At 66.0% G+C, this 55,979-nt stretch carries 57 protein-coding genes, 2 tRNA genes and 1 other RNA gene (1 of these 60 running past the window's edge); 29 read left to right on the top strand and 31 right to left on the bottom strand.

Translation table 11 applies throughout. The features are described 5' to 3' along the window. The 3 genes in view from H276_RS0120345 to H276_RS0120335 are tightly spaced (at most 8 nt apart) and all read right to left on the bottom strand, a layout consistent with a single transcriptional unit that may run on beyond the window. Positions 1–1,070, bottom strand: the 5' portion of a protein-coding gene (locus H276_RS0120345; protein WP_019973128.1) for a DUF4185 domain-containing protein. It extends 64 nt beyond the left edge of the window; the window shows 1,070 of its 1,134 coding nt (coding positions 1–1,070); its start codon is at positions 1,068–1,070; its stop codon lies off the left edge, out of view. 8 nt (positions 1,071–1,078) lie between these two features. After that, on the bottom strand, positions 1,079–2,122 hold the full coding sequence (locus H276_RS0120340; protein WP_019973127.1) for an aspartate-semialdehyde dehydrogenase: 1,044 nt from the start codon (positions 2,120–2,122) through the stop codon (positions 1,079–1,081). A gap of 5 nt (positions 2,123–2,127) precedes the next feature. After that, positions 2,128–3,393, bottom strand: a complete 1,266-nt coding sequence (locus H276_RS0120335) for an aspartate kinase (RefSeq protein WP_019973126.1) — start codon at positions 3,391–3,393, stop codon at positions 2,128–2,130. Positions 3,394–3,417: 24 nt separating this feature from the next. Between H276_RS0120335 and H276_RS24875 the strand changes: the two genes are divergently transcribed. From H276_RS24875 to H276_RS0120320, 4 genes are all read left to right on the top strand, one after another. Further along, positions 3,418–3,561, top strand: a complete 144-nt coding sequence (locus tag H276_RS24875; protein WP_155943196.1) for a hypothetical protein — start codon at positions 3,418–3,420, stop codon at positions 3,559–3,561. 208 nt (positions 3,562–3,769) lie between these two features. Then, positions 3,770–4,417 (top strand): XRE family transcriptional regulator, encoded by a 648-nt coding sequence (locus tag H276_RS0120330; protein WP_019973125.1) that lies wholly within the window; start codon positions 3,770–3,772, stop codon positions 4,415–4,417. Between the two features lie 223 nt (positions 4,418–4,640). Further along, positions 4,641–6,473, top strand: coding sequence for a 2-isopropylmalate synthase (gene leuA / locus H276_RS0120325; RefSeq protein ID WP_019973124.1), 1,833 nt, complete (start codon positions 4,641–4,643; stop codon positions 6,471–6,473). 112 nt (positions 6,474–6,585) lie between these two features. Continuing rightward, entirely contained in the window at positions 6,586–6,972 is a 387-nt protein-coding gene (locus H276_RS0120320; protein WP_018603410.1) for an SHOCT domain-containing protein, read from the top strand. Between the two features lie 20 nt (positions 6,973–6,992). Here the strand turns inward: H276_RS0120320 and H276_RS0120315 are convergent, their stop codons facing one another. Beyond that, positions 6,993–8,003: a DEDDh family exonuclease gene (locus tag H276_RS0120315; protein ID WP_019973123.1), complete on the bottom strand. Its 1,011-nt coding sequence runs from the start codon at positions 8,001–8,003 to the stop codon at positions 6,993–6,995. 99 nt (positions 8,004–8,102) lie between these two features. On the opposite strand from H276_RS0120315, the gene H276_RS0120310 reads away from it, so the two are divergent. Both H276_RS0120310 and H276_RS0120305 read left to right on the top strand, forming a co-directional pair. After that, positions 8,103–9,338: a Mur ligase family protein gene (locus H276_RS0120310; RefSeq protein ID WP_026357238.1), complete on the top strand. Its 1,236-nt coding sequence runs from the start codon at positions 8,103–8,105 to the stop codon at positions 9,336–9,338. 51 nt (positions 9,339–9,389) lie between these two features. Then, the gene (locus tag H276_RS0120305) at positions 9,390–10,124 is read left to right on the top strand and encodes a type 1 glutamine amidotransferase (protein WP_019973121.1); all 735 of its coding nucleotides are present in this window, start codon (positions 9,390–9,392) and stop codon (positions 10,122–10,124) included. Positions 10,125–10,202: 78 nt separating this feature from the next. Here H276_RS0120305 and recR read toward each other — a convergent pair whose 3' ends face one another. Next, on the bottom strand, positions 10,203–10,814 hold the full coding sequence (recR, locus tag H276_RS0120300; protein ID WP_019973120.1) for a recombination mediator RecR: 612 nt from the start codon (positions 10,812–10,814) through the stop codon (positions 10,203–10,205). 10 nt (positions 10,815–10,824) lie between these two features. Then, complete coding sequence (locus tag H276_RS0120295) at positions 10,825–11,157, bottom strand: YbaB/EbfC family nucleoid-associated protein (RefSeq protein ID WP_026357237.1); 333 nt, start codon at positions 11,155–11,157, stop codon at positions 10,825–10,827. 113 nt (positions 11,158–11,270) lie between these two features. On the opposite strand from H276_RS0120295, the gene H276_RS0120290 reads away from it, so the two are divergent. Next, positions 11,271–12,041 (top strand): Rv3717 family N-acetylmuramoyl-L-alanine amidase, encoded by a 771-nt coding sequence (locus tag H276_RS0120290; protein ID WP_026357236.1) that lies wholly within the window; start codon positions 11,271–11,273, stop codon positions 12,039–12,041. Here the strand turns inward: H276_RS0120290 and H276_RS0120285 are convergent. Then, positions 12,038–12,478 (bottom strand): SRPBCC family protein, encoded by a 441-nt coding sequence (locus H276_RS0120285; RefSeq protein ID WP_019973117.1) that lies wholly within the window; start codon positions 12,476–12,478, stop codon positions 12,038–12,040. The genes H276_RS0120290 and H276_RS0120285 overlap by 4 nt on opposite strands. Positions 12,479–12,569: 91 nt before the next feature. Here H276_RS0120285 and H276_RS0120280 point away from each other — a divergent pair, with 91 nt between their 5' ends. Continuing rightward, entirely contained in the window at positions 12,570–13,970 is a 1,401-nt protein-coding gene (locus H276_RS0120280; RefSeq protein WP_019973116.1) for an FAD-binding oxidoreductase, read from the top strand. Beyond that, a complete protein-coding gene (locus tag H276_RS0120275; RefSeq protein WP_019973115.1) occupies positions 13,967–15,280 on the top strand; it encodes a class I SAM-dependent methyltransferase in 1,314 nt (437 codons plus the stop codon). Before H276_RS0120280 ends, H276_RS0120275 begins: the two co-directional genes overlap by 4 nt. Before the next feature lie 22 nt (positions 15,281–15,302). On the opposite strand, the gene H276_RS0120270 is transcribed toward H276_RS0120275, so the two are convergent. After that, positions 15,303–15,572, bottom strand: coding sequence for a metal-sensitive transcriptional regulator (locus H276_RS0120270; protein ID WP_019973114.1), 270 nt, complete (start codon positions 15,570–15,572; stop codon positions 15,303–15,305). A 75-nt stretch (positions 15,573–15,647) separates the two neighbouring features. Next, positions 15,648–16,217: a rhodanese-like domain-containing protein gene (locus H276_RS0120265; RefSeq protein ID WP_019973113.1), complete on the bottom strand. Its 570-nt coding sequence runs from the start codon at positions 16,215–16,217 to the stop codon at positions 15,648–15,650. Between the two features lie 200 nt (positions 16,218–16,417). Here H276_RS0120265 and H276_RS0120260 point away from each other — a divergent pair, with 200 nt between their 5' ends. The 4 genes from H276_RS0120260 (at position 16,418) to H276_RS0120245 (ending at position 20,317) form a co-directional block, all read left to right on the top strand. Beyond that, positions 16,418–17,797, top strand: a complete 1,380-nt coding sequence (locus H276_RS0120260; protein WP_019973112.1) for a rhodanese-like domain-containing protein — start codon at positions 16,418–16,420, stop codon at positions 17,795–17,797. Between the two features lie 23 nt (positions 17,798–17,820). After that, positions 17,821–19,023, top strand: coding sequence for an FAD/NAD(P)-binding oxidoreductase (locus H276_RS0120255; protein WP_019973111.1), 1,203 nt, complete (start codon positions 17,821–17,823; stop codon positions 19,021–19,023). Positions 19,024–19,072: 49 nt separating this feature from the next. Then, on the top strand, positions 19,073–19,432 hold the full coding sequence (gene trxA / locus H276_RS0120250; RefSeq protein WP_019973110.1) for a thioredoxin: 360 nt from the start codon (positions 19,073–19,075) through the stop codon (positions 19,430–19,432). Between the two features lie 111 nt (positions 19,433–19,543). After that, on the top strand, positions 19,544–20,317 hold the full coding sequence (locus H276_RS0120245) for a sulfite exporter TauE/SafE family protein (protein ID WP_019973109.1): 774 nt from the start codon (positions 19,544–19,546) through the stop codon (positions 20,315–20,317). Positions 20,318–20,323: 6 nt separating this feature from the next. Here the strand turns inward: H276_RS0120245 and H276_RS0120240 are convergent, their stop codons facing one another. The 3 genes from H276_RS0120240 to ffs form a co-directional block, all read right to left on the bottom strand. Beyond that, complete coding sequence (locus H276_RS0120240; RefSeq protein WP_019973108.1) at positions 20,324–22,210, bottom strand: DNA polymerase III subunits gamma/tau; 1,887 nt, start codon at positions 22,208–22,210, stop codon at positions 20,324–20,326. 29 nt (positions 22,211–22,239) lie between these two features. Further along, positions 22,240–23,526, bottom strand: coding sequence for an aminotransferase class I/II-fold pyridoxal phosphate-dependent enzyme (locus H276_RS0120235; protein ID WP_019973107.1), 1,287 nt, complete (start codon positions 23,524–23,526; stop codon positions 22,240–22,242). Positions 23,527–23,574: 48 nt separating this feature from the next. Continuing rightward, positions 23,575–23,669: signal recognition particle sRNA small type (gene ffs, locus H276_RS24280), an RNA gene on the bottom strand. A 106-nt stretch (positions 23,670–23,775) separates the two neighbouring features. Between ffs and H276_RS0120230 the strand changes: the two genes are divergently transcribed. The 6 genes from H276_RS0120230 to H276_RS23360 all read left to right on the top strand — a co-directional run bounded on the left by H276_RS0120230 (position 23,776) and on the right by H276_RS23360 (position 29,265). Continuing rightward, positions 23,776–23,861 (top strand) — tRNA-Ser (locus H276_RS0120230). 76 nt (positions 23,862–23,937) lie between these two features. After that, positions 23,938–24,705 carry a hypothetical protein gene (locus H276_RS0120225; RefSeq protein ID WP_019973106.1) on the top strand — a complete coding sequence of 256 codons (768 nt, stop codon included), beginning with the start codon at positions 23,938–23,940 and terminating at the stop codon, positions 24,703–24,705. Positions 24,706–24,751: 46 nt separating this feature from the next. Then, the gene (locus tag H276_RS0120220) at positions 24,752–25,771 is read left to right on the top strand and encodes a S1C family serine protease (RefSeq protein WP_019973105.1); all 1,020 of its coding nucleotides are present in this window, start codon (positions 24,752–24,754) and stop codon (positions 25,769–25,771) included. A 14-nt stretch (positions 25,772–25,785) separates the two neighbouring features. Then, positions 25,786–27,315, top strand: a complete 1,530-nt coding sequence (locus tag H276_RS0120215) for a CdaR family transcriptional regulator (protein WP_019973104.1) — start codon at positions 25,786–25,788, stop codon at positions 27,313–27,315. 91 nt (positions 27,316–27,406) lie between these two features. Further along, positions 27,407–28,657, top strand: a complete 1,251-nt coding sequence (locus tag H276_RS0120210) for an FAD-binding oxidoreductase (protein ID WP_026357235.1) — start codon at positions 27,407–27,409, stop codon at positions 28,655–28,657. Between the two features lie 101 nt (positions 28,658–28,758). Then, positions 28,759–29,265, top strand: coding sequence for a GreA/GreB family elongation factor (locus tag H276_RS23360; RefSeq protein WP_051111489.1), 507 nt, complete (start codon positions 28,759–28,761; stop codon positions 29,263–29,265). 42 nt (positions 29,266–29,307) lie between these two features. Here the strand turns inward: H276_RS23360 and ligD are convergent, their stop codons facing one another. Further along, entirely contained in the window at positions 29,308–30,354 is a 1,047-nt protein-coding gene (gene ligD, locus H276_RS0120200; protein WP_019973101.1) for a non-homologous end-joining DNA ligase, read from the bottom strand. Beyond that, a complete protein-coding gene (locus H276_RS0120195; protein WP_019973100.1) occupies positions 30,354–31,508 on the bottom strand; it encodes an ATP-dependent DNA ligase in 1,155 nt (384 codons plus the stop codon). Before H276_RS0120195 ends, ligD begins: the two co-directional genes overlap by 1 nt. 75 nt (positions 31,509–31,583) lie before the next feature. Between H276_RS0120195 and H276_RS0120190 the strand changes: the two genes are divergently transcribed. Both H276_RS0120190 and gluQRS read left to right on the top strand, forming a co-directional pair. After that, entirely contained in the window at positions 31,584–32,717 is a 1,134-nt protein-coding gene (locus H276_RS0120190; RefSeq protein WP_036461463.1) for an ATP-dependent DNA ligase, read from the top strand. A gap of 110 nt (positions 32,718–32,827) precedes the next feature. Further along, a complete protein-coding gene (gene gluQRS, locus H276_RS0120185; protein WP_026357233.1) occupies positions 32,828–33,709 on the top strand; it encodes a tRNA glutamyl-Q(34) synthetase GluQRS in 882 nt (293 codons plus the stop codon). Between the two features lie 96 nt (positions 33,710–33,805). Here the strand turns inward: gluQRS and H276_RS0120180 are convergent, their stop codons facing one another. Both H276_RS0120180 and tgt read right to left on the bottom strand, forming a co-directional pair. Continuing rightward, positions 33,806–35,032 (bottom strand): cytochrome P450, encoded by a 1,227-nt coding sequence (locus H276_RS0120180; protein ID WP_019973097.1) that lies wholly within the window; start codon positions 35,030–35,032, stop codon positions 33,806–33,808. Between the two features lie 42 nt (positions 35,033–35,074). Continuing rightward, complete coding sequence (gene tgt / locus H276_RS0120175) at positions 35,075–36,310, bottom strand: tRNA guanosine(34) transglycosylase Tgt (protein ID WP_026357232.1); 1,236 nt, start codon at positions 36,308–36,310, stop codon at positions 35,075–35,077. Between the two features lie 68 nt (positions 36,311–36,378). Between tgt and H276_RS0120170 the strand changes: the two genes are divergently transcribed. The 4 genes from H276_RS0120170 (at position 36,379) to H276_RS0120150 (ending at position 40,156) form a co-directional block, all read left to right on the top strand. Continuing rightward, positions 36,379–36,891: a lipoprotein LpqH gene (locus H276_RS0120170; RefSeq protein ID WP_019973095.1), complete on the top strand. Its 513-nt coding sequence runs from the start codon at positions 36,379–36,381 to the stop codon at positions 36,889–36,891. Between the two features lie 233 nt (positions 36,892–37,124). Then, a complete protein-coding gene (locus tag H276_RS0120160) occupies positions 37,125–37,637 on the top strand; it encodes a lipoprotein LpqH (protein WP_019973093.1) in 513 nt (170 codons plus the stop codon). A gap of 81 nt (positions 37,638–37,718) precedes the next feature. Then, positions 37,719–38,378: an SGNH/GDSL hydrolase family protein gene (locus H276_RS0120155; protein WP_019973092.1), complete on the top strand. Its 660-nt coding sequence runs from the start codon at positions 37,719–37,721 to the stop codon at positions 38,376–38,378. After that, on the top strand, positions 38,375–40,156 hold the full coding sequence (locus tag H276_RS0120150) for a penicillin-binding transpeptidase domain-containing protein (protein WP_026357231.1): 1,782 nt from the start codon (positions 38,375–38,377) through the stop codon (positions 40,154–40,156). Before H276_RS0120155 ends, H276_RS0120150 begins: the two co-directional genes overlap by 4 nt. A 13-nt stretch (positions 40,157–40,169) precedes the next feature. Here the strand turns inward: H276_RS0120150 and H276_RS0120145 are convergent, their stop codons facing one another. The 4 genes from H276_RS0120145 to H276_RS0120130 form a co-directional block, all read right to left on the bottom strand. Next, entirely contained in the window at positions 40,170–41,525 is a 1,356-nt protein-coding gene (locus H276_RS0120145) for a wax ester/triacylglycerol synthase family O-acyltransferase (RefSeq protein WP_019973090.1), read from the bottom strand. 215 nt (positions 41,526–41,740) lie between these two features. After that, positions 41,741–41,831 (bottom strand) — tRNA-Ser (locus tag H276_RS0120140). 114 nt (positions 41,832–41,945) lie between these two features. After that, positions 41,946–42,401: a nucleoside deaminase gene (locus tag H276_RS0120135; protein WP_019973089.1), complete on the bottom strand. Its 456-nt coding sequence runs from the start codon at positions 42,399–42,401 to the stop codon at positions 41,946–41,948. Further along, positions 42,398–42,904, bottom strand: coding sequence for a tRNA adenosine deaminase-associated protein (locus H276_RS0120130; RefSeq protein ID WP_019973088.1), 507 nt, complete (start codon positions 42,902–42,904; stop codon positions 42,398–42,400). The genes H276_RS0120135 and H276_RS0120130 overlap by 4 nt, the downstream gene beginning before the upstream one ends. Positions 42,905–42,988: 84 nt before the next feature. On the opposite strand from H276_RS0120130, the gene H276_RS0120125 reads away from it, so the two are divergent. After that, positions 42,989–43,948, top strand: a complete 960-nt coding sequence (locus tag H276_RS0120125; RefSeq protein WP_026357230.1) for a prephenate dehydrogenase — start codon at positions 42,989–42,991, stop codon at positions 43,946–43,948. Here H276_RS0120125 and H276_RS0120120 read toward each other — a convergent pair. The 5 genes from H276_RS0120120 to H276_RS0120100 are packed head-to-tail and all read right to left on the bottom strand — an operon-like array spanning position 43,911 to position 48,022. Further along, positions 43,911–44,519 (bottom strand): putative glycolipid-binding domain-containing protein, encoded by a 609-nt coding sequence (locus H276_RS0120120; RefSeq protein WP_026357229.1) that lies wholly within the window; start codon positions 44,517–44,519, stop codon positions 43,911–43,913. The two genes, H276_RS0120125 and H276_RS0120120, sit on opposite strands and share 38 nt — an antisense overlap. A gap of 4 nt (positions 44,520–44,523) precedes the next feature. Further along, positions 44,524–45,300 (bottom strand): ABC transporter permease, encoded by a 777-nt coding sequence (locus H276_RS23355; protein WP_155943192.1) that lies wholly within the window; start codon positions 45,298–45,300, stop codon positions 44,524–44,526. After that, positions 45,297–45,959, bottom strand: coding sequence for an ABC transporter permease (locus H276_RS0120110; protein ID WP_019973085.1), 663 nt, complete (start codon positions 45,957–45,959; stop codon positions 45,297–45,299). The genes H276_RS23355 and H276_RS0120110 overlap by 4 nt, the downstream gene beginning before the upstream one ends. Further along, entirely contained in the window at positions 45,959–47,071 is a 1,113-nt protein-coding gene (locus H276_RS0120105) for an ABC transporter ATP-binding protein (protein ID WP_019973084.1), read from the bottom strand. The genes H276_RS0120110 and H276_RS0120105 overlap by 1 nt, the downstream gene beginning before the upstream one ends. A gap of 6 nt (positions 47,072–47,077) precedes the next feature. Further along, positions 47,078–48,022: an ABC transporter substrate-binding protein gene (locus tag H276_RS0120100; protein ID WP_026357228.1), complete on the bottom strand. Its 945-nt coding sequence runs from the start codon at positions 48,020–48,022 to the stop codon at positions 47,078–47,080. A gap of 138 nt (positions 48,023–48,160) precedes the next feature. Here H276_RS0120100 and H276_RS0120095 point away from each other — a divergent pair, with 138 nt between their 5' ends. Next, entirely contained in the window at positions 48,161–48,544 is a 384-nt protein-coding gene (locus H276_RS0120095; protein WP_019973082.1) for a lipopolysaccharide assembly LapA domain-containing protein, read from the top strand. A 3-nt stretch (positions 48,545–48,547) separates the two neighbouring features. Here H276_RS0120095 and H276_RS0120090 read toward each other — a convergent pair whose 3' ends face one another. From H276_RS0120090 to H276_RS0120080, 3 genes are read right to left on the bottom strand one after another with little or no spacing between them, the layout of a single operon-like run. Continuing rightward, positions 48,548–49,570, bottom strand: coding sequence for a phosphotransferase family protein (locus H276_RS0120090; protein ID WP_019973081.1), 1,023 nt, complete (start codon positions 49,568–49,570; stop codon positions 48,548–48,550). Positions 49,571–49,579: 9 nt separating this feature from the next. Further along, positions 49,580–50,188, bottom strand: coding sequence for a histidine phosphatase family protein (locus H276_RS0120085; protein ID WP_019973080.1), 609 nt, complete (start codon positions 50,186–50,188; stop codon positions 49,580–49,582). Between the two features lie 17 nt (positions 50,189–50,205). Continuing rightward, positions 50,206–52,083, bottom strand: coding sequence for an alkyl/aryl-sulfatase (locus H276_RS0120080; protein ID WP_026357227.1), 1,878 nt, complete (start codon positions 52,081–52,083; stop codon positions 50,206–50,208). 98 nt (positions 52,084–52,181) lie between these two features. Between H276_RS0120080 and H276_RS0120075 the strand changes: the two genes are divergently transcribed. After that, positions 52,182–52,919: a GntR family transcriptional regulator gene (locus H276_RS0120075; protein ID WP_026357226.1), complete on the top strand. Its 738-nt coding sequence runs from the start codon at positions 52,182–52,184 to the stop codon at positions 52,917–52,919. Positions 52,920–52,947: 28 nt separating this feature from the next. Here H276_RS0120075 and H276_RS0120070 read toward each other — a convergent pair whose 3' ends face one another. From H276_RS0120070 to H276_RS0120060, 3 genes are all read right to left on the bottom strand, one after another. Beyond that, positions 52,948–53,661: a phosphonatase-like hydrolase gene (locus H276_RS0120070; RefSeq protein WP_019973077.1), complete on the bottom strand. Its 714-nt coding sequence runs from the start codon at positions 53,659–53,661 to the stop codon at positions 52,948–52,950. 25 nt (positions 53,662–53,686) lie between these two features. Then, entirely contained in the window at positions 53,687–54,844 is a 1,158-nt protein-coding gene (locus H276_RS0120065; protein WP_019973076.1) for a TIGR03364 family FAD-dependent oxidoreductase, read from the bottom strand. A gap of 124 nt (positions 54,845–54,968) precedes the next feature. Next, the gene (locus H276_RS0120060; protein WP_026357225.1) at positions 54,969–55,460 is read right to left on the bottom strand and encodes a metallophosphoesterase; all 492 of its coding nucleotides are present in this window, start codon (positions 55,458–55,460) and stop codon (positions 54,969–54,971) included. Positions 55,461–55,605: 145 nt separating this feature from the next. On the opposite strand from H276_RS0120060, the gene H276_RS0120055 reads away from it, so the two are divergent. After that, a partial coding sequence (locus H276_RS0120055; RefSeq protein ID WP_019973074.1) for an MspA family porin occupies positions 55,606–55,979 on the top strand: 374 nt, incomplete at its 3' end.

Genomic DNA, 55,979 nt, shown 5'->3' with positions numbered 1-55,979 from the left:
GTGGTATTCCACTGGCTGATGAACACCCGCACCTCGTCGAGCGTCGATCCCGGTGAAATGTAACCCCCGTACGGCTGGGCCAGCCGGTTGTCCCCCGGCGGCGGTAACGCATCAGCCGGATCAGGCCAGTCCCCGCCTCCGAACACCACTGTGGTCACAGGTGCCGTACCGAGGCCGGTCGGGTCGTAGGCGACCCGGACCTCCATGTTGCCGGTGCTGGCGTTGAAATACGACAGCACGGGCTTGCCGTCGATCTGCCTGATGCTCATCTCGCCGACCCGGTCGGACCACAGCGCGGTCGGCGACTTGCCCCAACCGCCTTTGGACGACCAGCCCTGCCAGCCGGCCCGGTCGGTGAACGTCTGCGGTGTGGACCGGTACAGGAACACCGGCCCGCTGCGGTCGAAGTTGTTGGCCACGATGTACACCCAGCCGGTCTGCGACTCGGGTGTCGGGATGGGGTCGTAGTAGCCGCTGATCTGTGACTGCCCACCGCCCTGATAGCTTGCGGGCCGCACCGAACCGGGCACGGTAGGCCAATTTCCCTGTGAGGCATTGGCTTTCACCAGCCTCGAGTTCTGCGGTACGAGGTCGCGCGTGGTGCTCACCATGAGGTAGTTGTCCCGGTTGATCGAGACCACACCGGCCGGCAACTGGGAACTGCCCGGCGGCGTCGTGTCGGCGAGCAGCGGCTTGCCGACGCCGCCGCCGGTGACGCCGTCGTAGCGGACACCCGTGGGGTCGTCGACCGAATCCGGCTCCACGTGCAACGCGACGGGTGAGTACCAACCACCGAAACCCACGGCCTGGCCGGCGAAGCTGTCACCGCACACCTGCAACACGCGAGTGGGGAATTCCATGAACTCACACAGATCGGTCGCGCCGATCCCGTAATCCCCTGTGGGCGTTCCCGTTCCGGCTGCGGGACCGATCCGCTGCACCTGGCCGGGGGCCAGTGGCGGCAGCACCGGATCAGAGGAGGGCGAAGGCGGATCGGCAGAGGCCGAGGGCGCCTGCCACACCGCCGCGGCGATCACCGCCGCCGCAGCGAACCGGAGCGCTGTGGACACCCCGCTGGTCAGAGCTCGGCGGCCAGCAGCTCGGCGATCTGAATGGTGTTGAGCGCCGCACCTTTTCGAAGATTGTCACCCGAGACGAAGAGCGCGAGACCACGCCCGTCGGGTACACCCGGATCTTGGCGGATCCGGCCGACGAGTGATTCATCGACACCGGCGGCGGCCAGCGGCGTCGGCACGTCGACGAGCTTGACACCGGGGGCCACGGCCAAGAGCTGCCGGGCGCGTTCGACCGAAAGCGGTTGGGCGAACTCGGCATTGATCGACAGCGAGTGCCCGGTGAAGACCGGCACCCGAACGCAGGTACCCGATACCAACAGGTCGGGGATACCCAGGATCTTGCGGCTCTCGTTGCGCAGCTTCTGGTCCTCGTCGGTCTCCCCCGAGCCGTCATCGACCAGGGAGCCGGCCAGCGGAACCACGTTGAACGCAATGGGCGCAACGTATTTCACGGGCTCCGGGAACACCACAGCCGACCCGTCGTGCACCAGAGCCTCGGCGCCGTCGACCACCGCGCGGGTCTGCGTGGCGAGTTCCTGAACACCGGCCAGGCCACTGCCCGACACCGCCTGGTAGCTGGACACGATCAGCCGCGTCAGGCCCGCCTCTTCGTGCAGCACCTTGAGCACCGGCATCGCGGCCATGGTGGTGCAGTTGGGGTTGGCGATGATGCCTTTCGGTCGCACACCGGCGTCTCTCGCGAAGTTGACCTCGGACACCACCAAGGGCACCTCGGGATCCTTGCGCCAGGCCGACGAGTTGTCGACGACGACGGCGCCTGCCGCGGCGAACCGCGGCGCCTGCACGCGCGACATCGTCGCGCCCGCGGAGAACAGCGCGATGTCCAGCCCGGACGGGTCGGCGGTCGCACTGTTCTCGACCTCGATCTCCTGTCCGCGGAAGGTCAGTTTCTTGCCCTCCGATCGCGCGGAAGCGAAGAACCGCACAGACCCGGAACCTTCAGCGGGGAACCCTCTCTCCTCCAGCAGGGTGCGCATGACCTGGCCTACCTGGCCGGTGGCGCCGACGACTCCGATGTTGACCATTAGCGTTAGCGTCCCGTCCCGCCGTAGACCACGGCTTCGTCGTCGCTGCCGAGGTCGAACGCCTCGTGTAGGGCCGCGACGGCATTGTCCAGCTCGGTGTCCTTGACCAGCACCGAGATCCGGATCTCCGAGGTGGAGATCAGGTCGATGTTGACACCCACCTCGGCCAGCGCCTCGCAGAACGTGGCAGTGACGCCGGGATGGCTGCGCATGCCCGCACCGATCAGCGACACCTTGCCGATGTGATCGTCATAGAGGACCTGACTGAACCCGATCTCGTCCTTGAGCGCGGTGAGCTTCTCCACCGCGCCGGGGCCGTTGTCCCGGGCACACGTGAAGGTGATGTCGGTCTTGCCGTCCTCGATCTTGGAGATGTTCTGCAGCACCATGTCGATGTTCACGTCGGCCTCGGCGACCGCGCGGAACACCTTGGCGGCATAGCCCGGCACGTCGGGCAGCCCGACCACCGTGACTTTGGCCTCGCTGCGGTCGTGGGCTACTCCGGTCAGGATGGCGTCTTCCATGGGGATGTCCTCGATCGATCCTTTGACGATGGTGCCCGGTTTGTCGGAGTACGACGAGCGGACATGGATGGGCACGTTGTAGCGACGCGCGTATTCGACGCAACGCAGCATGAGCACCTTCGCACCACAGGCCGCCATCTCGAGCATCTCCTCGAAGGCGACGGAGTCGAGGTGGCGGGCGTTGGGCACGATGCGCGGATCCGCGGTGAAGATGCCGTCGACGTCGGTGTAGATCTCACACACGTCGGCGTGCAGCGCGGCGGCCAGCGCGACGGCGGTGGTGTCGGAGCCGCCACGACCCAGTGTGGTGACGTCCTTGCTGTCCTGGCTGACCCCCTGGAAGCCGGCGACCAGCACGATCTGCCCCTCGTCCAGCGCGTCGCGCAGTCGGCCGGGTGTGACGTCGATGATCTTGGCGTTGCCGTGGGTGCCCGTGGTGATCACGCCGGCCTGCGAGCCAGTGAACGAGCGGGCCTGCGCGCCCAGGGACTCGATGGCCATCGCGACCAATGCATTGGAGATCCGTTCACCCGCGGTGAGCAGCATGTCCATCTCGCGCGCTGGTGGCGCGGGCGAGACCTGGCGGGCCAAGTCCAGCAAATCATCGGTGGTATCGCCCATCGCGGAGACGACCACTACAACGTCGTTGCCGGCCTTCTTGGTCTCCACGATGCGCTCGGCGACGCGACGGATCCGGTCGGCATCTGAAACCGAAGATCCGCCGTATTTCTGTACGACGAGCGCCACTGTCTGCCCTTCGAAAATGCGGGAATGAGTCGCATCAAGGATAAGGGAGACGCGCAGCTGGTTTTCCTCGCCCGGGCGGAGCACCCCGGCGACGTCGCGGCTTGGGACACAGCCACGAAGCTGAACGCCTCCGCAGGCTGGAACTGCCCGCCGGCATCTCCGGCGTAGAAGTCTTCTCGCCCTCGCCGAGATTGAGCCGCATTGTCGGCGCACCCTCGCCGAAATCGAGGTTCGCCAGTTCCACCCCGTCGCGCGGCTCTTCGGGAAGGCCCGCGTGTGCTATCCGGAACCCGGGACCTGGTCACGATTACCATCGAGGCAACCGCCATGGCGCGGGTTCCGTGGCGGGCACGAGCTGGATTCGGGGGAACGGCAAATGAGCGACATTCCGCTACTCCGCAACCAGTCCGGCACAGCGCGGGACCGCGATCCGCACGCCCCGGCCGACGAGATGGAGGTCGAGGCCACGATCGGGCGCAACGTGCGTCAGCTCCGGCAGCAGCACGGCCTGACCGTCGCCGATATGGCGGCCCGGGTCGGCATTTCCAAGGCCATGCTGTCCAAGATCGAGAACGCACAAACGTCGTGCAGCCTGTCCACCCTGACGTTGTTGGCGAAGGGCTTGGACGTTCCGGTGACGAGCCTGTTCCGGGGTGCGGACGTGGAACGCCCGGCCGCGTTCGTCAAGGCCGGCACGGGTGCGCAGATCGTGCGTGAGGGCACCCGTGAGGGCCACAGATACCATCTGCTGAGCTCGTTGCGCGGCGAGCACAAACGGCTCGAGTGCCTGCACGTGACGTTGACCGAGAAGAGCCAGACCTACCCGTTGTTCCAGCATCCGGGCACCGAGTTCATCTACATGCTCGAAGGTGTGATGGATTACGGCCACAGCCGCTCGGTGTATCGGATGTACCCCGGCGACTCACTGCAGATCGACGGCGAAGGCGCGCACGGACCTGTCGATCTGATAGAGCTGCCGATCCGGTTCTTGTCGGTCATCGCGTTCCCGGATTCGCAGGTCTGACCGATTCCGCCGCACGAACCGTCGGCGACGGCGCCACTCGGCCCCGCTCGACGCCCGAGCCGAACGCTGGTTTGGGTGCCCGGCCGCGAGCGCGCTATTGTGGACGCGTGCAGCGGGTGCTCCTCCTCAGCCGCCGCGGCGGGGTCTGACCAGACCGGCTTCCCGTCGCGGGTATTTGGCGATGCGCCGGTCGAGTTCCCTTTCAACTCCCGGAGCAGACATCATGACCACCCCCGAAATTTCTGTCGACGCCTACACGTCGGTACGCACCATCACCACACCGTCCGGTTCTCGTCGGGACGGTCAGCCTTCCTGGAACACCCAGCGCGGATCCACGATGCCGGTCCGCCGGTATCGCACCTTCGCCGCTGAAGTCCCGGGCGGGAGCCCGGCATTTGGCGCAGCGAATGTTCCGTTTGACCGCACCTGGCCGGACAAGGTGATCGAGCACGCCCCCATGTGGTGCGCGGTCGACCTGCGTGACGGCAACCAGGCCCTGATCGACCCGATGAGCCCGGAGCGCAAGCGCCGGATGTTCGACCTGCTGGTCCGCATGGGCTACAAGGAGATCGAGGTCGGCTTCCCATCGGCGAGCCAGACCGACTACGACTTCGTCCGCGAGATCATCGAGCAGGGCGCCGTTCCCGAGGACGTCACCATCCAGGTGCTGACGCAGTGCCGGCCCGAGCTGATCGCACGCACCTTCGAAGCCTGCGTCGGTGCGCCGCGTGTCATCGTGCACTTCTACAACTCCACCTCGATCCTGCAGCGTCGCGTGGTGTTCCGCGCCGACCGCGACGCCGTCAAGAAGATCGCCACCGACGGTGCCCGCATGTGTGTCGAAGAGGCCAAGAAGTATCCCGGCACGCGGTGGCGGTACGAGTACTCGCCGGAGTCCTACACCGGTACCGAACTGGAGTACGCCGTAGACGTCTGCAACGCGGTCGCCGCGGTGATCCAGCCCACGCCGGAATGGCCGCTGATCGTCAACCTGCCCGCCACCGTCGAGATGGCCACCCCCAACGTCTACGCCGACTCGATCGAGTGGATGAGCCGGCACCTGATCCCGCGGGACAGCATCATCCTGAGCCTGCATCCTCACAACGATCGTGGAACCGCCGTTGCCGCAGCAGAATTGGGCTACCAGGCCGGTGCCGATCGGATCGAGGGCTGCCTGTTCGGCAACGGTGAGCGGACCGGCAACGTCTGTCTGGTGACGCTGGGCATGAACCTGTTCTCCCGCGGCGTGGATCCGCAGATCGACTTCTCCAACATCGACGAGATCCGTCGGACCGTGGAGTACTGCAACCAGCTGCCGGTGCACGAGCGCCACCCCTACGGCGGCGATCTGGTGTACACCGCGTTCTCGGGCAGCCACCAGGACGCCATCAACAAGGGCCTGGATCAGATGAAATTCGATGCCGATGCCGCTGATAAAGATATGGACGACATCCTGTGGCAGGTGCCATACCTGCCGATCGATCCCAAGGATGTGGGCCGCACCTATGAGGCCGTCATCCGGGTCAACTCGCAGTCCGGCAAGGGCGGCGTCGCCTACATCATGAAGGCCGATCACGGGCTGGTGCTGCCGCGCCGGCTGCAGATCGAGTTCTCGCAGGTGGTCCAGAAGATCACCGACGGCGAGGGTGGCGAGGTGTCGCCGAAGGAAATGTGGGACGTCTTCTTCGACGAATATTTGGCCCCGATCACCCCGCTGGAGCGGATTCGGCAGAAGGTCGTCGCCGCCGAGGTCGACGGTGGCACCGACACCATCACCGCAATCGTGAAGATCGACGGGGTCGAACGCGAGATCGTCGGCGCCGGCAACGGACCGCTCGCAGCGTTCTGTGATGCACTGGGTGCCCTGGGCATCCATGTCAACGTGCTGGACTACTCCGAGCACGCGATGTCCTCCGGGGAAGAAGCGCAGGCCGCGGCCTATGTGGAGGCCTCGATCGGCGGCAAGACCGTGTGGGGCGTCGGTATCGCGACATCGATCACCACTGCGTCACTGCGCGCCGTCGTGTCCGCTGTGAACCGGGCCACACAAATCTGACACAGCCAACGACGAGAGGGGCCGGGTATTCCCGGTTACTCTTGCGTACATGATTAACTGACGGGAGCGTAGATGCTCTACGCGTCCGACAACTCAAATCAAGGAGTAACCCGTGGACTGGGGATCGACGTGGGATTTTCTCTGGCACTTCCTGATCATCTTCGCTTGGATCGCTTATTTGCTGGTGCTGTTCCAGATCCTCGGCGACCTGCTCTGGCGTGACCATCAGACCTCGGGCTGGGTCAAAGCGATCTGGGTGATCTTCCTGATCATCTTCCCGTGGCTTACCGCATTCATATATCTGATTGCGCGCGGTAAGGGGATGGCCCAGCGCTCTGCCACCGCCGCCGCGGCCGCCAAACAGGAGACCGACGCCTACATCCGTGAGGCCGCCAGGCGCACACCGGCAGATGAGATCGCCGATGCCAAGGCTCTGCTCGATGCAGGCACCATCACCGCCGACGAATACGAGATGTTGAAGGCCAAGGCACTCCGCTGACCGTCAGAACCGGTGGGCGATCAGAACAAGGTGAACTGGTCGCCCACCGGGGCGGTGTCAGAGAACTCTTCGACCACGGCACCGCCGATCACGTCGTCCAACATATTCACGAAGTCGTTATCGGTGACGAGGGGAACACCGAGTTCCTTGGCGTGGTAACCCTTTCCGGAGCCCGGAGCGGGCTCGTTGCACAGCACTACCGAGGTCTGCTGGTCGACGGCCTCGGTGTAGGCCAGCCCCGCGTGCAGGATGCGTTCGATCAGCTCTTCGTGGGTGCGGGCCACCTCGGCTGACAATGCCACCTGCATGCCCTGCACCAGCGGCCGGCCCGGCACGTATGCGCCGGGGTTGGCGTACCGGCACGGCAGCCGTGGCGCCATCACCTTCAGCGGCCGCAGCTCTTCGTGGGTGACCTGGCCGTTGGGCCAGCGCCGGCGGCTGACTTCACGCAGCGGCAACCAGACCTTGCGGTCCCGCGCCCGGGCCAGGGTGGGTTTGAGGATCTGGGCGAGCACCTGGGCGTCGTCGAGCGCATCGTGCGGGCGCACCTGGCTGATTCCCCAGTGTGCTGCCAATGTCTCCAACCGCAGGTTCTCGGTGCCCAGGTCCAGACGACGAGCCAGCTCGACCGTGCACATCACACTGTCGACTGGGAGCTCCGCGCCGACCAGCTCGGCCTCGGCGGTCAGAAAGCCGTAGTCGAAGCCCACGTTGTGCGCCACCAGGGTGCGCCCGCGCAGCACGTCGACGAGTTGGTCGACGACATCGCCGAAACAGGGCTGCCCCTCCAGCATCTCCGCAGTCAGCCCGTGCACATGGGTGGGGCCCGGATCGACGCCGGGATTGAGCAGGGTGGCGACGCTGCGTTCGATATTGCCGTCGTCGCTGACCGCCAGTGCGGCCACGCTGACGATGCGTGCCTGCCCAGGCCGGAATCCCGAGGTCTCCACGTCGACGACGGCCCAGCCCGCGCCCGGCTCGGCGGCCGGTCTACCCCACGACGGGCGGGCCGTCGACGGTGCGGTGCTCATAGTCGCCAGGATGGCACGCCTGTCCGACAGAGTCCGATTGCCGCGCCGCGCAGCGCCGCGCTGAGCAGGCCAGCGTGTGGTGCACCTAAAATTCCGGGAATGCTGACCCTCCGCGGACGTGCTGCGCTTGCGGCCGGGGCCTCCGCACGCTGGGCGTCGCGGGTGACGGGCCGTGGTGCAGGCGCAATGATCGGCGGCCTGGTGGCCATGACGTTGGACCAGTCGATCCTGCGCCAGCTGGGTCAGGGCCGCCGCACCGTCGTCGTGACCGGCACCAACGGCAAGTCGACGACCACCAGGATGGCCGCGGCTGCGCTGGCCACCCTCGGTCCGGTGGCCAGTAACTCCGAGGGCGCCAACATGGACGCCGGACTGGTGGCGGCCCTGGCCGGGACGCGAGATGCGCGCCTCGCCGCGCTCGAAGTCGACGAGATGCATGTGCCGCATGTGTCGGACGCCGTGGACCCGGCGGTGATCGTGCTCCTGAACCTGTCCCGCGACCAGCTGGACCGGGTCGGTGAGATCAACCACATCGAACGCACGCTGCGGACCGGCCTGACCCGACATCCCGATGCGGTGATCGTGGCCAACTGCGACGACGTCCTGATGACCTCGGCCGCGTACGACAGCCCCAACGTGGTGTGGGTGGCCGCGGGCGGCAGCTGGGCGGGCGACTCGGTCAGCTGCCCGCGGTCCGGCGAAATCATCGTCCGAGACGGTGCCGGCTGGTACTCGACCGGAACCGAATTCAAACGCCCCGATCCGCAATGGTGGTTCGACGACACCCACATCTATGGGCCCGACGGTCTTGTGCTGCCCATGGCGCTGGCCCTGCCAGGCGCGGTCAACCGCGGTAATGCCACCCAGGCTGTCGCGGCCGCAGTCATTTTGGGCGCCGACCCCGCTGCCGCGGTGGCAGCAGTCTCCGGTGTCGACGAGGTGGCCGGCCGGTACCGCACCGTGCAGATCGGCTCGCACACCGCACGCATCCTGCTGGCCAAGAACCCCGCCGGATGGCAGGAGGCCTTGTCGATGGTCGACCAACGCGGCGCCGGTGTGGTGATCGCGGTCAACGGACAGGTGCCCGACGGCGAGGATCTGTCGTGGCTGTGGGACGTGCGGTTCGAGCAATTTGTCGGAGACACGGCACGGTCACGCGTCGTCGTCGCGGCGGGCGAACGGGGCACCGACCTCGCGGTGCGCCTCGGCTACGCGGGCGTCGAACACTCGCTCGTGCATGACACGGTCGCCGCGATCGAGTCGTGTCCGCCGGGGCATGTCGAGGTGATCGCCAACTACACCGCGTTCCTGCAACTGAATCGGCGGATCTCATGACCGCGCACGCGAGGAGCACAAATTGACCGGCGCGCACGCGAGGAGCACAAATTGACCGGCGCGCACGCGAGGAGCAATTCAACGGTCAGCATCGGGCTGGTGCTCCCCGATGTGATGGGCACGTACGGAGACAGCGGCAATGCGGTGGTGCTGCGACAGCGGCTGCTGCTACGCGGCATCGATGCCGAGATCGTGGAGATCACCCTGGCCGAGCCCGTACCCAACTCGTGTGACCTCTACACCCTCGGCGGCGCCGAAGATTACGCGCAGCGCTTGGCTACCAAGCATCTGATCCGGTATCCCGGTCTGCAACAAGCGGTTTCGCGGGGAGCTCCGGTGCTGGCGATCTGCGCGGCGATCCAGGTGCTCGGGCACTGGTATGAGACGTCGGCCGGCGAGCGGGTCGAGGGCGTCGGACTGTTGGATGTCACCACGTCACCGCAAGAGGCCCGAACCATCGGCGAGGTGGCTTCGAAACCCTTGCCGCCGGAGCTGACGCAGCCGCTGACGGGTTTCGAAAATCACCGCGGTGGAACGGTTCTCGGCCCTGATGCCCGGCCGCTCGCGACCGTCACCAAGGGTGCGGGCAACCGGGCCGGCGACGGCTACGACGGGGCCGTACAGGGCAGCGTGGTGGCCACCTATCTGCACGGACCATGCCTGGCCCGCAATCCTGAACTGGCCGACCATCTGCTGTCGCGGGTGGTCGGAGAGTTGCCTGCACTGGAATTGCCCGAGGTGCAAATGCTGCGCCGCGAGCGGCTCGCGGCGCCGCGGCGGGTCTAGCGGCCGCCGAATGGCCACTTGCTGCACGCCAATTCCGAAAATCCGGGTACTAACTGGCCACTCACCGCAAAACGGAAATCAAGCCATGGCGCGGCGGCCGGCCAGCGCGCGGCCCAGCGTGAGTTCGTCGGCAAATTCCAAATCCCCGCCCATCGGCAAGCCCGACGCGATACGGGTGACGGCCAGACCCGGGATGTCGCGCAGCATCCGCACCAGGTATGTGGCGGTGGCCTCGCCCTCGGTGTTGGGATCTGTGGCGATGATCACTTCGGCGACGTCGACACCGTCGACGCGTTCACCGATTCGGGTCAACAGCTCACGGATGCGCAACTGATCAGGACCCACTCCTGACAACGGGTCCAGCGCCCCGCCGAGTACGTGGTAACGGCCCCGGAACTCGCGCGTGCGTTCCACGGCCTGCACGTCCTTGGGCTCCTCGACGACACACACCAGCGACGCGTCACGCCGGGGATCGTTGCAGATCCGGCAGCGCTGCGCGTCGGACACGTTGCCGCACACCTCGCAGAACGTGACCCCATCGCGGACCCGGCCCAGCACCGCCGTCAACCGGTCGATGTCCGGCGGCTCGACACTCAGCAGATGAAACGCGATCCGCTGCGCGCTCTTCGGCCCGATGCCGGGCAGCTTGCCCAGCTCGTCGATCAGATCCTGGACAGGGCCTTCAAACACTCCGTGACACCTACAGTCCCGGAATGCCGAGGCCGCTCAACCCGCCGGCCAACGGGCCCAGCCGGCTCTGCGCCATCTGCTGCACCTGTGCCGATGCATCGGCCAGCGCACCGACGATGAGATCCTGCAGGGTCTCGGGATCGGACGGATCGATGACCTTGGGATCGATCGACACTGCGACGACCTCTCCGCTGCCCTTGACGGTGACCCGGACCAGTCCCCCGCCGGCCTGGCCTTCGACCTCGGCTTTGGTCATCGCCTCCTGAGCGTCCATCAGCTGCTGCTGCACCTGCTGTGCCTGTGCGAGCAGTGCCGACATGTCGGGTGTGCCTCCGGGTTGCATGACAGGTCCCCTTGCCGTGTTGGTTGCGTCTTGGTCTCGACTTGGTTGCTCTCCGCTAGAGCGCGGCGGTTTGAGCTTCCAGCGTAGACGGCGCCCGGGCTACGGTGACGCCCGTGCGAGTCCCAGCCTGCCTGCGTGTCGGCACCGCGGTTGCCAGCAGCGTGCTCATTGCTGTCGCGACCGTCGCTGCCACACCCACAGCCCACGCCGCGCCTGCCAATATCGCCGGGATGATCGTCTTCCTCGATCCCGGTCACAACGGCGCCAACGACGCCTCGATCAGCAAACAAGTGCCGACCGGACGCGGCGGCACCAAGGACTGCCAGGCCAGCGGCACGTCGACCGACGACGGCTACCCCGAACACACCTTCAACTGGGACACCACACTGCGCGTCCGGGCCGCGCTGACCGCCCTCGGTGTGCGGACCGCGATGACACGCGGCGACGACACGTCGGTGGGCCCGTGCGTCGACGAGCGCGCGGCGATGGCCAACGCGGTGCACCCCAATGCCATCGTGGCCATCCACGCCGACGGCGCCCCCGCCAACGGCCGCGGCTTCCACGTGCTGTACTCCTCGCCGCCGCTCAATGCCGTCCAGGCCGGGCCGTCGGTGCAGTTCGCGAAGATCATGCGCGATCAGATCTCCGGCTCGGGCATCCCGCCGGCCACCTACATCGGATCGGGCGGTCTGGATGGGCGATCAGACATCGCCGGGCTCAACCTTGCTCAGTACCCGTCGATCCTCGTCGAGTGCGGCAACATGAAAAACCCGGTCGACTCGTCGCTGATGAAGTCCCCGGAAGGCAGGCAGAAATACGCCGACGCCATCGTCCGCGGGATCACCGGGTTCCTCGGCTCGCAGCAGGTCGCGTCGGCGCGCTAGGCGCCTTCCACTTCCTTCTTGAGGTTGGCCAGCACCTCGTCCTGGATCTTCCGCAAGCCCAACGGGGCAAACGTCTTCTCGAAGAAGCCGCCCACGCCAGCTGCTCCGGTCCAGGTGGTCTTGAGGTTGACCGACGATCCGGCCCCGGACGGGGCAACGGTCCAGTTGATCACCATCGACGAGTTGGCGTCCTTCTCGATGACGGTGTGCCCCGCCACGTCGACAGTCGCCTTGACGTCGCGCACCCGCGATTTCGTCGCCTGCAATTTCCAGGTGGCGACGGTCCCCGCACCCTGACCCCCTTCGAGGACCTGGTAGCCGCTGTAGTGCGAGGAGAGAATCCTCGGCCGCACCGTCTGATAGTCGGCGATCGCGGCGAACACAGCGGCGGGTTCGGCGTTGATCAAAACGGTGCTGACCGCGCTGACCTGTCCCATCGGCGAATACTCCTTGTATCAATGACGTCGCGGTCTGATAACCGCGCTACTCCGAGTCGCATCGGATGCAACCGCCGACTAGCGTATATGTGTGTCTGTTGTTCCGACTGACGCACAGGCTGTCCACGCTGCCGGCGTACAGCGGCTCCTCGACAGCTACCGCGCCATAAAGCCCACCGAGACGGTTCGTCTTGCCAAAAACACGTCGAACCTGTTCCGCGCCCGCGACCGTCATGCCGGCAAAGGCCTGGACACATCAGGTTTGACGAATGTCATCGCTGTCGATCCGCACACGTCGACCGCGGACGTGGCAGGCATGTGCACATACGAAGACCTGGTGGAGGCGACGCTGCCGTACGGGCTGGCGCCCTTGGTGGTACCGCAACTCAAGACCATCACCCTCGGTGGTGCCGTCACGGGCCTCGGCATCGAGTCCACCTCGTTCCGCAACGGGCTGCCGCACGAATCCGTGCTGGAGTTGGACATCCTCACCGGCGCAGGCGAAATCGTCACCGCGTCCCCCACGGAGCATTCGGATCTGTTCCGGGCGTTTCCCAATTCCTATGGGACACTTGGCTATTCGACGCGACTGCGCATCGAGCTGGAACCGGTGCTGCCGTTCGTCGCACTGCGCCACCTGCGCTTCCACACTTTGATCGACCTGATCGCGGCGATGGACCGCATCATCGAAACCGGCGGGCTGGGCGGCGAGAAGGTCGATTATCTCGACGCTGTGGTGTTCAGCGCCGACGAGAGCTACCTGTGCGTGGGCATCAAGACGACCACGGCGGGGCCGGTCAGCGACTACACCGGTAACCACATCTACTACCGGTCGATACAGCATGACGGCGAGAATGGCGCCGAGAAACATGACCGGCTGACCATTCACGACTATCTGTGGCGGTGGGATACCGACTGGTTCTGGTGCTCACGGGCGTTCGGCGCACAGAATCCGACGATTCGGCGGCTGTGGCCGCGCCGCTACCGCCGCAGCAGCTTCTACTGGAAGCTCATCGGCTACGACCGGCGGTTCAACATCGCCGACCGGATCGAGAAGCGCAACGGCCGCCCGCCCAGGGAACGTGTGGTGCAGGACATCGAGGTGCCTTTGGAGCACTGCGGACGGTTCCTCAAATGGTTTCTCGACAACGTCCCGATCGAGCCAATCTGGCTGTGCCCGCTGCGATTACGCGACGATCCGAAAACCGCCGGAACATGGCCGCTCTATCCGCTTCGCCCACACCACACCTACGTCAACGTCGGATTCTGGTCGTCCGTCCCGGTCGGACCCGAGCCCGGGCACACCAACCGGCTCATCGAACGCAAGGTCAGCCAACTCGACGGACACAAATCGCTGTATTCGGACGCGTTCTACCCGCGTGACGAGTTTGACGCACTATACGGCGGGGAAGCTTATAAGACGGTCAAGAAAACCTACGATCCCGATTCACGTCTACTTGATCTGTATTCGAAAGCGGTGCAACGGCAATGACAACATTCAGGGACAATTCGGCGCACGCTCAGGCGAACAAACTCACCCTGGCCGAGATCCTGGAGATCTTCGCTGCGGGACAGCTCCCACTGAAATTCACCGCCTACGACGGCAGCACCGCCGGCCCTGAGGACGCCGCGCTCGGACTCGACCTCAAGACCCCGCGCGGCACCACCTACCTCGCCACCGCGCCCGGCGATCTCGGGCTGGCGCGGGCCTACGTGTCGGGTGATCTGGAACCATACGGCGTACACCCCGGTGATCCGTACCCGTTGCTGTGCGCGCTGGCCGAGAAAATGGATTTCAAGCGTCCGCCGGCCCGGGTGCTGGCCCACATCGTCCGCTCGATCGGCATCGAACACCTGAAACCGATCGCACCGCCGCCGCAGGAGGTCCTGCCGCGCTGGCGCCGTATGGTGGAAGGGTTGCGGCACAGCCGGGTTCGCGACGCCGAGGCCATCCACCACCACTACGACGTGTCCAATACGTTCTACGAGTGGGTGCTGGGCCCGTCGATGACCTACACGTGTGCCTGCTATCCGGAACCTGACGCCACCCTGGAACAGGCGCAGGAGAACAAGTATCGGCTGGTGTTTGACAAACTGCGGCTGCAACCCGGCGATCGCCTGCTCGACGTGGGCTGCGGCTGGGGCGCCATGGTTCGCTACGCGGCCCGCCACGGCGTGCGGGCCATCGGTGTGACGCTGTCGCGCGAACAGGCCGCCTGGGCGCAGCAGGCGATCGAGAGGGAAGGTCTCGGCGATCTCGCCGAGGTACGCCACGGCGACTATCGCGATGTCACCGAGTCCGGCTTCGACGCGGTGTCGTCAATCGGCCTGACCGAACACATCGGCGTGCACAACTATCCGTCGTACTTCGATTTCCTGAAGTCCAGGATGCGGGTCGGTGCACTGCTGCTCAACCACTGCATCACCCGCCACGACAACCGGTCGGGGGCGGCTGCCGGAGGCTTCATCGACCGCTACGTGTTCCCGGACGGCGAGCTCACGGGCTCCGGCCGGATCATCACCGAGATCCAGAATGTGGGCCTGGAGGTGGTGCACGAGGAGAACCTGCGCCATCACTATGCGATGACCCTGCGCGATTGGTGCGCCAACCTCGTCGAACACTGGGACGAGGCGGTGGCCGAGGTCGGGCTGCCCACCGCGAAGGTGTGGGGCCTGTACATGGCTGGATCACGACTGGGCTTCGAGACCAATATCATTCAGCTGCACCAGATTCTGGCGGTCAAGCTGGACGAGCACGGCAATGACGGCGGCCTGCCGCTGCGGCCGTGGTGGCAAGCGTAAGGGTAGCCTCTGACGCGCAGACTCAGGCGAGCGCGAGGAACAACTTCTCCAGCTCGGCCTCGGTCATCGGAGCGGCCCCGTCGGCGGTCCGCCCGGCAATGCACTCACGCAGTCCGTTGGCCACGATCTTGAAGCCGGCCCGGTCCAGTGCGCGCGACACCGCGGCAAGCTGGGTGACCACGTCCTTGCAGTCACGACCCGCCTCGATCATCGCGATGACGCCGGCCAACTGGCCCTGCGCGCGCCGCAACCGATTCAATACCGCGGCAATGCTGTCGTCGTCGCAATTCATGGTCCACATCCTTCTCTTCGACCTAATGACAGAGTACCCATGGGGGTATATCTCCATGGGTACTCTGTCCCCGGATCACGATCCGATGAGTTGCGCGACCACTGCCTTGGCGTCGGCATTTGGGACGCGGTTGTAGGGCAGTTTCGCCAGCGCCATCCCCATCGCACAGGTGTCGGTAACCGCGGCCACGCTCAGGCCCGCGCCGATCGCCCCGGCCAACCACTTGACCTTCGGGACGAACACGCTGGTCAGGATGCTCGCCAAGACCAGGGAGCCGGCCACCAGGCGTACCTGCCGTTCTAGATCCCAGCGCTGTTTGCCCTCGACGACGTCGAGTCCATTGGCGGACCATGCGGTGATGCCACCGTCGAGGATGTGGACATTGGACAGCCCGGCGGCGCGGAGGGCTTCGTCGGCCTGCGTTGCTCGTGCGCCGGACCGGCAGACCAGGATCACATCTTCATCGAGGTGCGCGGCGATCTCGGTGCGGTGCTCACGCAAGAGGTCGAGTGGGACGTTGTACGCGCCGGCGATGTGAGCTGTCTCGAACTCTGCGGGTGTCCGCACGTCCAGGACACGCAGATCGTGACCCGATCGAAGGCGCTCATGGAGATCCTGGGCGGAGATGGTCGTGGCGACGGTCATGCTGGTGATTCCTTTCGCAGGGACGCGGTGACAAAAGACCCTTAACCTGAGATACAGCCTGGGGTATGTTCCTCACGATGATATATATACCCCCATCCGTATTGTCAATTGTGAAATAGAATACCCCCCAGGGTGGGTTGACATACCTATAGGGGTATCTAAGAATGGGCAGAACCCCAGCCGCCACGAGGAGGAGCAGGATGTTTTTTCAGCAGTATTATCTGGAGTGCCTGTCGCACGCGTCATACCTGATTGGTGACGAAAACACCGGCCGCGCAGTGGTTATCGATCCACAGCGGGATGTGTCAGAGTACGTGGACGACGCCAGGGACCACGGCCTGACCATCGAACTGGTCATCGAGACGCATTTCCACGCGGATTTCCTGTCCGGCCACCTGGAGTTGGCTAAGGCCACCGGTGCCAAGATCGTCTATTCCTCTGTCGCGGAGACCGAGTTCGAGTCGGTCGGCGTCGCAGACGGCGAGCGGTACTCGTTGGGCGACCTGACCCTGGAGTTCCGGCACACGCCCGGACACACCCCGGAATCTCTGAGCGTGGTGGTCTACGAGCACGCCGACGACGAGGTGCCCTATGGGGTGATGACCGGCGACGCGCTGTTCATCGGCGATGTGGGCCGTCCCGACCTGCTGGCCTCGATCGGCTTCACTCGGGATGAACTGGCGGACAAGCTCTATGACTCACTACACGACAAGCTGATGACGCTGCCCGACTCCACCCGCGTGTATCCCGCGCACGGCGCGGGTTCGGCGTGCGGCAAGAACCTGTCGACAGATCTGTGGTCGACCATCGGGGAACAAAAAGCAACGAACTACGCGCTGCGGGCACCCGACAAGGCGACCTTCATGAAGCTCGTCACCGAGGGGCAGCCCCCGGCGCCCGGTTACTTCGTCTACGACGCGATCCTCAACCGCAAGGATCGAGAACTGCTGGACGAGACCAAAGCTCCGGTCGCGATGACCTACGAGGAGGTCCGTGCGGCGATCGAGTCTGGTGCCATCCTGGTGGACGGAAGGACCCCGGAGGAGTTCGCCCTGGGCCACCTGCGACAGTCGATCAACATCGGACTCGCGGGCCGTTACGCCGAATTCGCCGGATCAGTGCTCAGATCGGATGTCGACATCGTCCTGTTCACCGAGCCCGGTCAGGAATTGGAGGCCAAGAACCGGCTCGGCAGAATCGGCTTCGACCGCGTGATCGGCTATGTCGCCAACCCATATCAGACGATGTTCACTCACCAGGATGACGTCTCGGTGGCATCTCGGTTGACCGCCAAGATATTCGACCAACGAGTCGCCCAGGTCAAGGACCTGCAGGTCGTCGACGTCCGGAACCCGGGCGAAGTCGAGGCCGGCTCCATCCCGGGTGCAACCCCGATCCCGGTGGGGCAGCTGCCTTCTCGGCTCGGTGAGCTCGACCCCACCAAACCGACCGTGGTGTTCTGTGCGGGCGGCTATCGGTCGTCGGTCGCAGCGAGCCTGCTGCGGCACAACGGCTTCACCGATGTCAGTGACATCCTGGGTGGTTTCGGCGCCTGGGACGAAGCGCACCAGAACGCCTGAGCACGAATAGCAGAGGAATCACCATGACCATCAAAGCCAAACATCAGATCTTGATCGTCGGCGGTGGAACCGCGGGGATCACCGTCGCAGCGCGGATGCTTCGCAAAGGCTATTCCGATGTCGCAGTCATCGAGCCGTCCGGCACGCACTACTACCAGCCGTTGTGGACACTCGTCGGTGGCGGGCAAGCGAAGGCCACGACGACCGCACGGCCCGAATCGTCGGTGATGCCCAAGGGGGCCACCTGGATCCGCAACTTCGCCAGCGCCATCGACCCTGACAGCAACACGGTGACGTGCGCCGACGGCACGACGTACGAATACGATGCGCTGGTGGTTTGTCCAGGCATCCAACTGGATTGGAACCGAACGCAAGGGCTCGAGGACACCCTGGGCCGCAACGGGGTCTCGTCGAACTACCGGTTCGACCTGGCACCGAGGACGTGGGAGTTCATCCGGAACCTCCGTTCGGGCACCGCAGTGTTCACCGTTCCTTCAGGCGCCATCAAATGTGCTGGCGCACCACAGAAGATCGCCTACCTGGCCAGTGATTACTGGCGTTCGCAGGGGGTTCTCAAGAACATCGACGTCCATCTGGTGATGCCCGGACCACGCCCGTTCGGGATTCCGGCGATCGCAGACAGCCTCGACAAGGTGATCGCCGATTACGGGATCACCTTGCACAGCAACTCCGAGGTGACGTCCATCGACGCGGCCTCGCGGAAGGTCGAGGTCTCCAGCGTCGCTGCCGGTGGGACCGACGCCATGTTGCCCTACGACATGGTGCACGCCGTACCGCAGCAGTCTGCGCCGGACTGGATCAAATCCAGTCCGCTGTCGACCGGCGACGCCACGGGTTACGTCGCCATCGACAAGCACACCATGCAGCACGTGCGTTACCCGAATGTGTTCAGCCTCGGTGACGCCGGTTCATCGCCGAACTCGAAGACCGGCGCCGCGATCCGCAAGCAGGCCCCGGTCGTGGTCGACAACATCGACTCCTTCCTTACAGGCAAACCGCTGCTTGCGTCGTACAACGGATATTCGTCCTGCCCGATCGTCACCTCGTCGCACGCGATGCTGCTCGCCGAATTCGACTACGACCTGCAGTTGGCGCCCTCGTTCCCGCTGCTCAATCCGACGACACCGCACCGGGCGTACTGGTACCTGAAGAAGTACGGACTTCCGTTCATGTACTGGAATCTCATGCTCAAGGGCCTGGCCTAGCAATCTGCGTGCACCACAAGGACTTGCGCCACAAGGAAAGGACTTCGTCATGTCAACCATCAATCTGACTGCCGCCGATTTCGAGGCGACAATCACCAACAATCCCGTCGTGCTCGTCGACTTCTGGGCGTCATGGTGCGGCCCATGCCGCGCGTTCGCCCCGATCTTCGAACGCTCGTCACAGGCGCACCCCGACGTAGTGCATGCCAAGGTCGACACCGAAGCGCAGTCGCAACTCGCCGCAGCCCTGGACATTCAGGCGATCCCGACGATCATGGCCTTTCGCGACGGCATCCTCGTCCACCGCCGGCCCGGTGCGATGCCGGCGGCGGCCTTGGAGGACCTCATCACCAGAGTCAAGACGCTCGACATCGCCGAAGTTCGCGCCAAGATCGTCCCGACTTCCTGATCTATTCACGAGCAGCCCAGGAGAATCCATGTGTTGTCCAGCGATGTGCCCCAGCTGCGGGCACGAGTCGTCCGTCCTATCACCGCATGATGCGGCGGTGAGCGTGCTCGCATGAGCATCCTGGTGGCCCTCTTGCTCGGAGCAGTGCTCGGTGTACTGCTGGGCCTGCTCGGGGGTGGCGGATCTATCCTGGCGGTGCCGGCCCTGGTCTATGTGCTGGGACTCGGTGTCGAGCAGGCGATTCCGATGTCCCTGCTGGTAGTGGGCATCGCCGCGGCGGTAGGTGTGTTGCCGAAAATCCTTGCCGGCCAAGTCCAGTGGCGATTGGCCACCATCTTTGCGGCGGTGGGTATTCCGACCACCTTCCTCGGCAGCGCCATCGGTCGGCACCTGCCGCAGTCGACGCTCATGATCGGCTTCGCCATCGTCATGTTGCTGGCCGGATTCCGAATGCTGCGCAGCAGCGGCGGAACCGGCACCGCGTGCGAGGTCGGTGATTCGGGAATCAACTGGCGTCGTTGCGCCCCGAGATCCATCCCGGCGGGGATGCTCGTCGGTCTGCTCACCGGCCTCTTCGGCGTCGGCGGCGGTTTCCTGATCATCCCGGCCCTGGTGTTGATGCTCGGTGTCGAGATACCCATCGCTATCGGCACGTCGCTGCTCATCATCGTCGCGAATTCGGCGGCAGGTGTCATCTCCCATATGAGCGACGCCAGCATCGACTGGGCGATCACCGCAGCGTTCGTAGGAACCGCGATCGTCGGATCGTTGATCGCCGGGCATCTCGGTACCAGGGTCGACACCCGGCGTCTGCAACGCTGGTTTGCTTATCTGGTGTTCGCCGTGGCGGTGTACGTGCTGGTGGATACGCTGCTGGTGCGCTGACGGACCCTAGCCCTCGATCTTGCGCGCACCCAGTTCGTTCTGCAGGAGTTCCAGCGCGACTTCCTCGGGGTCGCGGCGAGGCCCGACCTCGCTCTGCCCCGCCTCGGCGAGCAGCTCTTCTTCCTCGTCCTCCGGGGACGGCGGTTCCGGAGGGGGCGCCAGGTCGGCTTCGGGAATGGAACGAGCCACCCGGGCCGGAACCTTCGGTGGCGCCTTGGTGGCACGTGGCGCAACTCGAGCGGGTGCTTCGCGGTTACCCGCTTCACAGCGGATCTGCCAGTCGACACCCAACGCATCCTTGAGCGCTTCCCGGATGACCTCGGCATTGTGCGGCTCGGTGACCCGCTTCGCCAGCTGAGGCGAAACATGCGAGAGCACAAGCGTATTGCCATCCAGCGCGAGGACTGTCATGTCGTTGATCATCGCGTCGAGAGTCTTGCTGCGCGCGCGCACCTTGGCCCGGATCTCCACCCACGCGTTGCGCACGGCCGTGGTGTCCAATACGCCCGGCACGATCGACGTCGCGGGCACCTCCGGCTCTGGCGCGTGCACCACCTCGACCGGCACCGGCTCAGGGACCGGTTCAGGTTCGGGCTCGGGTGCCTGTGCCGCAGCGGCACGCGTCGGGTCAGGGACCGGCTCGGGCGCCGGCGGCGGTGCGGCCGCCGCCTGGCTGCGCCGGGTGTAGGTCTTGGCCGGCTCGCCCGCCGATACCTGGGCCTCACCGGCCGGGATCGACATGTCCAACCGGTTTTCGATGCGTTCGATGCGCTGCAGCAATGCCGATTCGGTGTCGTGTGCCGACGGTAGCAGCAGCCGCGCACACACCACTTCGAGCAGCAGCCGGGGTGCGGTGGCACCGCGCATCTCCCCCAGCCCGGCATGGACCACCTCGGCGTAGCGGGTCAACGTCGCCGATCCGACCTGGGCCGCCTGCTCGCGCATGCGGTCCAGCACGTCGTCGGGCGCGTCGACGACGCCGCGGGCCGGGGCGTCGGGCACGGCTTGCAGCACGATCAGGTCGCGGAAGCGTTCCAGCAGGTCGGTGGCGAACCGGCGGGGGTCGTGACCGGCATCGATCACCGCCTCAACGGCCCCGAACAGGGCCGCGGCGTCACCGGCGGCCAGCGCCTCGACGGCGTCGTCGATCAGCGCCATGTCGGTGGCGCCGAGCAGCGCCAACGCCCGCTGGTAGGTGATCCGGTTGCCCTCGGCCCCGGCAAGCAGTTGGTCGAGCACCGACAGGGTGTCGCGGGGCGAGCCGCCGCCCGCGCGAATGACCAGCGGGTAGACGGCGTCATCCACGGTCACGCCTTCGTCACCACACACGCGCTCGAGCAGCGGGCGCATGGTGCGCGGGGCCAGCAGGCGGAACGGATAGTGGTGGGTACGCGACCGGATGGTCGGCAGCACCTTCTCCGGTTCGGTGGTGGCGAACACGAAGATCAGGTGGTCCGGTGGCTCCTCGACGATCTTGAGCAGCGCATTGAACCCGGCTGTGGTGACCATGTGCGCTTCGTCGACGATGAAGATGCGGTAGCGCGACTGCGCAGGCGCATAGAACGCCCGGTCCCGAAGTTCGCGGGTGTCGTCGACACCGCCGTGGCTGGCCGCATCGAGTTCGACGACGTCGACATTGCCAGGCCCGTTGGGGGCCAGCGCCACGCATGAGTCGCACACCCCGCACGGCGTCGGCGTGGGGCCCTGCTCGCAGTTCAGCGAGCGGGCCAGGATCCGCGCTGATGAGGTCTTACCGCAGCCGCGCGGCCCGGAGAACAGATAGGCGTGGTTGATCCGGCCCGCGGTGAGCGCCGTCGAGAGCGGCTCGGTGACATGCTCCTGCCCGACGACTTCGGCGAAGGTTGCCGGGCGGTACTTGCGGTAGAGAGCCACGGGTGCAGGCTACCTATCGGGTCGGACTATCAGGATCCGAGCAGCGACTCGGTCGCCGCCAGCAACGCACACGTAGCCACGCCGTCGATCGCCTCGCGCACTTCGGGCAGCGAGGGGAAGGTCGGGGCGATGCGAATGTTCTTGTCTTCCGGGTCATTCCGGTACGGGAACGCCGAACCCGCTTCGGTCAGCGCGATACCGGCGTGCTTGGCCAGGGCGATGGTGCGCTTGGCGGTGCCGGGCAACACGTCGAGGCTGACGAAGTAGCCGCCCTTGGGATCGGTCCACGACGCGATCTTCGACTCGGCCAACCGGTCTTCGAGGACCTCGGCCACGAGCGCGAATTTCGGCGCGATCAGTTCACGGTGTCGCTGCATCTGCTGCCGCACTCCCTCGGCATCACCGAAGAACCGCAGGTGCCGCAACTGGTTGACCTTGTCGGGGCCGATCGACTTCTTCCCCGCGTGCAGCGTGTACCAGGCGATGTTGCGGGTGGATCCGCCGAGGAAACTCACGCCGGCCCCGGCGAAGGTGATCTTGGAGGTCGAGGCGAATACCAGCGGGCGGTTCGGGTTGCCCGCGGCCTCGGCCAGGCCCAGCACGTCGACCTGCCGGACGAAATCGGGCGTGAGCGTGTGGACGGCGTAGGCGTTGTCCCACATCAGCCGGAAATCCGGTGCGGCCGTGCGCATTTGGACGAGTCGGCGGACGGTCTCCAAGGAGTAGGTGGCACCGGTCGGGTTGGAGTACACGGGCACGCACCACATGCCTTTGATGGCCGGGTCGGCGGCGGCCAGTTCCTCGACGAGGTCGACGTCGGGGCCGTCGTCGCGCATCGGCACCGGGATCATCTCGATACCGAACGATTCGGTGATCGCAAAGTGTCGGTCGTAGCCCGGTGACGGGCACAGGAATTTGATTCCGGATCCAGCGGCTTCCGCCAGCCAGGGCCGCTCCGAGTCCACGCCCCCGTGCAGCAGCGAGAACACGACGCAGTCGTGCATCATGGCCAGGCTCGAGTTGTCGCCCGCGATCAGGTTCTGCTCCGAGATACCGAGCAGCTCCCCGAAGATCTCCCGCAGTTCGGGCAGCCCATTCAGGCCGCCGTAGTTGCGGGTATCGGTCCCGTCACGGTCGCGGTAGTCGTCGCTGCCGGGCAGGCTCAGCAGTGTGTTCGCGAGATCCAGCTGGGCCGGCGACGGTTTGCCGCGGGTCAGGTCCAATTTGAGCTGTTTGGCCTCCAGCTCAGCGTAGTTGCGCTGCTGGAGTTCGTGCTGCGCGAGCAGATCGTCGCGGCCGAGGGAATGGAACGACACCGCGCGCCTTTCACAAGCGTGGACCCGGATGCCACCGGGGATGATCGATGAAGGGGACCCCGCGCACCCGCCAGAGCCCATTGACCCTTGCTGCCTTCCGGCCCTGGGGGAGTTCACAGGATGGACGCCGCGCGGGGTCCACGGGCGAGTGTAGTACCCCGCGCCCGATGCCTCTGCGACCCCAGGCGTGCAGCCGGTCCACCGCCGCACCGGACAAAGCCGGTTGCGCCTTCGGTTAGGATTGCCGACGGAGGATTCGCCTAGTGGCCTATGGCGCTCGCCTGGAACGCGGGTTGGGTTAACAGCCCTCAGGGGTTCAAATCCCCTATCCTCCGCGCTCGGTCCGGGGTGTGACCTGCTCATATGCAGTTTGTCTGGTCGCACCCCGGCCCACCACCGCCGAGGAGGGGTATGGGCCGCACCGTCGCGGTGATCTGGCATGCGTCGTTCTCGCTCATCGCTGCCGGCCTTTACTTCTTCTTCGTCCTTCCGCGCTGGCCCGAACTCATGGGTGAGACCTCGCCCACGCTCGGCCTGGTGCTCCGGATCGTCACCGGGGTGCTGATCGCACTGGCCGCGCTACCGGTGTTCTTCACGCTGCAGCGCACGCGACGCCCCGAGTACGGCACCCCGCAGCTGGCGTTGCGGCTGCGGACCTCGGCCGTCGCGTTCCACGTGCTGGCCGGGCTGCTCATCGTCGGCGGCGCGGTCTCCGAGATCTGGTTCTCCCTGGACACCGCCGGCCAGTGGTTGTTCGGTATCTATGGCGCGTCCGCGTCGATCGCACTGCTCGGCATCCTCGGCTTCTATCTGGCGTTTCTCGCCGAATTGCCACCGCCGCCGCCCAAACCGCTCAAGACCGAGCAGAAGCGGGGCCGCCACAAGACCGAGGCCGATGAGGCCGAGGACTCTGCGGAAACGGAAGCACCTGCCGAGGTCGACGAATCCGAAGACTCCGAGGTCACGGAATCCGCAGCGGAGGAGCCCGAAGTTTCGGTCGTCGAGGCGGAGCCGAACGGCGCTTCGGCGCCGGAACCGGTCGCGGTCTCACAAGAGGACTCCCCGGAGGATGACGACGCACGTCAGAAGGGCAAACTGCGCAACCGGCGGCCGGCGAACAAGGGCGGGTTCTCGCGTCTGCGTCGGCACTCCCGCGACAACGTCACCGTCGAGGACTGAAACCCTGCGCGTCGACACCGGTGCTCGTGCGGGCGAAGATAGATCTATGGGCAAACTGCGGTCACGCCGCTCCACGTCGGTGATCCTGGCGGTCCTTGCCGCCTTAGCATTGGTGACGCCCCTGGTACCGGCAACAGCCGCACCGGGCGATCCCCTATCGGCCGTCTCCGTGGTGCAACCGGCCGTGGCCCGGGTCGACACCAGGGTCGACTACCAGCAGGCATATGGCATTGGAACCGGCATCGTGCTGTCCCCCGATGGCGAGGTGCTGACCAACTACCACGTGGTGCAGGGCGCCAACGCCGTCAGTGCCACGGTCAACGACCGGTCCTACCCCGCCGATCTGATCGGTTACGACCGTCAACACGACATTGCGCTGCTGCAGCTGCGTGGCGCGAATGGTCTGCCGACGGCAACGATCGGGGATTCCAACGCACTGGTACCGGGCGACCCCGTGGTCGCTCTCGGCAATGCGGAGGGCAGCGACGCCCCGCTGACCCAGGAGGTCGGCACGGTCACCGCATTCGGACGCACAGTCAACGCCCAGGACGAGTTGACCGGGAGCAGCGACGAGATCACCGGGCTGTTCGAGTTTGCCGCACCCGTGCGGGCCGGTGACTCGGGTGGTCCGGTCATCAACGGTGCCGGCCAGGTCGTCGGTATGACGACGGCGGCGTCGGTGAACTTTCGGATGGGCCCGGGCGGCAAGGGCTTCGCGATCCCCATCAACGAGGCGATGTCCATCGCCGGGCAGATCCGCTCCGGCACCCCGTCGAGCTCTGTGCACATCGGGGCTCCGACCATGCTCGGCGTCGGGGTAGGCAGCGCACCCAGACACGGTGGCGGCGTGATCGTCCAGGACGTCATGCGCGGGGGCCCGGCCGAGGCTGCGGGTCTGGCGCCGGGCGACCTGCTGACCACGATCGACGGTACGTCCCTGGATTCGGCGCGGACCCTGACCCTGGTCCTGGACCGGCACTATCCGGGTGACGTCATCGGTCTCACCTGGGTGGACCCCACAGGCGCCCAGCACAACGGCAAGGCCACGCTGGTCGCCGGACCGTAACTACGCTCGACGGAGTGATCACACTCGACCGGCTGATCAACGTCCTGGGCGGCTACGGCGTCCACCTGCGGTACTGCTCCACCCCGCGGTCGACCGAGCTGCGCAGTGTCGTGATCCACGAACCCGGCCAGGTGGTCGGCGACGTCCTGATCGCCGTCGGTGCCGTCGGCGCCGCCGAGGCGATCGCCTGGGCCGCGGCAGCCCGGGCCGTGGTGGTCCTGGTCCGAGACACCAATGCGCCCGTCACCGGCGATCCCGAGGACATCGCGGTGATGTCCGTCGATCCGCAGGTGTCCTGGAGTGAGCTGGCAGCCGTGGTGTACGGCCTCGTGCTGGAGGGCCGGGAAACTGAATCGGGCCGTGGCCCGACGGATTTGTTCGCACTCGCGGACAGTCTCGCCGATGCGGTCGGCGGCTCGGTGACCATCGAGGGTCAGCGCTCGGCGGTGCTCGCGTACTCACGAATGCAGCAGCACGCCGACCCGGCGCGGGCCGAGACGATCCTGAGCCGCGAGGCTCCGCAGCGGCTGCGGGCGTTGTTCGAAGCGCGCGGGGTCTTCCGGCATCTCGCCGAATCGGACGAGCCGATGTTTGTCGCGGGCGACCCCGAATACGGGTTGACCGGACGCATGGTGGTGGCCGCGCGAGCGGGCCGGGAATTGCTGGGCTCGGTGTGGGTCACCTGCGCCGAGCCGCTGCCGGACGTGCGACGTACCGCGCTGGCCCACGGGGCCCGCCTGGTGGCCATGCACCTGCTGCGCTCGCGTGCCAGTGCGGACCTGGAACGCCAGGTGGAGTCCGAGCTGGTGCTGCGGTTGCTCGAGGGCGCCGCCGACGCGACGACGGTCGCCAGCAGGCTCGCGCTACCGCAGACCCCGCTGCGCGTGATCGCACTGCGGGCGAACACTGCCGACGACCGTCATGCCCCACTGCTGCTCGCATTCGATCGGGCCACCACCGGTTTCGGCTGGTCCCGGCCGGGCCGCAGCGCGCTGGCGGGCAATACCGTCTACACCGTGCTACCCGGCGCCGAGGCCGAGGCCGCCGGCCGTTGGCTGACGGCACTGCGAGCCGCCTTGCCCGCGCAGGTGACGCTGCTGGCCGGAGTGAGTGGACCGGCGACCGTGGCAGAACTGGCGCCGGCCCGGCGCGAGGCCGAGGAGTGCCTGGCCCTGCACGAGGTGCGGCGCACCGGATCGGTCCCCGTATACGACGAAGCCTGGGACGACATCCTGCTGCAGCGGCTGCGGGTAGCCGCGCAGTCGGGGCGGGCGCCGCAGCGTGGTCCGGTCGCCGAGCTGCGCGAACACGACCGGACCCACTCCACCCGGTACACCGAGACCCTGCGGGCATGGCTGGAGGCCCAAGGTGATCTGACCGACGCCGGGCTGCGGCTCGACGTGCACGAGAACACCGTGCGGTACCGGCTGCGCAAGATGGCCGAGGTGACCAATCTCGGTCTCGAAGACGCACGTAAGCGGCTGGCAATGATGATCGAGTTAGCCGTCATCGACGGTCTGTCAGAAGCCGACAATCCACCATAGCCCGATTGTCGAAATCGGGCAAACAGTGCCGTGGTCTCCGACCCCACCATGGGTGATGTCAGGGTGAGCTTCGACCGCGGAGGTGGACGTCATGATGGGCGTCGAACGGCTCGACGGCGGTCCGCGTTCGGCCGTCGTCGTGGGCGCCGGCATCGTCGGTCTGTCCACTGCGTGGTTCCTGCAAGAACGTGGCGTCGAGGTGACCGTGGTGGACCGCACCGGGGTCGCCGCGGGCGCCTCCTGGGGCAACGCCGGCTGGGTTTCGCCGACCCTGACGATCCCGCTCAACGATCCGGGCGTGCTGCGCTATGGGCTGCGCTCGCTGTTCAACCCGGCCGCGCCGCTGTACATACCTCTGACGGCAGATCCCCGGCTGTGGTCTTTTCTACTGCGGTTTGCCGCCAATTGCCGGCGTTCGTCGTGGACTCGGGTGGTCCGCGCGAACCTGCCGCTCAACGCGGAGTGCATCGAGGCCTACGACGTTCTGACCAGCAACGGTGTGGACGCACCCACCACTGACGGACCCATCACCGCGCTGTTCGAAAAACCGCGCCAGGCCGAGCACCTGCTGGCCGAGCTGAGTGGGCTTGCTGCAGCCGGTCAGGCCGTGTCGTTCACCCGGTTGTCCGGGAAAACGCTGCGCGACCATGTCCCGCTGGCGTCGCCGGCGATCACCACAGGCATCAGTGTCGACGGCCAGCGCTACGTGGATCCGGGCCGGTTCGTGCATGCCCTGGCCGAATCCGTCGTCGCCAGGGGCGGCACGATCCGCACCGGCGAGGTCACTGCCGTGCAGCCCGCGGGCGCTCGCGTCAGGGTGCAGATGCGCGCCGCGGACCTGACTGCCGACGTCGCGGTGATCGCCACCGGCGCGTGGTTGTCGCGGCTGGCCGGCCCAAAGGTCCGTACCCCGGTGCGGGCCGGACGTGGTTACTCATTCACGGTCCCGGTGGACCGCCCGGTTCCCGGACCCATATACCTGCCCGATGTCCGGGTGGCGTGTACGCCGTACCGGGGTGCGCTGCGGGTCGCCGGCACCATGGAATTCCGTTCGCCCGACGATCCGCTGCGGCCCGCACGGATGGAGGCCATCGTCGCCTCGGCCGCGCCGCTGCTCGACGGCGTCCGCTGGGACGAACGCACCGACGTGTGGGTCGGCGGCCGTCCGATCACCCCTGACGGCCGGCCGCTGATCGGCGAAATAGCACATGGAACCTTCGTCGCAGGCGGGCACGGAATGTGGGGGCTGGCACACGGGCCCGTCACCGGCCGGCTGCTGGCCGAATATGTCACCACCGGCAAGCAACCCGAAGCCCTGCGCGAATTCGACCCACTGCGTTAGGAGTCCACAGCATCCAGGCCCCATTGCGGGCGACCGGGTCGTCAGGGGCGGTGTCCCGCCCCGCCCCTGACGGCAAACACACTTCACTAGGAGGAACCAGAATGACCACCAGCCAACGTATTTGGATGTCACCGCAGGCACACTCCCGCCTGCAGCACGAGCTGTCCAAGTTGCGCGAGCTGATCGCGACCGAGGCGGCCATCGACTCCGACGAGAACAGCGTCGCCGTCCAACGCGCTCGCCAGACCCGCATCCAGCACATCCACGACCTGCTGCTCAACTGCGTGGTCGGCGAGGATCCGCCGGACGACGGTGTGGCAGAACCTGGCATGGTGTTGACCGTGCGCTACGACGACGGGGACACCGAGGAGTTCCTGCTCGGCGTCCGCGGCGCGGAATACGGTGACATGGAAGTGTATTCGGTGCAGTCCCCGCTGGGCACCGCGATTCTCGGGGCCCGTCCGGGTGAGCGTCGCAGCTACTCGGTGCCCAGTGGCAACCTGATTCCGGTCACCCTCATCTCCGCGGTCCCCTACGGGCTGCACCAGCCGGTCAGCAGCTATCGAGCAGCGACGTCCCTGCGCAGCCACGGTTTCAGGAGGGTATAGCCGCAGCCGCGCACAAGGCGCCTGAAGCGGTGAGCGCCTGCGCTATTCGCGGCGGTTGCCCTTGTCGTCCCAGTGCGCGGCCACCTTCTTACTCGGCTGGACCCGAGGCGGTTCGCCCGGCATCTTGGGATAGTTGGGCGGATACGGCAGATCGCCCAGGCCACGCTCCTCATCGGCGGCGACCATGTCCAGCAGCGGCGTGAGCGACTGGTTGTCGGAGTCGATATCGGCCCACGGATCATCGCGCCCGGCAACGAAATCCGGCACGGTTGCGATGGTGTAGTCATCAGGGTCCGCGTCGCGCAGTTCGACCCAGCTCAGCGGGGTGGACACGGTCGCGATCGGGGTCTTGCGGGCCGAATACGCCGAGGCGAAGGTGCGATCCCGGGCATTCTGGTTGTAGTCGATGAACAGCCGCCGGCCCCGCTCCTCCTTCCACCACGACGTCGTTACCGCATCGGGTGCGCGGCGTTCCACTTCCCGGGCCAGCGCGATCCCGGCGCGACGGACTTCTATGAAGTCCCAATCGGTTTTGATCCGCAAGAACACGTGCACGCCCCGACCACCGGACGTCTTGGGATAGCCGACCAGACCGAGTTCGTCGAGCAACGGTTTGAGCACGTCGCAGGCGATGGTCCGGGCCTCGTGGAAACCGGTGCCGGGCTGCGGGTCCAGGTCGATGCGCAGCTCGTCGGGATGCTCGGTGTCGGGACAACGCACCTGCCACGGATGCAGTGTCACGGTGCCCATCTGGACAGCCCAGATGATCGCCGCCGGGTGGGTCACCTTGAGCGCGTCGGCCGTGCGACCGGACGGAAAGGTGACGCGGCAGGTCTGCAAATAGTCGGGATGCTTCTGGGGAACCCGCTTCTGGTAGATCTCCTCACCCTCGATGCCGTCGGGAAACCGCTGCAGATGCGTGGGGCGGTCTTTCAGCAGGGTCACCATGCGGTCGGCGACACTGAGGTAGTAATCCATCAGCTTGCCCTTGGTGCCGTCCTTGCCCAGCTTCGGGAAGTAGACCTTGTCCGGGTTGGTGAAGCGGACTTTGATGCCGTCGACATCGAGTTCAGTTGCAGGCGTTGCCACTAGCTCGTCTCCAGAACGTCGTAGAGGTCGTAGTCGAGCGGCACGTCGAGCTGATCGAAGGTGCAGCTGGACGGTTCCCGGTCGGGCCGCCAGCGCAGGAATTTCACCGCATGCCGAAATCGCTGGCCTTCCATCTGGTCATACGCCACCTCACACACCTTCTCCGGGCGCACCGGGATCCAGCGCTTGTCGGCCGCCGAGTTCCACCGGTTCGGATCACCTTCACGCATCTCGTCGCCCTCCCGCAACGGTTCCAGATCGGCCAGCAGTTTCAATCGGTCTTTGGCGGTGAACGACGCTGCACCGCCGATCATTTGGAGCTCACCGCCGTCGCGGTATAAGCCCAGCAGGATCGACCCGACGCCTGCCCCGCTCTTGTGGATGCGGTAGCCGATGGCCACACAGTCGGCGTCACGGTGATGTTTGACCTTCACCATCTCCCGCTTGCCCGGCAGGTACGGCCCGTCGATCCTCTTGGCGATCACGCCGTCGAGTCCGGCGCCCTCGAATGTCTTGAGCCACTGAGTGCCCAGCGCAGGATTTTCGGTGGTGCGGGTGACGTGACACCAGACTTGTCGTGCTCCTCGCGTGCGCAGAAGATTCCTATGGACCGCGTCGACCAGGGCTTCGCGTCGGATCCGGAACGACTCGTCGAGCAGGGAATTCTCGCCCGTCGCGAGCGCGTCGAAGCCGATGAAGTGCGCGGGTGTCTGCTCGGCGAGCATGCGGATACGGGATTCAGCCGGGTGGATGCGCTGCGACAGCGACTCCCAGTCCAACCGGACCAGGCTGGATGCCGTTTTGCTCCTCGCGTCCGCACCGATCTCTATTTTGCTCCTCGCGTCCGCACCGATCTCTATTTTGCTCCTCGCGTCCGCACCGACCTCCCGCGGCACCACCACTTCGCCGTCCAACACGCAGCGGTCGACGAGTTCGTCACGCAACGCGTCGAGCAACTCGGGAAAGTATCGGCCGAGGTCTTTGCCACTGCGTGACTGCAGCAGCACGTCGTCGCCGTCGCGAAAGACCAGCGCCCGGAAGCCGTCCCACTTGGGCTCGTACGACCACACCCCGGCTTCGTCGGGCACTTTGACGAGCGCCTTGGCCAGCATGGGTTCCAGCGGAGGCGCTACGGGTAGGTCCACAGGTTCCATACTCACGTAGACCGGGGAGGCCGGGCAATGTCATCGTGGCGGTCCGGCGGTGGGTGGGACGGCGAGAATGAAGCGATGCAACTGCCTGTCATGCCGCCGGTCTCCCCGATGCTCTCGAAATCGATCGCCGAGATCCCCGCCGGCATGTCGTATGAACCGAAATGGGACGGCTTCCGGTCGATCTGTTTCCGTGACGGCGACGAGGTCGAGTGGGGTAGCCGCAACGAACGCCCGTTGACGCGGTATTTTCCCGAACTGGTGGCAGCCGCCACGACGGAACTGCCGCCGCGCAGCGTCGTCGACGGCGAGATCGTCCTGCCCACCGACAACGGCCTGGACTTCGAAGCATTGCAGCTGCGGCTGCACCCGGCCGCGTCGCGCGTGCGTATGCTCGCCGAGCAGACTCCGGCCGCGTTCATCGCGTTCGACCTGCTCGCTCTGGGCGACGAAGACTACACCGGACGCCCGTTCGCCGAGCGGCGGGCGGCCCTGGTCGACGCCTTGGGCGCGCACGCGAGGAGCAAAACCGACTCCGGCTCAGGACCGTCGATCCACCTGACCCCGGCGACCACCGACCTCTCGACCGCGCAGCGCTGGTTCGCCGAGTTCGAGGGCGCCGGACTCGACGGGGTGATCGCCAAACCGCTGGACCTCACGTACCAACCGGACAAGCGGGTGATGTTCAAGGTCAAGCATCAGCGCACCGCCGATTGCGTGGTGGCCGGCTACCGCCTGCACAAATCCGGCCCCGACGCGATCGGCTCACTGCTGCTCGGACTCTACGAGGACGACGGCACCCTGGCATCGGTCGGCGTCATCGGCGCCTTCCCGATGGCCGAACGCCGGGCATTGTTCACCGAATTACAGCCACTGGTCACCGATTTCGAGGGCCACCCATGGAATTGGGCGGCACAGTTCGACGAGGAAACCCAGCGCCGGTACGGCGGGTCCCGTTGGAACGCCGGCAAGGATCTGTCGTTCGTACCACTGCGACCCGAGCGGGTCGTCGAAGTGCGCTACGACCACATGGAAGGCCGGCCTGGGGCGAGCGAAGCGACGGGGAGAAATCAACGGTTCCGCCACACCGCGCAATTCAACCGGTGGCGACCCGACCGCGATCCCCGCTCGTGCACCTATGAGCAGCTGGACCGGCCGGTGGCCTTCGAGTTGAGCGATATCGTGCCGGGGCTGCGCGCCCCGCGAGTGTGAAGCTGGTGCGAAAAAACACGCGAGATTTCGCGGAGGATTCACATTCGCGGGCGAGGTTGCTCGCCGCTACGCGGCAGCGCCCGGGCACTGTCGTTGGCTACATTGCAGTCGTGAGCCTCACCCCGGCCGGACGGTTCGCGCCGAGCCCTTCGGCCGACCTGCATATCGGCAATCTGCGCACCGCTGTGCTGGCCTGGCTGTTCGCCCGGTCGACCGGACGACGGTTCCTGCTGCGGGTCGAGGATCTCGACGACCGGACGTTCAGCGATATCGGCACCCGCCAGGTCGACGACTTGGCGGCGATCGGATTGACGTGGGACGGCCCGGTCGAGTGGCAGACCGAACACCGCGAGCGATACGACGCAGTCATCGAACAGTTGCGGGATGATGGCCTGCTCTACGAATGCTATTGCAGCAGAAGAGATATCGCGCAGGCACCACAAGCCCCGCACGCTCCGCAGGGCGCCTACCCGGGCACCTGCCGGGATCTGACCGACGCGCAGCGCCGGACCCGGCAGGCAGAAACCGGCCGGCCGCCGGCGTTGCGGCTGCGCACCGACACCTTCGTCGGCACCGTCGTCGACTTGCTGCATGGCCCCTATACCGGCATCGTCGACGATTTCGTCGTGCGTCGCGGCGACGGCGTCCCCGCCTACAACCTCGCCGTGGTGGTCGACGACGCGGCGACGGGTATCGACCAGGTGGTCCGCGGCGACGATCTGCTGAGTTCTTCGCCGCGGCAGGCCTATCTGGCCCGCTTACTGGGATATCCCGAACCGACGTATGCCCATGTGCCGCTGGTGCTCAACGAAGACGGAGCCCGGCTGGCCAAACGGGACGGTGCGGTCACCCTCGCCGAAATCGGTGTCGACCGTGCACTGGCACAGATCAGCGCGTCACTGAGCTGGCCCCCGCTCGACGTAAAGGGCATGCTGCAGCGATTCGACCCGGCCCGGTTGCCACGGCATCCGTGGATATATCGACCCAGCTGAGCCTGCCCAAGCCTCAGGCGCGCCGAGCGTGCGCAAACTGCTGCCAAATCGCGGCGTGGCGGGCAACAGACACGCACGCTCGGCGAAATGCAGCACCTAGATGGCGACGGGGAGGGTCGACATCCCGCGCAACGTCACGTTCGGCTTATATGTCGGCTCGGCGCCGAGACGGGCATTCGGGAACCGCGCCGTCACCGCCGACAGGGCCACGGCAGCCTCGAGGCGGGCCAGTGGCGCACCGAGGCAGAAGTGCGGCCCCTTGCCGAACCCGAGATGGCGGATACCGCCACGGTCCGGGTCGAACTCGTCAGGCCGCTCGAACACGGCCGGGTCGCGATGTGCGGCAGCCAGCAACAGCAGCATGGTGTCGCCCTCGGGAATGTGGACATCACCGATCGTCATGTCATCCCCGGCAATTCGGGAGACCAGTTGCACCGGAGGGTCATGGCGCATGGTCTCCTCGATCACGCTCGACACCCGGGCGGAGTCACTGCCGAGGGCCGTCCACTGCCGCGGATTCCGCAGCATCGCCAGCACCGCGTTGGCGATCAGGTTCACCGTCGTCTCGTGCCCGGCGATGAGCAGCAGATCGCAGGTGGCGATGATCTCGTCCTCGGTGAGCTGGTCACCGGATTCCTCGACCTGAACCAGCGCCGACATCAGATCCTCCCCCGGCTTCCGCCGCCGTTGGGCGATCAGGTCCCGGAGATATTCGCTGAGCCACTGACCGGCGGCCATCTGCTGGTCGAACAGTTCGGACACCGAGCCGGTCATCGCCAAGAACGGGTCGAGCGACTGGGCCAGCAGTGCCGAGGCGTCGCGGAACTTGGGCTCATCCTCGACCGGTACGCCCAGTAGTCGGCAGATCACCGCGACCGGCAGCGGGTAGGCCAGTTCGGCAATCGCGTCGAACGAACCGGCACCGGCCTCGGCCTGGTCGAGCAGACCGTCCACCAGCGCCCGGATGTCCGGTTCGAGCGCCTTGACCACTTTCGGCACGAATGCCTTGCTGACCAATCCACGCAGCCGCGTGTGGTCGGGTGCGTCGAGAAACAGGAAGCTGGTGGCGCCGCTCTGTGAAGCCTCGCCCTCGACAGCGATTCGGCGTTGTGCCACAGTGGATTTCCTGCGGTCACTGCACGATGCCGGATGCCGCAGCACCGCGTCGCACTCGGCGAACGTGGAGAACACCGCGACATTGGACTCGGGCATCCGCAGCGGGCCGCGCTCGCGGATCCGCCGGTACACCGGGTAGGGGTCCGCTCGGCTGGCGGGATCGAGCAACTGCAGCAGGAGCGACTGATCTTCTGCGACGGTCGTCATCTACTTATTGTGCACGCGTTGAAGAAGCGGGCAGGTCAGCGGTTACTTCCGCGCCGCAGTGCCGTAGTAACGCCCCAACACGTGCGCCCGCAGCTCATCGAACTCACCGGCCAGGATCGAGGCGCGGATCTGGTCGACCAGCCGGATCACGAACCGCTCGTTGTGGATCGTGCACAGCGTCGCCGACAACATCTCCTTGGCCTTGAACAGGTGCCGGAGGTAGGCCCGCGAGTAGTTGGCGCACGTGTAGCAGTCGCATTCAGCGTCGATCTGGGTGAAGTCCCGCTTGTACCGGGCGCCGGTGATGTTGAACCGCCCGGTCGACGAGTAGACCGCCGCGTTGCGGGCCACTCGTGACGGCGACACACAGTCGAACGTGTCCGCGCCGGCCGCCACCGCATCGAACAGGTCGTCGGGTTCGCTGATCCCGAGCAAATGGCGCGGCTTGTCGGCGGGCAGCTCGCTGCTGACCCAGCCGACGATGGTGGCCAGGTTCTGCTTCTCCAAAGCGCCGCCGATGCCGTAGCCGTCGAACCCGTGGCCGTCGGCAGTGCGGATCTCGGTCAGCCCGCGCGCGGCCTGACGCCGCAAATCCTCGTATTGGGCGCCCTGCACCACCCCGAACAGTGCCTGCCGCGGCCGCTCGGGTGAGCGGGCCTGCAGCCGGTGGTGCTCGGTCAGGCACCGCACCGCCCACTCGTGTGTGCGCTGCACCGAGCTTTCCTGGTAGCCGCGGGTGTTGACGAGCGTGGTGAGCTCATCGAACGCGAAGATGATGTCCGCGCCGAGTTTGTTCTGGATACCGATCGAGACCTCGGGGGTGAACCGATGCTTCGAGCCGTCGACGTGTGACCGGAACGTGACCCCGTCCTCGTCGACGACCGCGAGCCGCTCCTTGCCCTTGGCGATGATGTCGTCGGTCTGCAGCCTGGCGGTGTCCATCGCCAGGACTTTCTTGAACCCAACCCCCAGCGACATCACCTGGAAGCCGCCGCTGTCGGTGAAAGTCGGGCCCGGCCAGTTCATGAACGCGCCCAACCCGCCGGCCTCGGCCACGATGTCCGGACCGGGTTGCAGGTACAGATGGTAGGCGTTGGCCAGGATCGCCTGGGCGCCAAGCTGTTTCATGGTCTCCGGCAGCACAGACTTGACGGTGGCCGCAGTGCCGACGGCGATGAATGCCGGCGTGTGGATGTCGCCGTGCGGAGTGCGGATCACCCCGACCCGGCCGAGCCGGCCCGGCAGCTCGGCTTCCACGGTGAAGTACGGCTCGCCCACAAGCAGGTATTCAACCGGATGCACGTCCGACTTCCGTCATGGGGCGCACGCGACCATACTCGTTTGTCGTGAAGCACAGATTCGTCGTCGCCGCCGGAGTCGCGACGTTGCTGGCCGGGACTGTCGGGTGTTCGTCGCAGAATTCGGGTTCGCCGGGCGGTTCCCAAGCGCCCGGACCGACGGCACCCGGCCACGAAACCTCGACGTCCACACCACCGCCGGTGACGCCCGCGCAACCCGATCAAGCCCGAGTGATCTTCGGCACCAACGATGCTGCCCCATTCACCGGGATCGGTTGCGAAACCAAGGACGGGCTGACCACCATCAACATCGAGGGCCACCTGCACACCACCGTCGAACTCACCGACGGTGACGCACCGTCGGTGAAGTCGGTGAGCATCGGCGATATCGGTTCCGACGGACCGGCACTGGCCTACGTCGAAGGCGTGTCCGCCACGTCTGCGGTCGCTACCCACGACGGCAAGAACTACACGGTGACCGGCAGCGGTATGGGCTCCAACTCCGCGAGCACCGAGCCTCCCGTCGAGACCCCGTTCGACATCGCAGTCACCTGCCCCTGAGGCGGGGATCGCACTTCTGTATCTCGAAACAGTTTGGGATATAGGCGAATTCAGGTAAGTCGCGGAACCGCTCATCGAGGGTTCGCAAGGTCTGCATGATACTGAACCCACGATCGTTGCCGATGCTGGGCTGGACAATTCGGCCAATCCGTCGCCACCACCGGCTGCTCACCCCATACTGCTCAAGATGGCCCGTCACCGTCGACGGGCCGCATACCTGGAGGAGAGCAGTGATGAAACGTGGGTTCGTAGTAACCGTCGGGGGCGCGGCGATCATCATCGCCGGATTGTCGGGCTGTTCGTCGAGCGAGAAGAAATCGGAATCGGGTGGTTCGTCGGCGACGGTCTCGGCGACGGCGACAATGTCGGCACCGGGAGGCGGTGCCACCGCCACCACGGGGACGGGTACCGCCAAGGTCACCATCGACGGCCAAGACCATCAGGTCGAGGGTTCAGTGGTATGTGCGACGGTTGCGAACACCGTCAGCTTGGCCGTCGGACAGGCGCCGACGGGCGTCAGCGCGACCCTCACGCCCGGTGACTCGCCGACTGTCACCGCCTTGGCACTGGGCAACATCGACGGAGTGTCGCTCGGCTACACACCCGGCGTCCCCGGCGGTAGCGCCGAGGCCACCAAGGACGGAAACACCTACACCATCAAGGGAAATGCCACCGGGATGGATATGGCCAACCCGACGGCAGGAGCAGTAACCAAGTCGTACGAAGTGGAGATCACCTGCCCCTGACGACATAGCACCGAAGAAAGACACGCCGAAGCCGTCGTCGAAGAAGAGCTCGACGTCCTAGGTATGTGATGTGCTTGGTCCATGGTGGCCAAGCGAATTCTGTGTTTCGGTGACTCGCTGACGTGGGGCTGGGTGCCCGTCACGGACGGCGCACCCACAGAACGGTTCCCGCGCCACATCCGCTGGACCGGGGTGCTGGCCGACCGGCTCGGCGCGGATTACGAGGTGATCGAGGAGGGTCTCAGCGCCCGCACCACGAACATCGACGACCCGACCGATCCGCGGCTCAACGGTGCTGCGTACCTGCCGTCCTGCCTGGCCGCCCACCTTCCTCTCGACCTGGTCGTCGTCATGTTGGGCACCAATGACACCAAGGCGTACTTCCGACGCGAGCCGCTGGACATAGCGCTGGGCATGTCAGTGCTGGTGACCAAGGTGCTCACGAGTGCCGGCGGGGTGGGCACGGTCTATCCCGCGCCGCAGGTGCTGATGGTCGCGCCGCCACCGTTGGCACCGATGCCGCATCCGTGGTTCCAGTTGATCTTCGAAGGTGGGCAACGCAAGTCAGCCGAGCTGGCCACGGTCTACGGTGCACTCGCGTCGTTCATGAAAGTCCCGTTCTTCGACGCGGGCTCGGTGCTGACCACGCAGGGAGTCGACGGCATTCACTTCACCGAGGCCAACAACCACGATCTCGGAGTGGCTCTCAGCGAGCAGATCCGCGCGCTGGTGCCGGCATGAGCCGACGCGTCCTGAGCGTGCTCGCGCTGCTTGGTCTGCTGCTGGGGGTCGTCAGTTGCTCGTCGGCACCCAAGCCCGCTGACGTTTTCGCGTCCTTCGCCGATGCCCTGCAACGCAAGGACGCACACGCGGCCGCCGAACAGACCAGTGATCCGGCCACGGCCGAAAAGACGATCACCGCCATGTTCAACGGCATGGGCGAGCACGCCAAACTGACCGTCGCCTCGTCACCCGCCGACGGCCAGGAGAACGGCTTCGACCTGAAATACCAGTGGTCCTGGGGCGAGGGACACGATTTCGGATATGACACCACCGGATCGGCCGCCAAGTCCGGCGACAACTGGCGCATCACCTGGTCGCCGACGTTGTTGCACCGTGATCTGCAGGACGGCCTGAGTTTTCAGTACAGCCAGGACAGCGAGCTGCAGACTCCCGTGCTCGACCGAACCGGTCAGCCGTTGATGAACTGGCAGACCGTCGGGGTCATCAACCTGGACCGCACCCATCCGGAATCAGCAGCCGCCCTGGCGGCGCTGCTCAACCAGTTCGATCCCACCACCACACCGGATTCCATTGCCGCACAGTTGAACTCCACACAGGACGACCGTGTCACCGTCATCAAGCTGCGTGAGGACGACTTGGCCAAGGTCCGCGATCAACTCACGCCGATCCCCGGCGTCACCGTCGTCGAACAGGGCGAGCTGCTCACGGCCAACCGGGAGCTGGACTCCCCGGCGATCAGCGGCCTGGAACCGCTCTGGCATGACCGCATCACCCGATCCGCGGGATGGTCGGTCTATCTGGTCGACGCCAAAGGCGCCGCGGCGCAACGGTTGATCTCCACCCCGCCGGCCCCGACCGAGCCGGTGCAGACCTCGCTGGACTTGCGGCTGCAGTTGCTCGCCCAGCGCGCCGTCGCGACCGAATCCCGGCCTGCGGTGCTCATCGCCCTGTCGAGTTCGACGGGTGGCATCCTGGCCGCCGCGCAGAACGCCGCCGCCGATCCGCAAGGGGCCATCGTATTTTCCGGGCTCTACCCACCGGGCTCGACGTTCAAGACCATCACCACCGCGGCCGCACTCAAGGCCGACCTCGTGACGCCGCAGACCCCGGTCGCCTGCCCCGGGCAAGTGACCATCGAGAACCGGACCATCCCCAACGAGAACAACTTCGATCTGGGGACGGTGCCACTGAGTTCGGCGTTCGCGCATTCCTGCAACACCAGCATGGCGGCGCTGGCCGACAAGCTGCCCGCCGACGCCCTGACCAACACCGCGCGCGACTTCGGCATCGGTGTGGACTTCACCGTGCCGGGACTGACGACCGTCACCGGGAAGGTACCCAACGCCGACACCGCCGCACAGCGGGTGGAGAACGGTATCGGCCAGGGCACCGTCACGGTCAGCCCGTTCGGCCTCGCGGTCGCCGAGGCCAGCCTGGCGCATGGTTCGACGATCGTGCCGATGCTGGTCGACGGCGAGAAGACCACCTCCGACAAGCCCTCGGTGCCGTTGTCGCCCGACGTCGTTGACGCGCTGCGCGCGATGATGCGCCAGACGGTGACCGAGGGCACCGCCGCCGAACTCAGCGACATCCCCGATCTCGGCGGCAAGACCGGAACGGCCGAATACGGCGACAACACCCATTCCCACGGTTGGTTTGCCGGCATCGTCGGTGACATCGCGTTCGCGACGCTGATCGTCGGCGGGGACTCGTCGACCCCCGCGGTCACACTCACCGGGGAATTCCTGCGCCCGGCGCTGGCCAATACCGGCTAGGGGGTTTGTGGCGTCACCCGCCGGCCGCGAGTTCCAAGCTCTTGAGCGAATCCTCCAGATGGCCGAGTATCCGCTGCAGATGCGGGACACTGCGCCGGCAACCGACCAGACCGAAGTCGAGGTTGTCGGCATTGTTGGCCAGGGTGATGTTCATCGCCTGCCCGTCCAGCGCGATCGAGAGCGGATAGTTGCCGTCCAGCCGGGCACCCTTCCAGTACAACGGATGTCGCGGCCCGGGCACGTTGGAGATGACGAGGTTGAACGGCGGCGCGGTGGCCTTGACGAAGCCGGGCACCGCGGCCAGCCCGAGCGGCGCGATCATGAGCGCCGAAAGGGCGAGTGCCTGCACGCGTGGCAGTTCGGAGAAGATCTTCTTGTTGCCGCGCATCGACTCGCTGATGACGGTGAGCCGCTCTGCGGCGTCGTCCCGATCGGTCGCGAGGTTGCACAGGATCGAGCCGACGAGATTGCCACCCGAATCGACCTCGTTCTCCGAGCGCAAGTTGACCGGAACCATGGCGATCAACGGCCGGTCCGGCAACGCGTCCTGCTCGAGCAGATAGGCGCGCAGCGCCCCGGCGCACATACCGAGCACCACGTCGTTGATGGTCACCCCCGTGGCATCCTTGATCCGCTTGAACCGCTCCAGCGGCCACGACTGCGCCGCCACGCGCCGAGCACCGCCGATCTTCACATTGAACATCGTCTTCGGTGCGGCGAACGGCAGTGTGAGTTGCTGTTCCAGCAACGCCGCGCGGGCCAACTTGACCGTCGACGGCGCGATCCCGACCGCGGCCGCCGCCGCATCCGTCACGGTGTGCAGCAGCGACGGGCTCTGGTGCGGCTGCTTCGTGCGCGGTAGGTCCCACGGCACCCGAAGCTCGGTGTCGTTCGGATCCTCCGACAGGGTGCGCGTGATCAGCTTGAGCGCCGAGATCCCGTCGATCAGTGCGTGGTGCAGCTTGGTGTAGACGGCGAACCGGCCGTCGGCCAACCCCTCGATCAGGTGGGCCTCCCACAGCGGACGGTGTCGGTCGAGCAAACCGCCGTGCAGCCGCGATGTCAGCTCGAGCAGGTCACGCACGCGGCCCGGCGACGGCAATGCCGAGCGGCGCAGGTGGTAGTCGAGGTCGACATCGTTGTCGTAAGTCCACCCGACGTTGGCGATGCCGCCCAGGATGGTTGCCGGGCGTTTGCGGAACACCGGCTGAAAGTCGTTGTGCGCGAGTATTTCCTCGTACAGTTCACGCACGAATTCGCTACCTGCTCCCTCCGGCGGGTCGTAGAGCGCCAAGCCGCCGACATGGAAGGGGTGCTCACGTGTCTCGGCGATGAGAAACATCGAATCGGTCGGCGACATCAACTCCATGCGACCCATTCAACGCTTCGCGAGGAATGGGAGTGGGAAAACGAGGAGCGAACCGCGCGCCGGGGCACATCACTCGATCCAAGACGCATTCGATGAATGCCGACCGGCGTGAAAACGGTTAATTCCCAAGTAATTTTGTCAAAACCACAACCGGCCCACCGGCAGGAGAGCCGGAGACACGAACTCCCCGACCGCATGAATCGGCAGGGGAGCTTTGGCGGTGGCGGAGGGATTTGAACCCTCGGACGGGGGTTACCCGTCACACGCTTTCGAGGCGTGCTCCTTAGGCCGCTCGGACACGCCACCGTGTGGCAGCTTACCGAACGTGGGCCGTTGACCCTAATCAGCCGCCCACGAGTGTGAACAAGATGACGAAGACCGGCCGAGAATTCGCGATCATGTTCACGCTGGGCGAGGTCCTCACCGTTGACGCGCGAAAAACTCCTCCAGCAGGCCCGCGCATTCGTCGGCCAGCACCCCGCCAGTCACCTCCGGCCGGTGGTTGAGCCGCCGGTCCCGCACGACGTCCCACAGCGAACCGACCGCTCCGGTCTTGGGTTCCCAGGCCCCGAACACCACTCGCGCCACCCGGGCCAACACCAACGCGCCCGCGCACATCGTGCAGGGTTCGACGGTCACGGCCAAGGTGGTGCCCGCCAGCCGCCAGCCGTCACCGAGCACCTGCGCGGCCGTGCGCATCGCCACGATCTCGGCATGTCCGGCCGGGTCGCCCGTGGCCTCCCGGGCGTTGGCGGCACGGGCCAGCTCGGTGCCATCGGCCGCGAAAACCACCGCGCCGATCGGCACATCGCGGGGACCGGCCATACCGGCAGCGTCCAGCGCGGCGCGGATCAGGATTTCGTCAGACGAATTCACCGATTGAGTCGATCGAGCACCGCCGAGAGCTCATCGGCGAAGCCCATCTCTCTGGCGATGCGGCCGAGCTGTTCGTCGGCATACAGGTCCGTCTCGTCGAGAATGACACTGAGCACCGCCTCGGGCAGCCCCACATCGGAGAGCAGCCCCAGGTCACCTTCCTCGAAGGGATCGGCGTCGTCGAGATCATCGGCGTCGATCTCGGCGTCGAGCGTCTCGAGCACCTCGGCGGCGATGTCGTAATCCAGCGCCGCGGTGGCATCCGAGAGCAGCAGCCGGGTTCCGGCCGGTGCGGGCCGCACGATGACGAAGAACTCATCGTCGATGTCCAGCAGCCCGAACACACACCCCGAGCTGCGCAGTTCCCGCAACTCGGTCTCCGCGGCGGTCAGGCTGTTCAGTGACGCCGCGTGCATCGGCGCACATCGCCATTTGCCCTCCTCGCGGACGACTGCTACGCCGAAGCCGTCGGGCAGGTCCGCCGGCGCACGCTGTGCTCCCATGAACGCCTACGGTAGTCGCCGACCAGCGATGTTGACCAGGCATCACCGTCCACCTCTCCCGCAGGGGTGTGCCAATCTTGGTAGGTGACAAACACGCCCGTATGTGTGGTGGGACTCGGACTCATCGGTGGCTCCCTGATGCGGGCGGCGGCGGCCGCGGGCCGCGAGGTGTTCGGTTACAACCGTTCGGTCGACGTGGTCCAGGCGGCCCGGTCCGACGGATTCGACGCCAGTGACAATCTCAACGAGACCCTGCGCCGGGCCGTCGACCGCGACGCGCTGATCGTGCTCGCGGTGCCCATGCCCGCCCTGCCGCTCATGTTGGGTCACATCCGCGAAATCGCCCCGACCTGCCCGCTGACCGACGTGATCAGTGTCAAAGGCGCAGTGCTGCAACAGGTTCGAGAGTTTGGCTTGCTGAACCGATTCGTCGGCGGGCATCCGATGGCGGGCACGGCGCACTCCGGCTGGGCCGCAGGAGACTCCGGGCTGTTCATCGGGGCGCCGTGGGTGGTCAGCGTTGATGACCACGTCGACCCCGAGGTGTGGACGCAGGTGACCAAGCTGGCGCTGGACTGTCACGCCGTGGTGGTCCCGGCCTGCTCCGAAGAGCACGACGCGGCGGCCGCCGCCATCTCCCATCTTCCCCATCTGTTCGCCGAGACACTGGCCTTGAACGCGGCTGAGGTACCGCTGGCGTTCGCCCTCGCTGCCGGTTCATTCCGGGACGGCACTCGCGTTGCGGCGACCGCACCCGATCTGGTGCGGGCCATGTGCGAGGCCAACGCCGCACAACTGCTTCCGGCCCTGGAGCAGGGCATCGAGGTGCTCAAGCAGGCCCGGGACAGCCTGGCCGCCACGGGCTCGTTGGCCGACCTGGTCGAGGGTGGCCATTCCGCCCGGATGCGCTACGCCAATTTCGTCCGCCCCGAGATCGTCACCACCGTCGTCGGCGCGGAGAACTGGCGGACCGAGCTGGCTGCCGAGGGCCGGGCCGGCGGGGTGATCAGATCCGCTCTGCCAGTCCTGGGTAATCGAGGATGAAGCCGTACGGGTCGACGGTGATGGTCGTCTGCGACACGGGCGAGGACAGCTCGATGCCCGTCGCCGTGCTGGTGTAGCTGATGGTGGCGGCCTCGACCGACAACTCGGGCAGGCGGACATAGACGACCGGAAGCGTCACCGACTCGTTCTTCAGGTAGAGGCCCGTCCGACGAATCGGCAGCGCGTTGAAGAACGGGCTGAAAACGACGTCGACATCTAGCGCGCCGGCGTAGCTCGATCGCTTGGTCTGGTTGTGGTCCTGGACCAGCCACATATTCTCTTCGTCGCGGGCGACGGAGAGCTGGCGTTCCCGCTCGGCGAGGGTAACGGTGAGCGAAAGCCGTCTGGTCGCACCCGACTCGTCGGTCACCAGATCATAGGACGCCGAGAACGCTGGGTGAGACGCGGTGGCAGCAGCCACTATTCGCCCATAAGCCTTGATACGGTTCCCCGAGAGCTGCACACGTACCGATTCCATGCGGGGTACGTCGCGCGCTCGCCACGTCAGGACGGCCGGCCAGGCCGACCCCGGCTCGCTCGTCTGCTCGTCTGTGCGTACCGCTTCACTCACTCTTCTACCGTATGCGACGCACCATCGGCTTCGTGGCCGACTCCGGAACTCCCGCGCGATGTGGCAGAGGCCGCGATTCGAGTGCCACCTCGTCGTCGATCAACGACTGAGGCAGCCTGCGCAAGCGCCCTGTGCCCGGCACCGACAACCACACCGCGAACGCCAGTGCGGCATCGAGGATCAGCGCCAGCGCGGTCACCATGAGCGCACCCACGAGGGCGATGTGGAACTGGCGCACCTTGATCCCGTCGATGAGGTACCGGCCGAGCCCGCCGAGACTGGCGTAGGCCGCGACCGTCGCCGTCGCGACGACCTGAAGCGTCGCGGTGCGCAGCCCACCCAGGATCAGCGGCAGCGCATTGGGAACCTCGACCCGCAACAACACCCGGGCCTCGGTCATCCCCATCGACCTCGCGGCATCTACCACTGCCCGGTCCACATTGGCGATGCCGGAATAAGTGCCGGCCAGCAGCGGTGGAATGCCCAGCAGCATCAGGGCCACTGTCGGCGGAACCAGGCCCAGCCCCCACAGCAGCACCCCAAGCAGCAGCACGCCGAGCGTGGGCAGCGCCCTCAGCGCATTGACCCCGGTGACTACCAGGAAGGTGCCGCGACCGGTATGTCCGATGAGCAATCCGACCGGGACTGCGATCAGGACCGAGAACACCACCGCGACGGCGGTGTACTGGAGGTGTTCGACGATGCGGACAGCCAACCCGGCCGGGCCCGTCCAGTTTGCCGCGGTGAAGATGTAGCTCAGCGCCTGCTGCAGGAAGTTCATACTGCTGCCTCGGCGCGAGGCGTACGGGACGTGCGGGCCCAGGGTGTGATGGCCTTGCCCAGAAGCATGATCAGGGTGTCGATCACGACGGCCAGCACGAAGATCGCAATGATGCCTGCCACGATCTGACTGCTCTTGTTGGCCTGATATCCCTCGGTGAACCAGGTGCCCAACCCGCCGACACCGATCACCGAACCCACCGACACCATCGAGATGTTGGTCACGGCGACCACCCTGATCCCGGCGATGAGAACCGGAATCGACAGTGGCAGTTCTACTTTCACCATCCGAACCAGCGGGCGGTAGCCGACGGCGGTGGCGGCGTCCCGGACCGGCTCGGGTACCGCGTCCAGCGCCTCGGGGACCGCCCGTACCAGCAGGGCGGTGGTGTAGAGAGTCAGTGCCACAATGACATTGGCTTCATCCAGGATGCGGGTCGGGATGATCAGCGGCAGCACCACGAACAGCGCCAGCGAGGGAATGGTGAAGATGATGCTGGCGATGACGGTGGTCAACCGTCGCAAGGTGGTGGTGCGTTGCACCACTGCACCCAACGGCACAGCGATCAGCAATCCCAACACGATCGGCACCAGCGACAGCCGCAGATGCACGATGGTCAACGCCCAGAGCGTGTCGAGATGGGTCAGCAGATACCGCATCAGTGCCCCAGTTCGGGTATCTGCCGCTGGTCGGTGAGGGCCGCCAGCACATCCTCGGCCCGCACACCGCCGATGACCCGTTGATTCTCGTCGACCGCGACACCGAGACCCGACGGCGAGGACAGCGCCGCATCCAGCGCCAGCCGCAGGGTGCCGTCCGGCCGGAACAGAGACCCGCCCGCGATTGTGCTGTCGTACAGCGATTTTCCGCTGCGGTGCACCTCGACGCCTTCGGCGTTGATCCACGCGTAGGGCACCCCGTCTGGCTTCGTCACCAGCACCCAGTCGCCGGGTCCGAGCTCGAGCGTGTCGACCTCCGGTTCGCCGACATGCCGGATGTCGTGCAGCGGCAGCCCTGTGGCGTGCAGGAACTGCAGTCCGCGATACCCACGGTCGGCGCCGACGAATCCGGCAACCAGGTCATTGGCCGGGTTCGACAGCAAGCGTGCCGGGGCGTCGTACTGCTGCAGCACACCACCGCGGCCGAACACCGCGACCTTGTCCCCGAGTTTGACGGCCTCGTCGACGTCGTGGGTGACGAACACGATCGTCTTTCGCAATTCGTTTTGCAGACGCAGGATTTCGGTTTGGAGATCCTCCCGGACCACCGGGTCGACCGCCGAGAACGGCTCGTCCATCAACAGGATCGGCGGGTCGGCGGCCAATGCGCGGGCCACCCCGACACGCTGCTGCTGGCCGCCGGAGAGCTGCGCGGGGTACCGGTTGGCCAGCTTGGGGTCCAGGCCCACGCGCTCCAGCACACTGTAGGCGGATTTACGTGCGGCACGCCGTGATTCACCGCGCAGTACCGGAACTGTCGCCACGTTGTCGATCACCCGCTGATGCGGCATCAGGCCGCCACTCTGGATGACGTAACCCATGCCCAACCGGAGCTTGACCGGGTCGACTGTGGTGACGTCACGTCCGTCGACGGTCAGGGTGCCCGAGGTGGGCTCGATCATTCGGTTGATCATCCGCATCGAAGTGGTCTTACCGCAGCCCGACGGCCCGACGAACACCGTCAAGGTGCCTTGCGGGACCTCAAGATTGAGGGTGTCGACCGCAACTGTGCCATCCGGGTACCGCTTGGTGACGTCGGTGAATGTGATCATCGGTATTCACCTACCCTGCACCGGCTTGTCGAATCCGTTGTCCTTGATCCACTTCGCGGCCGCCTGGTCCGGGTCGACCCCGGAGTTGCCCTCGACCGCGGTGTTCAGCGCAATGAGGGATTCGGTGGTGAGCTTGGCCGATACCGCGTCGAGCACCGTCTTGAGCTCATCGGACATCTTCTGCGAGGCCACCAGCGGTACGACATTGGCAGCCAGGAACGTGTTCTTCGGATCCTCCAGCACCACCAGGTGGTGCTGGTCGATGGCCGGCGAGGTGCTGAAAATGTTGGCGGCCGTGATGGCACCACTGGTCAGCGCTTGCACCGTGGCGGGACCACCGCCGTCACTGATCGCGACGAAATTGGCCGGGGCGATGTCCAGCCCATATTTGTCCTTCAGGCCCACCAGGCCGGTCTGCCGCGTCTGAAACTCCGATGGTGCGCCGACTTTCACCTCTGCCGAGTGCGCGGCCAGATCGGCGATGGTCTTCAGGTTCCAGCGCTGGGCGGTCTCGGCGCTGACCGCGAGGGTGTCCTTGTCTTCGGCGGGCGCCGGATACAGGATCGAGAGATCCCCGGGCAGCGCCTTGAACAGGCCGATCAATACGGCGTCGGACGTTGTCGCAGTGGTGTTCTTGTCGAAATACTGCAGTAGGTTCCCGGTGTACTCGGGGATCAGATCGATCGAGTGGTCCTGTACCGCGGGTACGTACGTTTCCCGACTGCCGATGCCGAACTGCCTGCCGACCTGAAAGCCGTTGGCTTCCAGGGCCTGGGCGTATATCTCGGCGATGATCTTCGATTCCGTGAAGTCCGCCGACCCGACGACGATCGACTTCAGGTCACCGGAGATCTGCCCACCGCCCAGCGGATTCGCACTGCCGCAGGCGGTGAAAAAGGGCGCCATCAGAGCGAGCAGAACCACGAGCACTGCCAGGGTTCGATGCTGCATGCGAACGTCCTTCCGACGGCTGCAGCCGAATCCGATGACCTCGGCCGGCTTTCCTGACCCTAACCGCAGGGCCGACATGCTGCCTGTCTTTACCATCCGGTTGTTTGCTTTGCCGCCGATACGGGCAAAGATAGACCCATGACCAGCGATCTGCCTGCATCGCCCGATCAACCGGGGCCGAAGCCCAGGCCCGCGGCTCCGAAGCCGGACCAGCCCACGTCGACGCCGGATGCGCCCAAGTCGCAGCCACCGGTATCACCCAAGTTCACCCGTGCCGCCGCGCTGTGGTCGGCGCTGATCGTGGGTTTCCTAATTCTGATCGTGCTGCTGATCTTCATCGGGCAGAACACCGATCCGGTCCCGCTGAGGTTCTTGGGCTGGCACTGGTCATTGCCGACGGGCGTAGCCATCCTCGGCGCCGCGGTGGCCGGCGGCTTGCTGACGGTGGCCGCGGGTACAGCGCGGATCTTCCAGCTGCGCCGCACCGCGAAGAAGAATCTGAAGGCGGCCCTGAGCAGCTGATGCTCAGCCCAGCGCGGCAAGCCCCGCCGCGATGGCCGGGGCAATCGCCGTGCCCACGCTTGAGCTACCCAGGGCCTCGGAACCCTGACGGTGTCGGAAGTCGATGCCCGCGGCGATGATGGCGACCTTGAAGTAGGCCAGCGCCATGTAGAAGTCCCAGTGCGCCAGCTCCTGACCCGACTGCACCGAGTATCGGTTGGCCAGATCATCGGCTGACGGCATCAGCGGCGAACTCCAGGCCGCCTCCATACTCAGGATCAGATCGAACATCGGGTCGCGGTAGACACACATGAGCGCCGCGTCCGACAACGGGTCGCCCAGCGTCGACAGTTCCCAGTCGAGTACCGCAAGAACCTTCGTCGGATCCTGCGTGTCGAGGATGGTGTTGTCGATGCGGTAGTCGCCGTGCACGATCGAGCTGCGGTGCCGTGCAGGAACTGACTCGGCCAGCGCCCGGTGCAGCCGTTTGACGTCGGCGTCGCGGGGGTCGTCGGGCAGCCGGACCAGATCCCACTGGGAAGCCCACCGCCGCACTTGGCGTTCCAGGTAACCGGCGGGCTTACCGAAGTCGCCGAGACCGACTGCTTCCGGATCTATTGCGTGTAGGTCGACCAGCACCCGGATCAGGGCATCGACACTGTTGCTGATCACCGTCGCGTCACCGAGCGCTTCGAGTTCTGCGCCACTGCGGACGACCCGGCCGTCGACATTCTCGACCATCTGGAACGGGGCGCCCAGCACCGAGTCGTCGTTGCTCATCGTCACCGCGCGGGCCACCGGCACCGCGGTGTCGGCCAGCGCGGCCACCACGCGGTATTCGCGCGCCACGTCGTGAGCCGACGGGGTCAGCCCGTGCAGTGGCGGCCGCCGCAGCACCCACTTCGACGCATCGTCGGTGATCAGGAAGGTGAGATTGGACCGGCCGCCGGAGATCAGCTCCCCACGCAGCTCACCGCTGCGGGCAATGCCCTCGGCACGCAGATGGCGATCCAGGGCGTCGAGGTCGAGGCCTTCCAGAGACGTCACGGGAACTGTTTACCACCGTGAGTTACGAGGCAGCAGATCCCATACATGCTCGGTGCCATTGACCGATGCGACCGCCAGCTTGCCCGAGCGCGACGCGAGCAGCCGGGTGACCGAGGCGTAGTCGACGTGGAACGACAGCAGCCGTTCGGTGCCCAGGATCTGATGCAGCAGCACGTTGATCACCCCGCCGTGGCTGAACACCGCGACCGTCTGCCTGTGATCACCCGCAGCCACCAGGTCCTCGAACGCTGCGCTGATGCGGGTGGAGAAGGCTTCCTCGTCCACGCTGCTGGGCAGGTGCCCGCCGGCCAGCCGGGCCAGCTCCTCGGGGTTCTCCTTGGCGATCTCCTCGATCGGCACATAGTGCGACATGTCCCGGTCGTATTCGGCCAGCCGGTCATCGACGTCGACTGTCAGCCCGAGCGCGGCAGCGATCGGCTCGGCAGTCTGCACCGCGCGCAGCTGCGGGCTGCTCACCAACCGCGAGACCGGGAAGCGGGCCAGCGCGGCCGGTAGCCGGTTGGCCTGCTCGACGCCGGACTCCGACAGGTGCGGGTCGGACCCTTGACCGGGCTCGCTGCGCAAGGGCAGCGCGTGACGGATCAGAAGCAGTTGCACCGGGACACCATAGGGTCCTATGGCGTGATGATGTCGAAATCCGGGTCGGGCCGGTCCAGCACAGCGACCAGCGACACCAAAACGGCGCTGTCACCGGTGATCTCGAGGCCCGGCGAGGTCGCGTCGCCCGCAGCGAAGGACAGCAGCCGCAGCTTGTTCGCCAGGGTGACCGTCGCCTGAGCGGTGGATCGGTCGGCGGGCACCTTGCGGTAGACCAGAACGCCGTTGCGCAGGGTCAACCGATAGTTGGACCCGGTGTCGACGAACGCGATGTCGACGGCGATGTCGAGGTCCCAGGCCCGCGGACCGTTGACACTGATCGCGAAGGTGTCAAACATCTGCTCGGGCGTCAGCTGCGCAAGCACGGTCGGCGATGTGGTCTGGGTCGGGGTACCGAAATTGCCCTCCCGAAGCTCGGTCGCGCCGGACAGGAAGAAGTTCCGCCAGGTCGCGTTCTCCGCGCCGTAGGCCAGCTGTTCCAGGGTGTCGGAGTACAGCTCCCGGGCCGCGGCATGGTTCTCGTCGGTGAACATGGCGTGGTCCAACAGTGTTGCTGCCCAACGGAAGTCACCCGCATCGGCGGCGACCCGAGCGAGCTCGACGACCCGGTCGATACCGCCGATGGCCTCGACGTAGCGTGGCCCCAAGGCTTCAGGAGGGTGCGGCCACAACCGGCCCGGGTTGCCGTCGAACCAGCCCATGTACCGCTGGTAGACGGCCTTGACGTTGTGGTTCACCGAGCCGTAGTAGCCGTGGGTGTTCCATGCCGCCTCCAACGCGGGCGGCAGCTGGAACTGCTCGGCGATCTCGACCCCGGTGTAACCCTGATTGAGCAGGCGCAGGGTCTGATCATGCAGGTAGGCGTAGAGATCACGCTGCAGGGATAGGAATTCGACGATGTTGTCGCGGCCCCAGGTCGGCCAGTGGTGCGAGGCGAACACCACGTCGGTGCGGTCGGCGAAGCTGTCGATGGCCTCGGTCAGATAACCGGACCAGCCGTGCGGATCGCGGACCAGCGCACCACGCAGCGTCAGCAGGTTGTGCAGGTTGTGAGTGGCGTTCTCGGCCATGCACAGCGCGCGGAATTTCGGGAAATAGAAATGCATCTCGGCGGGGGCCTCGGTGCCGGGTGCCATCTGGAACTCGATCTCGACGCCGTCGATGGTGTGGGTTTCGCCCGTCTCCCGGATGTCGAGGGTCGGCACGATGAGCGCCACCTCGCCGGTCGATCCGGCCTGGCCCAGGCCGCAGCCGACCTGTCCCTGTGGTCCGCGGGCCAGCGCCAGACCGTACATGTAGGCGGCGCGGCGAGTCATGGCCGTGCCGGCGTAGACGTTCTCCTGCACCGCGTGGTCGGTGAAGTGTTCGGGGGCGATGATCGCGACCTTGCCCGCGTCGACGTCGGCCTGAGTGGTCACGCCGAGCACGCCGCCGAAATGGTCGACGTGGCTGTGGGTATAGATGACAGCGCTGACCGGACGATTTCCCCGGTGGGACCGGTACAGGGCGAGCGCGGCCGCGGCGGTCTCGGTGGAGATCAGCGGGTCGATGACGATGATGCCGGTTTCGCCCTCGATGAAGCTGATGTTCGACAGGTCCAGCCCACGGACCTGGTAGATGCCCTCGACCACCTCGTACAGCCCCTGCTTGGCGCACAGTTGGCTTTGCCGCCACAGGCTCGGGTGCACAGTGGTGGGCGCATCCCCGTCGAGGAACCCGTAGGAGTCGTTATCCCACACCACTCGGCCGTCGGCGGCGGTGACGACGCAGGGTTCCAGCGCACCGATGAATCCGCGGTCGGCGTCGGCGAAGTCTCGGGTGTCGTGGAAGGGCAGCTTGTCCAAGCTGGCTCGGTTGGCGGATTCGACGACTGCGGTGGGCGGCTTCTGCTCCATGTCGACGAGCCTGCCATCCGTGGCCGCGCCGAGCGGGTGAACTTCGGCGATTACTATTGGCATACTTGTCTTGACAACTGCCGGAGAGGGTGGCATCGATGGCTTCTTCCGAAGCGTTGCCCCGCCATGTGCAGGTCGCGGGCGAACTGCGTCAGCGGATCATCCGGCGTGACTACCTGATCGGCGAGTCCCTGCCGACCGAAAACGCACTGTGCGCCGAGTTCGGAGTGTCCCGCGGCCCGGTGCGTCAGGCCTTGGCGACACTGAAAAACGAAGGACTGATCCAACTTTCGCAGGGCAAGCCCGCGGTGGTGCGCAGCCACGACGCCACCCAGACCCTCGACACGTTCACGCCGTTCACCCAGTGGGCACGACGCAACGGCCGCAAACCGGGTAGCCGAACGGTTGAGATCGCACGGCGGCGGCCCGCCGAACCGGCTCAGGTGGCGTTGGGCCTGGCGGCGACGGACTTCGTGGTCGACGTGCTGCGCGTGCGTCTACTCGACGGCGAGCCCGCGATGATCGAGCGCAGTACCTTCATCGATTCTGTCGGCTCGATGTTGTTCGACTTCGACACCGACTCCGGCTCGATGACGGACTATTTGGCCGGCCGCGGCGTCTACTTCGATTCGATGGAGCATGTGCTCGACGCGGTGGCGGCTACCGAGGTTGATGCCGAGAACCTCGGTATCGACCTCGGTAGCCCTCTGCTGCGGGAGCGCCGCACCTCGCGGGATCAGAACGGCCAGGTCTTCGAATACGCCGACGACCGCTACCGTCCCGAGTTGGTCGCGTTCAGCATCGTCAACGCCAAGACCATCGACGCACGAACGTAGGCGAAAGATTTCGGTTCCGGCGCGGTAATCAACAGGAAGAGCTGTCAGCTGAGCGTGGCCACCAGGTGGGCAGATCGGCAACACTGTTGAGAATGTGGGTCGCGCCCGCCGCCGACAGCTGGGCGGTGTCGTGCGCACCCGTCAGCACACCGATCGAGGCGCGTGCGCCGGCACGGAGCCCGCTGATGACATCGGACGAGGTGTCGCCCACGACGATCATCGACGACACGGAATCGGTCTCGGTGCGCATCAGCGCGGTCAGCGGCATGTCCGGGTAAGGCCGGCCGCGAACTCCCGGTTCCGGACACAGCACCACGTCGGCAAGGTCCTGCCAACCCAGTGCAGCAATGATGGCCGACTGGGTCTCACGGGCGAATCCCGTTGTCAGCGCGGTCTTGATGCCGCGGGACCGCAGTGACGTGATGACATCCTCGGCGCCCGGGATCGGGCTGCAGTTGCCCTCGGCGACCAGCTGGGCATAGCAGCGCTCGAACTCTTTGTTGGCGGCTTGCGCCTGTTCCTCATTGCCGCGGGCCAGGTGCCGGAACACGACGATCTTGGACTGGCCCATGGTGTCGCTGACGTAGCGCAGCATCTCCCCGCGATCGGCGTCGGTCTTCGACAACCCGGCGTGGCTGTCGGCGGCCAGGAACGATTGCTCGACCAGCCCGCTGTCTTCGACTGTGGTGCCGGCCATGTCGAAGACGACGAGGCTGATTGGCTGATTTGTGTTGTCGGTCATGGCGTTTCCCTTTCAGTGTGTTCGGTCAGGGGTCTGCGATGACCACTGGGTCAGCACTATCGCGCGCTAACGCGTTGTCGACGCTGCCACGGGCCAGTCCCATGCTGGTGGTCATGCCGATGCCGGTCGTCACGGTCACGACGTGGGTTCCCTCGATCGGCTCCTCGATCAGGAATTCCTGGCCGGGCGCCGAACAGTACACGCCCTGCCATCGTTCACTGATCTCGATATCGTTGACTCCGAACAGCTTCCGCGTCTCGTCGACGAGTGCGGTGAAACCTTCCTCGGACTGGAACGCGGGTGCGGACACGTCGCGATAGTGGGTGTCGCCGATGAGTAGCGATCCGTCGGGCTGCGGGGTGTACATCTGATGCAGGTCGATGGCGACGTATCCCGGGTATTCCGCACGCAACCGGTCGGCCACCGCCTGGGCGCTCGGCAGATTCTCGAATCCGGAGTAGCGCAACAGCGACCAGCCGGTGAACAGCGGCGCCGGCAGAGTGAACGCGAGCGGCAGGCGGGCACGCAGCATGTGCAGCCGGCAACGCAGCAGCCCGTCGCGTTCGGCCAAGTCGGGGAACAGCCGGTCGATGTCGTCGTTGACGGTGATGAACGTGATACCGGCGGAGACCGGCCCGCGCGAGGTGTTCACAACACCTTGGGCGAAGCCGGTTGCCGCTGTGCGCCAATAGAATTCGACCCCCTCGCGGGCCAGCCACCGGGCGATCGACGGAGCCGCTGTGCGCGGGTCGACCTGTACGTCGTTGGGCAGGTACATACCGCCGGTGACGCCCGCTTCGGCCACCGGGATGCGGCCTAGGATCTGCTCGCGATCCAGCAGCATCACTTCATCTTCGGAGCGGGTGGGGGCGAACTCATGCATCACCGCGAGTTCGTCCGCATGGCGGGCCACGCAGTAGGTTCCGGCCTGCGCCGACCAGAAGCCGGCCTTACGCGACAGGTCGAGCCAGTGCCTGCGGCCGTCTCGCGCGTAATCGCGGGCAACACCGGACTGTGCAGTGATGCAGGCGTGGCCAAAGTTCTGCACCGATGCGCCGACGACGCCCTCGGCGTGGTCGATGACGCCGACGCTCAGGCCGCGCTCGTGGGCGTGATACGCGTGCGCCAGACCTACGATGCCGGCGCCCACGACGACGACGTCGTAGCTCTGCTGGTTCCCCATGTCATTACCGTGGCCCAAGTCATCTCACTTGTCAATACAAGGCTTGTATTGACCATACCCATATACCTATGTCGGACAAAATGGACCATCGCGTGAGCGGGCGCGGATGATTTCCGCGCGCTCGTCAGAGTTCGTGCAGGGTGACGCCGGAGAGAATTCCGCCGACGACGTCGGCGGTCATGTAGGTGCAGAACGGCTGGCGCCGGCGATCCGTGGGTGATCCCGGATTCAGCAGGCGGAGACCGGTTTTCGCGGTGGTGTCCCACGGGATGTGACTGTGCCCGAACACCAGCACATCGGTGTCCGGATAAGACTTGGCCATCCGGGCCTCGCGTCCGGTCGCCGCGCCGGTCTCGTGCACGACGGTGAACCGCAGCCCTTGCAGCGTCACGTCCGCTCGCTCGGGTAGCCGTCGCCGCAATTCGGCGCCGTCGTTGTTGCCCCAACAGCCCACCAACTGCCGGGCGCGGGCACTCAGAGCGTCAAGCAACGCTGGCTCCACCCAGTCGCCGGCATGGATCACGACGTCGGCGGCACCCACCGCTTCCCAGACCGGAGCCGGCAGATCGCGAGCGCGGGTGGGGACGTGGGTGTCTGCGATAAGAAGCAACCGCACAAAATCCACCGTACGTGGTGCAGAAGAGACAGCAGAGGTGTACGGTGCTGTATCTCTGAGGGAAACCTCACCGAATCCTAATCGAGACCCGTTCGAGACCTACCGTCCCGGGCGCCCACGACGACAACTGGCGACAGGAAGAGACATGAAGGCATTCAGTCGGGTGCTGGCCGCGTTGGTGGTTGCGATGGCAACCGCGGCCGCTGGCTTCGCAGCGCTATTCACCGGCGCCGGTACGGCGCATGCAGGTCTGGATAATGAGCTGAGTCTGGTCGATGGCCAGGATCGGACCTTGACGGTCCAGCAGTGGGACACGTTCCTCAATGGGGTGTTTCCCCTGGACCGCAACCGGCTGACTCGTGAGTGGTTCCATTCCGGTCGGGCCAAGTACCACGTTGAGGGCCCCGGTGCCGATGACTTCGCGGGCACGCTGGAACTGGGCTATCAGATCGGCTTCCCGTGGTCACTGGGTGTGGGCATCAACTTCAGCTACACCACCCCGAACATCCTGCTCGACGA

It is taken from the genome of Mycobacterium sp. 141, assembly GCF_000382405.1.
Classification (GTDB): domain Bacteria; phylum Actinomycetota; class Actinomycetes; order Mycobacteriales; family Mycobacteriaceae; genus Mycobacterium.
Note: the sequence above shows the minus strand (reverse complement) of the source record. Positions and strands in the feature narration are given on the sequence as shown.

Excerpts from the sequence above, each read along its gene's own strand:
- H276_RS0120340 (WP_019973127.1), bottom strand. The coding sequence starts at position 2,122 with ATGGTCAACATCGGAGTCGTCGGCGCCACCGGCCAGGTAGGCCAGGTC.
- H276_RS24875 (WP_155943196.1), top strand. The coding sequence starts at position 3,418 with ATGAGTCGCATCAAGGATAAGGGAGACGCGCAGCTGGTTTTCCTCGCC.
- H276_RS0120330 (WP_019973125.1), top strand. The coding sequence starts at position 3,770 with ATGAGCGACATTCCGCTACTCCGCAACCAGTCCGGCACAGCGCGGGAC.
- leuA (WP_019973124.1), top strand. The coding sequence starts at position 4,641 with ATGACCACCCCCGAAATTTCTGTCGACGCCTACACGTCGGTACGCACC.
- H276_RS0120315 (WP_019973123.1), bottom strand. The coding sequence starts at position 8,003 with ATGAGCACCGCACCGTCGACGGCCCGCCCGTCGTGGGGTAGACCGGCC.
- H276_RS0120310 (WP_026357238.1), top strand. The coding sequence starts at position 8,103 with ATGCTGACCCTCCGCGGACGTGCTGCGCTTGCGGCCGGGGCCTCCGCA.
- H276_RS0120295 (WP_026357237.1), bottom strand. The coding sequence starts at position 11,157 with ATGCAACCCGGAGGCACACCCGACATGTCGGCACTGCTCGCACAGGCA.
- H276_RS0120285 (WP_019973117.1), bottom strand. The coding sequence starts at position 12,478 with ATGGGACAGGTCAGCGCGGTCAGCACCGTTTTGATCAACGCCGAACCC.
- H276_RS0120275 (WP_019973115.1), top strand. The coding sequence starts at position 13,967 with ATGACAACATTCAGGGACAATTCGGCGCACGCTCAGGCGAACAAACTC.
- H276_RS0120270 (WP_019973114.1), bottom strand. The coding sequence starts at position 15,572 with ATGAATTGCGACGACGACAGCATTGCCGCGGTATTGAATCGGTTGCGG.
- H276_RS0120265 (WP_019973113.1), bottom strand. The coding sequence starts at position 16,217 with ATGACCGTCGCCACGACCATCTCCGCCCAGGATCTCCATGAGCGCCTT.
- H276_RS0120260 (WP_019973112.1), top strand. The coding sequence starts at position 16,418 with ATGTTTTTTCAGCAGTATTATCTGGAGTGCCTGTCGCACGCGTCATAC.
- H276_RS0120255 (WP_019973111.1), top strand. The coding sequence starts at position 17,821 with ATGACCATCAAAGCCAAACATCAGATCTTGATCGTCGGCGGTGGAACC.
- trxA (WP_019973110.1), top strand. The coding sequence starts at position 19,073 with ATGTCAACCATCAATCTGACTGCCGCCGATTTCGAGGCGACAATCACC.
- H276_RS0120245 (WP_019973109.1), top strand. The coding sequence starts at position 19,544 with ATGAGCATCCTGGTGGCCCTCTTGCTCGGAGCAGTGCTCGGTGTACTG.
- H276_RS0120225 (WP_019973106.1), top strand. The coding sequence starts at position 23,938 with ATGGGCCGCACCGTCGCGGTGATCTGGCATGCGTCGTTCTCGCTCATC.
- H276_RS0120220 (WP_019973105.1), top strand. The coding sequence starts at position 24,752 with ATGGGCAAACTGCGGTCACGCCGCTCCACGTCGGTGATCCTGGCGGTC.
- H276_RS0120210 (WP_026357235.1), top strand. The coding sequence starts at position 27,407 with ATGATGGGCGTCGAACGGCTCGACGGCGGTCCGCGTTCGGCCGTCGTC.
- H276_RS23360 (WP_051111489.1), top strand. The coding sequence starts at position 28,759 with ATGACCACCAGCCAACGTATTTGGATGTCACCGCAGGCACACTCCCGC.
- H276_RS0120195 (WP_019973100.1), bottom strand. The coding sequence starts at position 31,508 with ATGGAACCTGTGGACCTACCCGTAGCGCCTCCGCTGGAACCCATGCTG.
- H276_RS0120190 (WP_036461463.1), top strand. The coding sequence starts at position 31,584 with ATGCAACTGCCTGTCATGCCGCCGGTCTCCCCGATGCTCTCGAAATCG.
- H276_RS0120180 (WP_019973097.1), bottom strand. The coding sequence starts at position 35,032 with ATGACGACCGTCGCAGAAGATCAGTCGCTCCTGCTGCAGTTGCTCGAT.
- H276_RS0120160 (WP_019973093.1), top strand. The coding sequence starts at position 37,125 with ATGAAACGTGGGTTCGTAGTAACCGTCGGGGGCGCGGCGATCATCATC.
- H276_RS0120155 (WP_019973092.1), top strand. The coding sequence starts at position 37,719 with ATGGTGGCCAAGCGAATTCTGTGTTTCGGTGACTCGCTGACGTGGGGC.
- H276_RS0120150 (WP_026357231.1), top strand. The coding sequence starts at position 38,375 with ATGAGCCGACGCGTCCTGAGCGTGCTCGCGCTGCTTGGTCTGCTGCTG.
- H276_RS0120145 (WP_019973090.1), bottom strand. The coding sequence starts at position 41,525 with ATGGAGTTGATGTCGCCGACCGATTCGATGTTTCTCATCGCCGAGACA.
- H276_RS0120130 (WP_019973088.1), bottom strand. The coding sequence starts at position 42,904 with ATGGGAGCACAGCGTGCGCCGGCGGACCTGCCCGACGGCTTCGGCGTA.
- H276_RS23355 (WP_155943192.1), bottom strand. The coding sequence starts at position 45,300 with ATGAACTTCCTGCAGCAGGCGCTGAGCTACATCTTCACCGCGGCAAAC.
- H276_RS0120110 (WP_019973085.1), bottom strand. The coding sequence starts at position 45,959 with ATGCGGTATCTGCTGACCCATCTCGACACGCTCTGGGCGTTGACCATC.
- H276_RS0120105 (WP_019973084.1), bottom strand. The coding sequence starts at position 47,071 with ATGATCACATTCACCGACGTCACCAAGCGGTACCCGGATGGCACAGTT.
- H276_RS0120100 (WP_026357228.1), bottom strand. The coding sequence starts at position 48,022 with ATGCAGCATCGAACCCTGGCAGTGCTCGTGGTTCTGCTCGCTCTGATG.
- H276_RS0120095 (WP_019973082.1), top strand. The coding sequence starts at position 48,161 with ATGACCAGCGATCTGCCTGCATCGCCCGATCAACCGGGGCCGAAGCCC.
- H276_RS0120080 (WP_026357227.1), bottom strand. The coding sequence starts at position 52,083 with ATGGAGCAGAAGCCGCCCACCGCAGTCGTCGAATCCGCCAACCGAGCC.
- H276_RS0120075 (WP_026357226.1), top strand. The coding sequence starts at position 52,182 with ATGGCTTCTTCCGAAGCGTTGCCCCGCCATGTGCAGGTCGCGGGCGAA.
- H276_RS0120070 (WP_019973077.1), bottom strand. The coding sequence starts at position 53,661 with ATGACCGACAACACAAATCAGCCAATCAGCCTCGTCGTCTTCGACATG.
- H276_RS0120065 (WP_019973076.1), bottom strand. The coding sequence starts at position 54,844 with ATGGGGAACCAGCAGAGCTACGACGTCGTCGTCGTGGGCGCCGGCATC.